This is a genomic window from Saccharibacillus sp. CPCC 101409 (genome assembly GCF_030518235.1).
GTDB lineage: Bacteria > Bacillota > Bacilli > Paenibacillales > Paenibacillaceae > Saccharibacillus.
Genome location: NZ_JAULSA010000005.1, coordinates 287,220 through 343,386, shown reverse-complemented (window position 1 = coordinate 343,386; position 56,167 = coordinate 287,220). Strand labels below are relative to the sequence as shown.

The 56,167-nt window shown below is 57.8% G+C and carries 57 protein-coding genes, 1 tRNA gene and 1 other RNA gene (2 of these 59 only partly in view); 42 read left to right on the top strand and 17 right to left on the bottom strand.

The window, feature by feature from the left end:
• On the bottom strand, positions 1–75 hold the start of the coding sequence (locus QWJ34_RS14180) for a hypothetical protein (RefSeq protein WP_302728751.1). Its footprint begins 99 nt before the window's first position; 75 of the gene's 174 nt are visible here — the first part of the coding sequence; it begins with the start codon at positions 73–75; its stop codon lies off the left edge, out of view.
• Positions 76–81: 6 nt separating this feature from the next.
• On the bottom strand, positions 82–315 hold the full coding sequence (locus tag QWJ34_RS14175) for a hypothetical protein (RefSeq protein WP_302728749.1): 234 nt from the start codon (positions 313–315) through the stop codon (positions 82–84).
• A gap of 173 nt (positions 316–488) precedes the next feature.
• On the opposite strand from QWJ34_RS14175, the gene QWJ34_RS14170 reads away from it, so the two are divergent.
• Positions 489–686, top strand: coding sequence for a cold shock domain-containing protein (locus QWJ34_RS14170; RefSeq protein ID WP_018975236.1), 198 nt, complete (start codon positions 489–491; stop codon positions 684–686).
• 121 nt (positions 687–807) lie between these two features.
• Here the strand turns inward: QWJ34_RS14170 and QWJ34_RS14165 are convergent, their stop codons facing one another.
• Complete coding sequence (locus QWJ34_RS14165; protein WP_302728743.1) at positions 808–2,121, bottom strand: multi antimicrobial extrusion protein MatE; 1,314 nt, start codon at positions 2,119–2,121, stop codon at positions 808–810.
• A 363-nt stretch (positions 2,122–2,484) separates the two neighbouring features.
• Between QWJ34_RS14165 and QWJ34_RS14160 the strand changes: the two genes are divergently transcribed.
• The 3 genes from QWJ34_RS14160 to QWJ34_RS14150 all read left to right on the top strand — a co-directional run bounded on the left by QWJ34_RS14160 (position 2,485) and on the right by QWJ34_RS14150 (position 5,606).
• Positions 2,485–3,516, top strand: coding sequence for a tetraprenyl-beta-curcumene synthase family protein (locus tag QWJ34_RS14160; protein WP_302728818.1), 1,032 nt, complete (start codon positions 2,485–2,487; stop codon positions 3,514–3,516).
• Positions 3,517–3,531: 15 nt separating this feature from the next.
• The gene (gene pfkA, locus QWJ34_RS14155) at positions 3,532–4,503 is read left to right on the top strand and encodes a 6-phosphofructokinase (protein ID WP_302728741.1); all 972 of its coding nucleotides are present in this window, start codon (positions 3,532–3,534) and stop codon (positions 4,501–4,503) included.
• 239 nt (positions 4,504–4,742) lie between these two features.
• On the top strand, positions 4,743–5,606 hold the full coding sequence (locus tag QWJ34_RS14150; protein WP_302728739.1) for a DUF72 domain-containing protein: 864 nt from the start codon (positions 4,743–4,745) through the stop codon (positions 5,604–5,606).
• Here QWJ34_RS14150 and QWJ34_RS14145 read toward each other — a convergent pair.
• From QWJ34_RS14145 to QWJ34_RS14130, 4 genes are all read right to left on the bottom strand, one after another.
• Positions 5,603–6,958, bottom strand: a complete 1,356-nt coding sequence (locus QWJ34_RS14145; RefSeq protein WP_302728737.1) for an MATE family efflux transporter — start codon at positions 6,956–6,958, stop codon at positions 5,603–5,605. The genes QWJ34_RS14150 and QWJ34_RS14145 overlap by 4 nt on opposite strands.
• 140 nt (positions 6,959–7,098) lie before the next feature.
• The gene (locus QWJ34_RS14140; RefSeq protein WP_302728735.1) at positions 7,099–8,304 is read right to left on the bottom strand and encodes a putative glycoside hydrolase; all 1,206 of its coding nucleotides are present in this window, start codon (positions 8,302–8,304) and stop codon (positions 7,099–7,101) included.
• A gap of 369 nt (positions 8,305–8,673) precedes the next feature.
• The gene (locus tag QWJ34_RS14135; RefSeq protein WP_302728816.1) at positions 8,674–8,868 is read right to left on the bottom strand and encodes a hypothetical protein; all 195 of its coding nucleotides are present in this window, start codon (positions 8,866–8,868) and stop codon (positions 8,674–8,676) included.
• Positions 8,869–9,311: 443 nt separating this feature from the next.
• Positions 9,312–10,139, bottom strand: a complete 828-nt coding sequence (locus tag QWJ34_RS14130) for a YitT family protein (RefSeq protein WP_302728733.1) — start codon at positions 10,137–10,139, stop codon at positions 9,312–9,314.
• Positions 10,140–10,525: 386 nt separating this feature from the next.
• Between QWJ34_RS14130 and cshA the strand changes: the two genes are divergently transcribed.
• The 4 genes from cshA (at position 10,526) to QWJ34_RS14110 (ending at position 13,976) form a co-directional block, all read left to right on the top strand.
• The gene (gene cshA / locus QWJ34_RS14125; protein WP_302728731.1) at positions 10,526–12,124 is read left to right on the top strand and encodes a degradosome RNA helicase CshA; all 1,599 of its coding nucleotides are present in this window, start codon (positions 10,526–10,528) and stop codon (positions 12,122–12,124) included.
• A gap of 245 nt (positions 12,125–12,369) precedes the next feature.
• Entirely contained in the window at positions 12,370–13,140 is a 771-nt protein-coding gene (locus QWJ34_RS14120; RefSeq protein ID WP_302728729.1) for a YesL family protein, read from the top strand.
• Positions 13,141–13,203: 63 nt separating this feature from the next.
• Positions 13,204–13,393, top strand: a non-coding RNA gene (gene ssrS / locus QWJ34_RS14115) — 6S RNA.
• A 190-nt stretch (positions 13,394–13,583) separates the two neighbouring features.
• The gene (locus tag QWJ34_RS14110) at positions 13,584–13,976 is read left to right on the top strand and encodes a DUF1499 domain-containing protein (RefSeq protein WP_302728728.1); all 393 of its coding nucleotides are present in this window, start codon (positions 13,584–13,586) and stop codon (positions 13,974–13,976) included.
• A gap of 129 nt (positions 13,977–14,105) precedes the next feature.
• On the opposite strand, the gene tpx is transcribed toward QWJ34_RS14110, so the two are convergent.
• On the bottom strand, positions 14,106–14,624 hold the full coding sequence (tpx, locus tag QWJ34_RS14105) for a thiol peroxidase (RefSeq protein ID WP_302728726.1): 519 nt from the start codon (positions 14,622–14,624) through the stop codon (positions 14,106–14,108).
• 127 nt (positions 14,625–14,751) lie between these two features.
• Between tpx and QWJ34_RS14100 the strand changes: the two genes are divergently transcribed.
• Positions 14,752–15,399: a rhomboid family intramembrane serine protease gene (locus tag QWJ34_RS14100; protein WP_302728724.1), complete on the top strand. Its 648-nt coding sequence runs from the start codon at positions 14,752–14,754 to the stop codon at positions 15,397–15,399.
• Positions 15,400–15,543: 144 nt separating this feature from the next.
• Here QWJ34_RS14100 and QWJ34_RS14095 read toward each other — a convergent pair whose 3' ends face one another.
• The 3 genes from QWJ34_RS14095 to QWJ34_RS14085 form a co-directional block, all read right to left on the bottom strand.
• Entirely contained in the window at positions 15,544–17,472 is a 1,929-nt protein-coding gene (locus tag QWJ34_RS14095) for a serine hydrolase domain-containing protein (RefSeq protein ID WP_302728722.1), read from the bottom strand.
• A gap of 207 nt (positions 17,473–17,679) precedes the next feature.
• Positions 17,680–18,360 carry a zinc metallopeptidase gene (locus tag QWJ34_RS14090; RefSeq protein ID WP_302728720.1) on the bottom strand — a complete coding sequence of 227 codons (681 nt, stop codon included), beginning with the start codon at positions 18,358–18,360 and terminating at the stop codon, positions 17,680–17,682.
• Positions 18,361–18,404: 44 nt separating this feature from the next.
• On the bottom strand, positions 18,405–18,824 hold the full coding sequence (locus QWJ34_RS14085; RefSeq protein WP_302728719.1) for a MerR family transcriptional regulator: 420 nt from the start codon (positions 18,822–18,824) through the stop codon (positions 18,405–18,407).
• Between the two features lie 282 nt (positions 18,825–19,106).
• On the opposite strand from QWJ34_RS14085, the gene QWJ34_RS14080 reads away from it, so the two are divergent.
• The 3 genes from QWJ34_RS14080 to QWJ34_RS14070 all read left to right on the top strand — a co-directional run bounded on the left by QWJ34_RS14080 (position 19,107) and on the right by QWJ34_RS14070 (position 22,471).
• Positions 19,107–20,549: an ammonium transporter gene (locus tag QWJ34_RS14080; protein ID WP_302728717.1), complete on the top strand. Its 1,443-nt coding sequence runs from the start codon at positions 19,107–19,109 to the stop codon at positions 20,547–20,549.
• A 153-nt stretch (positions 20,550–20,702) separates the two neighbouring features.
• Positions 20,703–21,737, top strand: a complete 1,035-nt coding sequence (locus tag QWJ34_RS14075; RefSeq protein ID WP_483314273.1) for a DUF294 nucleotidyltransferase-like domain-containing protein — start codon at positions 20,703–20,705, stop codon at positions 21,735–21,737.
• A complete protein-coding gene (locus QWJ34_RS14070; protein ID WP_302728715.1) occupies positions 21,734–22,471 on the top strand; it encodes an exonuclease domain-containing protein in 738 nt (245 codons plus the stop codon). Before QWJ34_RS14075 ends, QWJ34_RS14070 begins: the two co-directional genes overlap by 4 nt.
• Positions 22,472–22,885: 414 nt before the next feature.
• On the opposite strand, the gene cimA is transcribed toward QWJ34_RS14070, so the two are convergent.
• Complete coding sequence (cimA, locus tag QWJ34_RS14065; protein ID WP_302728713.1) at positions 22,886–24,502, bottom strand: citramalate synthase; 1,617 nt, start codon at positions 24,500–24,502, stop codon at positions 22,886–22,888.
• A 514-nt stretch (positions 24,503–25,016) separates the two neighbouring features.
• On the opposite strand from cimA, the gene QWJ34_RS14060 reads away from it, so the two are divergent.
• The 3 genes from QWJ34_RS14060 (at position 25,017) to QWJ34_RS14050 (ending at position 28,151) form a co-directional block, all read left to right on the top strand.
• A complete protein-coding gene (locus QWJ34_RS14060; protein ID WP_302728711.1) occupies positions 25,017–26,303 on the top strand; it encodes a DNA polymerase IV in 1,287 nt (428 codons plus the stop codon).
• 142 nt (positions 26,304–26,445) lie between these two features.
• Positions 26,446–26,688, top strand: a complete 243-nt coding sequence (locus QWJ34_RS14055; RefSeq protein WP_302728709.1) for a ferredoxin — start codon at positions 26,446–26,448, stop codon at positions 26,686–26,688.
• A gap of 131 nt (positions 26,689–26,819) precedes the next feature.
• Positions 26,820–28,151: a L,D-transpeptidase gene (locus QWJ34_RS14050; RefSeq protein ID WP_302728707.1), complete on the top strand. Its 1,332-nt coding sequence runs from the start codon at positions 26,820–26,822 to the stop codon at positions 28,149–28,151.
• Positions 28,152–28,239: 88 nt separating this feature from the next.
• On the opposite strand, the gene QWJ34_RS14045 is transcribed toward QWJ34_RS14050, so the two are convergent.
• Positions 28,240–28,377: a hypothetical protein gene (locus QWJ34_RS14045; RefSeq protein ID WP_302728706.1), complete on the bottom strand. Its 138-nt coding sequence runs from the start codon at positions 28,375–28,377 to the stop codon at positions 28,240–28,242.
• 733 nt (positions 28,378–29,110) lie between these two features.
• Here QWJ34_RS14045 and QWJ34_RS14040 point away from each other — a divergent pair.
• From QWJ34_RS14040 to QWJ34_RS14000, 9 genes are all read left to right on the top strand, one after another.
• Complete coding sequence (locus QWJ34_RS14040; protein WP_302728705.1) at positions 29,111–30,202, top strand: quinone-dependent dihydroorotate dehydrogenase; 1,092 nt, start codon at positions 29,111–29,113, stop codon at positions 30,200–30,202.
• A 31-nt stretch (positions 30,203–30,233) separates the two neighbouring features.
• Positions 30,234–31,043 (top strand): GTP diphosphokinase, encoded by an 810-nt coding sequence (gene yjbM, locus QWJ34_RS14035; RefSeq protein ID WP_302728703.1) that lies wholly within the window; start codon positions 30,234–30,236, stop codon positions 31,041–31,043.
• Positions 31,036–31,512, top strand: a complete 477-nt coding sequence (locus tag QWJ34_RS14030) for a DUF309 domain-containing protein (protein ID WP_302728701.1) — start codon at positions 31,036–31,038, stop codon at positions 31,510–31,512. The genes yjbM and QWJ34_RS14030 overlap by 8 nt, the downstream gene beginning before the upstream one ends.
• A gap of 179 nt (positions 31,513–31,691) precedes the next feature.
• Positions 31,692–33,362, top strand: a complete 1,671-nt coding sequence (locus QWJ34_RS14025; RefSeq protein ID WP_302728814.1) for an RsmB/NOP family class I SAM-dependent RNA methyltransferase — start codon at positions 31,692–31,694, stop codon at positions 33,360–33,362.
• The gene (locus tag QWJ34_RS14020) at positions 33,359–34,117 is read left to right on the top strand and encodes a pseudouridine synthase (protein WP_302728699.1); all 759 of its coding nucleotides are present in this window, start codon (positions 33,359–33,361) and stop codon (positions 34,115–34,117) included. The genes QWJ34_RS14025 and QWJ34_RS14020 overlap by 4 nt, the downstream gene beginning before the upstream one ends.
• A gap of 256 nt (positions 34,118–34,373) precedes the next feature.
• Complete coding sequence (locus QWJ34_RS14015; RefSeq protein WP_302728697.1) at positions 34,374–35,516, top strand: glycosyltransferase family 4 protein; 1,143 nt, start codon at positions 34,374–34,376, stop codon at positions 35,514–35,516.
• A 130-nt stretch (positions 35,517–35,646) separates the two neighbouring features.
• Positions 35,647–36,219: a xanthine phosphoribosyltransferase gene (locus QWJ34_RS14010; RefSeq protein ID WP_302728696.1), complete on the top strand. Its 573-nt coding sequence runs from the start codon at positions 35,647–35,649 to the stop codon at positions 36,217–36,219.
• Positions 36,220–36,328: 109 nt separating this feature from the next.
• Positions 36,329–36,658, top strand: a complete 330-nt coding sequence (locus QWJ34_RS14005; protein ID WP_302728694.1) for a hypothetical protein — start codon at positions 36,329–36,331, stop codon at positions 36,656–36,658.
• Between the two features lie 97 nt (positions 36,659–36,755).
• Positions 36,756–36,989 carry a hypothetical protein gene (locus QWJ34_RS14000; RefSeq protein ID WP_302728692.1) on the top strand — a complete coding sequence of 78 codons (234 nt, stop codon included), beginning with the start codon at positions 36,756–36,758 and terminating at the stop codon, positions 36,987–36,989.
• Positions 36,990–37,144: 155 nt separating this feature from the next.
• Here the strand turns inward: QWJ34_RS14000 and QWJ34_RS13995 are convergent, their stop codons facing one another.
• Positions 37,145–37,636, bottom strand: a complete 492-nt coding sequence (locus QWJ34_RS13995; protein WP_302728690.1) for a YhjD family protein — start codon at positions 37,634–37,636, stop codon at positions 37,145–37,147.
• 164 nt (positions 37,637–37,800) lie between these two features.
• Between QWJ34_RS13995 and QWJ34_RS13990 the strand changes: the two genes are divergently transcribed.
• From QWJ34_RS13990 to QWJ34_RS13965, 6 genes are all read left to right on the top strand, one after another.
• Positions 37,801–37,884, top strand: a tRNA-Leu gene (locus tag QWJ34_RS13990).
• A 194-nt stretch (positions 37,885–38,078) separates the two neighbouring features.
• Entirely contained in the window at positions 38,079–40,688 is a 2,610-nt protein-coding gene (locus tag QWJ34_RS13985) for a PAS domain S-box protein (RefSeq protein ID WP_302728688.1), read from the top strand.
• 61 nt (positions 40,689–40,749) lie between these two features.
• On the top strand, positions 40,750–42,156 hold the full coding sequence (gene pepV, locus QWJ34_RS13980) for a dipeptidase PepV (RefSeq protein ID WP_302728686.1): 1,407 nt from the start codon (positions 40,750–40,752) through the stop codon (positions 42,154–42,156).
• A gap of 57 nt (positions 42,157–42,213) precedes the next feature.
• The gene (locus QWJ34_RS13975; protein WP_302728684.1) at positions 42,214–43,227 is read left to right on the top strand and encodes an asparaginase; all 1,014 of its coding nucleotides are present in this window, start codon (positions 42,214–42,216) and stop codon (positions 43,225–43,227) included.
• A gap of 111 nt (positions 43,228–43,338) precedes the next feature.
• Positions 43,339–43,851 (top strand): peptide-methionine (S)-S-oxide reductase MsrA, encoded by a 513-nt coding sequence (gene msrA / locus QWJ34_RS13970; RefSeq protein ID WP_302728812.1) that lies wholly within the window; start codon positions 43,339–43,341, stop codon positions 43,849–43,851.
• Positions 43,852–44,060: 209 nt separating this feature from the next.
• A complete protein-coding gene (locus QWJ34_RS13965; protein ID WP_302728682.1) occupies positions 44,061–44,507 on the top strand; it encodes a hypothetical protein in 447 nt (148 codons plus the stop codon).
• A 216-nt stretch (positions 44,508–44,723) separates the two neighbouring features.
• Here QWJ34_RS13965 and QWJ34_RS13960 read toward each other — a convergent pair whose 3' ends face one another.
• Together QWJ34_RS13960 and QWJ34_RS13955 are read right to left on the bottom strand one after the other, a co-directional pair.
• On the bottom strand, positions 44,724–46,190 hold the full coding sequence (locus QWJ34_RS13960; RefSeq protein ID WP_302728681.1) for a PTS transporter subunit EIIC: 1,467 nt from the start codon (positions 46,188–46,190) through the stop codon (positions 44,724–44,726).
• Between the two features lie 36 nt (positions 46,191–46,226).
• Positions 46,227–47,084, bottom strand: coding sequence for a BglG family transcription antiterminator (locus tag QWJ34_RS13955; protein ID WP_302728680.1), 858 nt, complete (start codon positions 47,082–47,084; stop codon positions 46,227–46,229).
• 491 nt (positions 47,085–47,575) lie between these two features.
• On the opposite strand from QWJ34_RS13955, the gene QWJ34_RS13950 reads away from it, so the two are divergent.
• The 6 genes from QWJ34_RS13950 to QWJ34_RS13925 all read left to right on the top strand — a co-directional run bounded on the left by QWJ34_RS13950 (position 47,576) and on the right by QWJ34_RS13925 (position 51,359).
• Positions 47,576–48,265 carry a hypothetical protein gene (locus tag QWJ34_RS13950; RefSeq protein WP_302728678.1) on the top strand — a complete coding sequence of 230 codons (690 nt, stop codon included), beginning with the start codon at positions 47,576–47,578 and terminating at the stop codon, positions 48,263–48,265.
• Between the two features lie 187 nt (positions 48,266–48,452).
• Positions 48,453–48,845: a GNAT family N-acetyltransferase gene (locus QWJ34_RS13945; RefSeq protein ID WP_302728676.1), complete on the top strand. Its 393-nt coding sequence runs from the start codon at positions 48,453–48,455 to the stop codon at positions 48,843–48,845.
• 50 nt (positions 48,846–48,895) lie between these two features.
• A complete protein-coding gene (locus QWJ34_RS13940) occupies positions 48,896–49,147 on the top strand; it encodes a DUF2164 domain-containing protein (RefSeq protein ID WP_302728674.1) in 252 nt (83 codons plus the stop codon).
• Positions 49,148–49,181: 34 nt separating this feature from the next.
• Entirely contained in the window at positions 49,182–49,976 is a 795-nt protein-coding gene (locus QWJ34_RS13935) for a phosphotransferase family protein (RefSeq protein ID WP_302728672.1), read from the top strand.
• Between the two features lie 43 nt (positions 49,977–50,019).
• Positions 50,020–50,481, top strand: coding sequence for a GNAT family N-acetyltransferase (locus QWJ34_RS13930; protein ID WP_302728670.1), 462 nt, complete (start codon positions 50,020–50,022; stop codon positions 50,479–50,481).
• A 53-nt stretch (positions 50,482–50,534) separates the two neighbouring features.
• Entirely contained in the window at positions 50,535–51,359 is an 825-nt protein-coding gene (locus QWJ34_RS13925; protein WP_302728668.1) for a DUF5984 family protein, read from the top strand.
• A 120-nt stretch (positions 51,360–51,479) separates the two neighbouring features.
• On the opposite strand, the gene QWJ34_RS13920 is transcribed toward QWJ34_RS13925, so the two are convergent.
• Positions 51,480–51,746 carry an excalibur calcium-binding domain-containing protein gene (locus QWJ34_RS13920; protein ID WP_302728666.1) on the bottom strand — a complete coding sequence of 89 codons (267 nt, stop codon included), beginning with the start codon at positions 51,744–51,746 and terminating at the stop codon, positions 51,480–51,482.
• A gap of 191 nt (positions 51,747–51,937) precedes the next feature.
• Here QWJ34_RS13920 and QWJ34_RS13915 point away from each other — a divergent pair, with 191 nt between their 5' ends.
• The 6 genes from QWJ34_RS13915 to QWJ34_RS13890 all read left to right on the top strand — a co-directional run.
• Positions 51,938–52,630, top strand: a complete 693-nt coding sequence (locus QWJ34_RS13915) for a DUF2625 family protein (RefSeq protein WP_302728664.1) — start codon at positions 51,938–51,940, stop codon at positions 52,628–52,630.
• Positions 52,631–52,647: 17 nt separating this feature from the next.
• Positions 52,648–52,899 carry a hypothetical protein gene (locus QWJ34_RS13910; RefSeq protein WP_302728662.1) on the top strand — a complete coding sequence of 84 codons (252 nt, stop codon included), beginning with the start codon at positions 52,648–52,650 and terminating at the stop codon, positions 52,897–52,899.
• A 40-nt stretch (positions 52,900–52,939) separates the two neighbouring features.
• Positions 52,940–53,548: a short chain dehydrogenase gene (locus QWJ34_RS13905; RefSeq protein ID WP_302728660.1), complete on the top strand. Its 609-nt coding sequence runs from the start codon at positions 52,940–52,942 to the stop codon at positions 53,546–53,548.
• Between the two features lie 12 nt (positions 53,549–53,560).
• On the top strand, positions 53,561–54,040 hold the full coding sequence (locus QWJ34_RS13900) for an SRPBCC family protein (RefSeq protein ID WP_302728658.1): 480 nt from the start codon (positions 53,561–53,563) through the stop codon (positions 54,038–54,040).
• 120 nt (positions 54,041–54,160) lie between these two features.
• A complete protein-coding gene (gene thrC / locus QWJ34_RS13895) occupies positions 54,161–55,564 on the top strand; it encodes a threonine synthase (protein WP_302728656.1) in 1,404 nt (467 codons plus the stop codon).
• Between the two features lie 210 nt (positions 55,565–55,774).
• A protein-coding gene (locus QWJ34_RS13890) for a hypothetical protein (protein WP_302728655.1) crosses the window boundary here: on the top strand, positions 55,775–56,167 show its 5' portion. The gene runs 195 nt beyond the window's last position; only the first 393 of its 588 coding nucleotides appear in the window; its start codon is at positions 55,775–55,777; its stop codon lies off the right edge, out of view.

The following is a 56,167-nucleotide window of genomic DNA, read 5'->3' as shown; positions in this document are numbered from 1 at the left end:
ATCTTTGTTGAATACGACCACGGCGCCGAGAATCAGGGTCAGCACGACCAGGACGGCAACATTCGTAAAGGGCATAAGCGCCTACACTTCCTTGAAAGCATCCATGATGCTCTGCCATTCTTCGTCGGTGCCGTCGAATTTTTCTTTCGCGAAGCGGTTTTTGGCCCATTCCATCATCGCGGGACGGCTCATGAACGTATGGCATTCTTCGCCCCACTGGTCGGAAATTTCGCGCAGAACCAGCTGGCGTCCCTGTACCTCGACAGTCAGCATGTTCCAGTTGTCCTTTTTGTAAATACGGTGTTTTTTAATCATTTTGGTCATTCCTCGTTTCGCATCGTTTCTGTTCCTATTTAAAAGCATAACCCACCCGGCAAACGAAAATCAACGCCTGAGGCAGTTTGAAGTTTTCAATTGCCAAAGGTTTTTTCTTCGGGTATAATAACGATATTCACCATAGATGGTGATATTTTTAGGAGGTTGTTCACTTGAAAGGTACAGTTAAATGGTTTAACGCAGAAAAAGGTTATGGTTTCCTTTCCGTAGAAGGCGGAGAAGACGTATTCGTACACTTCTCGGCAATCCAAGGCGACGGATTCAAGACTCTTGACGAAGGTCAAGAAGTAGAATTCGAAATCACCGACGGAAACCGCGGACCGCAAGCAGCTAACGTAATCAAACTGTAAGAATTCGCATTCTTGCGCTAATTTGATGACATAGCAGACCCAGGCACAGTTCCTTTACGGGGATTGTGCCTTTTTGCATGCGCATAAAGAAAAAGCGGCGCGGGAAGCGCCGGAGCAAGGATCAGCCCGCGGGCCGATCCAGCTTCGGTTCGCGTCCCATGCGCCGCAAAACCAGAAAGATAATCGAAGCTTCGGCCAGCAGGCCGAGCGATTGGGCGAGCGCGCCGACTATGCCGTTCCAGTGCGGAAACAGCGCGACGAGCAGGAACAGGGCGGCGATCGTGCAGATCGCGTTGGCGAGCTGCGAACGCAGCATGACTTTGGTCTGGCCGCCGAGCAGGATCAGGCCGTTGCCGTAATCGAGCCAGGGCATAACGAGCGGATACAGGATAAAAGCCCGCAGCGTGCGCAGACTTTCTTCCAGCAGCACGCCTTCGACGTTCATCACATGGCCGAATACCCAGTAGCCGAGCGGAGTGTAGGCGATCGCCGCGACGAGCGAAACGGGGATGAAGCCGATCGCCAGCGCGAACTTGCGTACCAGCACCGGATCGATCCGGTAATAGTTCAGCACGATCTGGTGGATATAAAGGAAGAAACTCAGCATGAGCTGCATCAGGCTGCCGGCCACCGCGAACGCGGAGATCGCCAGGGCGACGCCTTCCGTCTTGCCCAGCATGATATTGAGCGCGGGCCCGATAAACATCGCCACGAGCGCCGAATACAGCAGCGGTTTGTAGAACCGGAATATATCGCCGCGTGTCTCGATCGGATGGCCCGCTTTCTTGAGCGGCATGTTCCGGGCGATATTCCGTCCTTCGAAAAAACTCACCGACGCTTCGATCACCATGCCGCCCACGAAGATCACCGCGCCGACGACGCCGCTGTTTACGCCGTAGATATGCAGGAAATAGAGCGACATCAGGTACATGCCCGCCAGCCGGATGATCATGCCGATCGTGAGCCATTTGGTGCGGTTGTTCGTGATGATGATGCCCTGGTAGATATTGCGGATCACGGAAAACACGCTGACGAACATCAGCACGGAGTAGACGGTCAGCACTTTGGGCAGCAGCTCGCGGTCCACGCCGAACACGAAGCCGAAGATGGCGTGTCCGATCGGCGTATACGCGATCAGGAAGCCGATCAGCATCACGCAGACGAGGAATACATAAGTCACGAACGTCAGCGAACGGAACGAGATCTTGTCGCGCACCAGCGCGGAGCAGGTCTGCCGCAGCAGCGTGGATGGGCGTTCGGTGATCGACAGCAGGCTGCTGGCGATGGCGTAGCTGGCGATTACGGTCTCCGGCGACACCGCCGAGGCCAGCGTACGGTTGATAATGACATGGGAAAAGGTAACGAGCGAAGCGGACAGGCCGAGCGGAACGAAAAAAGTCAGCAAGCGCTTCCAGGAAAGCGGTTCTTCGGACATGGGAAACTCCTTTTCAATCGTGCGCGTAATTGGAACACAGTCGGAAGGCGCCGCGGCCCGCCGGATCAACTTTCAGTATAGCATAGCGGGACGTCCATGGGCCCGGGGGCGAAAAAGATTTCGAAAATTGAACGTTTTTTGTCGCGCGCGAACGCCGTTTGGCGCTTTTACAGGCGGAAAGCGGCGCCTTTTGCAGAAAAAGGACTGAAAAATTCTGAGAATATGACGAAGGTTATTTGTACAAATCCGGCCCTCATATTATAATGGGAAATGAATTTGGGTAGACTCAAGACTGGCATTTGGAGGTACGCTTTGAACCGACTTAGAACCGCACACACCGTCCCGGAAGATCCCGTCAGCCTGATGCGGTTGGTGTACAAGACCGTGCTGCCGGACGTTCGCCTCGCGCTCGGAGGATGGCGAAGCTATGCGCAGACCATTCCCGATCCCGAACTGCGGACCCAGGCGCTGGCCAGCATCGCCGACAAAGAATTTCACTGTCAGGGAGGCTCGGTATACGCGGCCATCAATCCGGACAAGAAAGACGTCCTCATCCCGCTGATCGTCGCTTTGCAGACCATCAGCGACTACCTCGACAATCTGTGCGACCGAAGCACATCGATGGACCCCGAGGATTTCCGCTTACTACATAAGTCCATGCTGGACGCGGTCGATCCGAACGCGCAGCCGGAGAATTACTATCGTTTCCGCGAGGAGCAGGAAGACGGAGGCTATTTGAACGCGCTCGTCGCCGCCTGCCAGAACGGAGTGCGGCAGCTGCCCGGTTATGTCCATGCACAGCCTTATGTAAGGCTTCTCGTCGGTCTGTACGGCGACCTGCAGGTCTATAAGCATATCTCGCCCGAGCTGCGGGAACATTCGCTGACCTCATGGCGGGCGGAGCATGCGGAGCTTGCGCCCGACCTGTACTGGAACGAGTTCGCCGCGGCCACCGGTTCGACGCTCGGCATGTTTATGCTGTTTGCCGGCGCCAGCCGCGCCGACTTCGACACGGCCGCGGCCAAATCCGTCTACGAAGCCTATTTTCCTTACGTCTGCGGTCTGCATATCATGCTCGATTACTTGATCGACCAGGAAGAAGACCGCGTCGGAGGCGACCTGAATTTTTGCAATTATTACGAGAGCGGGGAAGCCATGCTCGGACGCGTCGAAGAGATCGTAAACGGCGCGCGCCGCGACGTGGCGGGGCTTCCGCATGCCGCTTTCCACCGGATGGTCATCGAAGGGCTGCTGGCTCTGTACCTGTCCGATCCGAAAGTCAGCCAGCAGCAGGATGTGCGAACCGTGTCTAAACGGTTGATGAAGAAAAGCCCGCTGACGCGCCTGTTTTTTTTCGTCAACAGTATATGGATCCGCAAACATAAGCAGGATTAACGAGGAGGAAGCAACATGTCAGCAGTAAAAAAAATCGCAGTATTGACCAGCGGAGGGGACTCCCAGGGGATGAACGCGGCGCTGCGCGCCGTCGTCCGGAGCGCGCTTTATCACGGAATCGAAATCTTCGGGATTCAGCGCGGCTACCAGGGTCTGCTGAATAACGATATTTTCTCGATGGACCTGCGCAGCGTGGGCGACATCATCCAGCGCGGCGGAACCGTGCTTCAATCGGCCCGCTCCAAAGAATTCTATACCGAAGAAGGCCAGCGCAAAGGCGCGGAGATCCTGCGCAGCTACGGTATCGACGGCCTTGTCGTCATCGGCGGCGACGGTTCGTACCACGGCGCCAACAAACTGAGCAAGCTCGGCATCAACACCATGGGCCTGCCGGGCACCATCGACAACGATATTTCGTTTACCGACTATACGATCGGCTTCGATACGGCCGTAGGCGTCGTGGTCGACGCGATCAATAAGCTGCGCGATACGATGTCTTCGCACGAACGCGCTTCCGTCGTGGAAGTCATGGGCCGTCACTGCGGCGATATCGCGCTGCACGCGGGCCTGGCCTCGGGCGCGGAAACGATCCTCGTGCCGGAAGTGCCGTACGATCTGGACGAAGTGGCGCAGCGCATGACGCACAACTTCGCGATGGGCAAGCGCCACAGTATCATCATCGTGGCCGAAGGCGCCGGCAAAGGCGAAGATATCGCGACGGAACTGTCGCAGCGCTCCAAGCAGATCGATGCGCGCGTGACCGTACTGGGCCATATCCAGCGCGGCGGCACGCCGACTCCGTTCGACCGCAACCTGGCCAGCCGCCTCGGCGACTTCGCCGTACGCTCGCTGATCCGCGGCGAGAGCGATAAAGCCTGCGGCATTATCAAAGGCGAGCTGACGCTGACCGATATCGACAAAGTCGTGAATACGAAGAATACGTTCGACAGCGAGATGTACGAACTGGCGCTGCGCTTGTCGCAGTAAGTCCGGCGTCGAACCCGCAGCGGGCGCAGGCGCAAGCCCGGCTCCAAGCGGAACAGATACACAAAGCCCCGTTTCGAAAACGACGAGAAAGCCTGCCGTTTTCGGAACGGGGTTTATTGGTTTACTCGATGCGGGTAAAAGAAAGCGGGCGGGCAAACAGGGAAAAGCGCAAGTCGGCGCAGTTCCGTTTGCACCACGAGCCGGATTGGCAGGATTAATCGGAAAGGAGGCGCTTGACGATGATTACCGTCGGACTGACCGGCTGGGGAGATCACGATTCGATCTACACGACGAAAGAAGCGGCGAAGCAGAAGCTGGTCACTTACGGCAAGCTGTTCGGAACCGTGGAAGTGGACAGTATGTTTTATGCGATTCAGTCCAAGCGGAATATGGAAAAATGGACCGCGGAGACGCCCGCGAATTTCCGCTTCGTTGTCAAAGCGTTCCAGGGCATGACCGGGCATTCGCGCGGCAAGATCCCTTTCGACAGCGAAGACGAGATGTACGAAGCGTTCCGCTTGTCCGTAAGCACGATGCAGAATGCGAACAAGCTCAAAGCCGCGCTGTTCCAGTTCCCGCCGTGGTTCGACTGCACGCGGGAAAATGTGCTGAAGCTGCGCGAGATCCGCGGCAGGATGGAAGGGATTCCGTGCGCGCTGGAGTTCCGCAACCAGACCTGGTTCCAGCCCGTCATGCGGGAGCGGACGCTGAAGTTCATGCGCGAAGGGAACTGGATCCACAGCGTCTGCGACGAGCCGCAGGCGGGCACGGGTTCGGTGCCGATCGTCGAGGAGGCGACCGACTCGGAACTCACGATCGTGCGCATGCACGGGCGCAACGCTTCCGGCTGGCAGTCGGCGAACCAGCCGAACTGGCGCGAAGTGCGGTATTTGTACCGCTACAATACGCAGGAGCTGGAAGAATGGGCGGAGCGGCTGCGCAGACTGGAGCGTCAATCGGCGGAAGTATGCGTTGTGTTCAACAACAACTCCGGCGGCGACGCCGCGGACAACGCGCGCGAATTGATGGGCATTCTCGGCCAGGACGTGCCCAAACTGCCCGGCGAAGACGATCCGCAGCAGCTGGATTTGTTCGAGTTTTAGGCCGGCCCGCCGCGGTGCAGCCGCTGCACTTTGAGCAGCCGCATCACGAGCAGCGCCGCGCCCGCGGCCAGGCCGGCGATCAGGCCCAGCCAGTAGCCGAACGCTCCGAAGGACGTATGCACGGCCAGGATATACCCGAGCGGCAGGCCGATGCCCCAGTAGGCGATCAGCGTGATAAAGAAAGCCGGCGTCACGTCTTTGTAGCCGCGCAGCGCGCCCTGGATCGGCGTCGCCAGCGCGTCCGACAGCTGGAAGAAGATCGCGTAGCCCAGGAACTGGACGATCAGGGCGGTGACGGCCGGATCGGTCGAATAAATCAGCGCCACCCCGTCGCCGAACAGCAGCAGTACGACCGCGGTAACGATCGCCATGCAGACGGCGGAGCCGACGCCGATCAGCGCGTACTGCCGGGCGTCTTTCGCCCGGCCCGCGCCCGCTTCGTAGCCGACGAGAATCGTCAGCGCCATGCAGACGGCGAGCGGGAACATGTACAGGGTGGACGCGAAGTTGATCGCGGCCGAATGCGCCGCGACCGCGTTCGTGCCGAACCGGTTCATCAGCAGCGTGACGGCGGCGAAGATCGACGTTTCGAAGAACGTCGCGAAGCCGATCGGAATGCCGAGCCGCAGCAGTTCGCCCTGCTTGGCCCACGAGATGCGGTGCCATTTGCGGAAAAAGCCGAATGCGGCAAACGGCTGCGATCGGTGCATCACCAGCAGCGCGATCAGGAAGATGACCCAGTACGTTACGGCGCTGGCGATCCCCGCCCCCACGCCGCCGAGCCGCGGGAAGCCGAATTTGCCGAAGATCAGCAAATAGTTCAGCAGCAGCTGGACCGGCAGCGAGCAGAGGGTAATCGCCATCGACACTCTCGTTTGGCCGAGCGCGTCGATACAGCCGCGCAGCACCGTATAGCCGAACAGCGGCACCACGCCGAACGCCAGGCAGATCAGGAATTTGTAGGCCGTATCCGCCACTTCGGCTTCCGCGCCCATCAACCCTAGCGCCGGCTTGAGCAGCAGCGCGCCGAGCAGCAGAACGACAGCGGAGAAGATCAGTGACAGCAGCAGCGCCTGGAAGACGTTGAAGCGCACGTCGCGTTCCCGTCCGCCGCCCATCAGCTGCGACACGATCGGCATAATGCCGTTCAATACGCCGTTGAGGCCGGTCTGCACGGGCATCCACAGACTGACGCCGATCGAGACGCCGGCCTGCGCGGCGGGACCTACCTGCCCCGTCATGCTCGTGTCGAAGAACGCCATCGCCGACAAGGCGAGCTGCGTGACGAAGATCGGCAGGAACACGACGAAAAAGCGTGAAATTTTCTGGTTGATCGTATAGGTAGGCTGCATCGTTCCAATTCCTTTCGCTATCGGGCTTTCCGACCGCTGCGTTCGAGCGCAGGCAAAAACCCGGCCTTAAACATCGGCCGGGCGCGCCCTCATAAAGAACCGGCCCGTCGACAGACGAGCCGGTTCTGCTTGCTGTATGTTCAGTCTTTGCCGTAGTTCCCGTTCTCGGTATACCGGTTGGAGGCGTTCCACAGCAGATATTCGTCGACGTTCATATCGGCGAGAGCTTTGATCTGCGCGTCCACTTCGGCTTTGCCGTATTTGGTATAGTGTCCGCTGCCGAGCCAGCTTGCCGTAAAGTCCTGAATCCACGGGCGTACGATCGGGCGCTGCGATTCGTCTTTGATCTCGTCCAGCTTTTTGAACGTATCGACCATGGAGCCTTTGATCGTTTTGTACGGTTCTTTGTCCGGATCTTTCGCATCGAACCAGCCGGTCGAGTAGTGGCTCGGATAAACCATCGGCGCGATGACGTCGACGTTCTCGGAGATCTTGGTGAAATCCTGTCCGATGCCGTCGGCCGCAGGTACCGAAGCCGCGTAGCCGAAAATGTCGACCGAAACGCGGACGCCGAGCGGAGCGAGTTCTTTGCGCGCGTACTGCACGAATTCCGATACCGCTTCGGTGCGGGATCTATCGCCCATTTTCTCGTATTTCAGCGTATCCGCGCGTTTCTCGAAACCTTCCGCGAAGCGCACATAGTCGAACTGGATTTCTTTGAAGCCTTTGGCGGCCGCTTCCTTGGCAATCGCGATGTTGTAATCCCAGACTTCTTTGCTGTACGGATTGACGAACGCGTCGCCGCCGCCGTTTTTCCAGACGCTTCCGTCCGAATTGGTGAACGACAGTTCCGGATGGTTCTGCGCCAGCACGGTATCTTTGAACACGACGATCCGCGCGATCGGATAAACGTTGTGCTTTTTGAGCTTGGCCATCAGTTCGTCGATATCGGGAATGAATTTCTGGGCGGTGCCCATTTTCAGCAGTTCCTGATTGTCGGTCTTGTACGTTATGTACCCCGAGTCGTCCTTGATGTCGATAACCATCGCGTTCAGGCCGGTAGTGTCGAGCAGATCGAGCAGCTGCGTCATTCTGGAACCGCCCGCGCTGTAAGCGGTCACGTAGACGCCTTTGACTTTCGGCGCGTCCGGCTGCGGGTCGATCTTGATCGGAGGATTGTCGGCGTCGATCACGACGCTGTTTTTCTGCGCGGTCAGCGCGCTCGTGTTCCAGGCGGACTGTACCGCCACCGAGATCGGATTTGCGTCGACCTGAGCCGGCTGCTGAGCGGCCCCCGGGCTGAAGCTGCCTACCGTAAGAGCCAGCAGGCTCCATAAGATGTCCATTTCGTTCTCTCCCTTGTGTTGACGTGATTCGCGGTCTCTTCCGCAGTAAAACGGCGTCGGACGATAGCGATCCGTAGAAAAGCCGTATGCGGCCGTTACCAGTATACCGGTTTTTTCAACGCGCGAAACAACAAATTTGTCATGATTTACCGTGCACGATAAAGCGCCGAACGCCGGAACCCCGCCGGCAGGACGGCACACCTTGGACAATTAACCGATCGCCCCGCGCCTGAAACGGTCGAAATTCGATTTCCCGGGGCGGCGCCCGGTCATATGTAGGGCCGCTGCCCCCGCAACCGGAGAACGAGCGGCCTGTAAAGAAAAGCGTTTTTTACTTCGAAAACGGTTCTGCCTCCCGGCATCGGCGGTTTACTGCACGACTTCCGGATTCTGATGCTCCAGGATGCTGTGATGGATAATATCGAGCGCGTCTTCCGCTTCGAGAATACCCAGGCCGTCGCGAAGGACGATCACGGAATCGCGCTCCTGCTGCTTCAAGAACGCAAGCATGTCGGGGTACCATTTCATCACGATTTGCTCAAGTTTTACGGCTTCCATTTCCATAGTCGTCACCCTTTCTTTTCCGGAATCGTGTGTCAATGTCTGACTCGAATCACTGAAAAGCTAAACATGCGCTGCCTATGAACCCGAAGCGTCAAGCCTGCAAAACCGGGACTCCGAAGAATACCCGGAAACGGTACGCGTCCATTATAGCATAGAGATATAAGGAATTCGATTCTTCTCGCCCGCCTCAAACTTTCCGCCCCCCAAAAAAACAAAAAAGCGCCCGCAAGGAGCGCCAGACTGTTGAAAAGTTCCTGTTCTTAAAAAGGCGAAGCCGTGCGGAGGGGGAAGTTCAGTGAAGGAGCGACAGCGTTCGCCTTTGAAATTGGGAAGCCTCCTCTTCGATTAATTCCAGCTTCCCAATTTCAACACGCGACCGGAACGAACTTTCCCCGGAGCCTTCCGCTTTTTCAGCGAACGGAACCTTTTCAAACCCTGTCCGATCAAACCGAGCGCTTCCGAAACGAGCCCATTACACCGACCGTCTCCACGATATTCACAAACGCCCGCGGGTCCGCTTCCTTGATAATGCGCTTGAGTTCGGCCAGCTCGTACATCGTCGTCACCGTCATCAGCATGTCTTTTCTCGCGTGGGAAAAAGCGCCTTCGGCGGGGATGCGGGTCACGCCCCGCTCGATCTGGAGCAGCCGCGCAAGCATCGCTTCCGTATCGTCGGTAATAATGAAAAGAGTCACTTTCAAATGGCTGATATGGATCAGGTCGACCACCTTGCCGGTGATATAAATAGAGACCATCGACAGCAGGGCCAGATTCCAGTCGCCTTCCAAGTAGCCCATTGCCAGAATGACCAGCCCGTTGAGCGCGACAAGCACATTGCCGACCGGGAAATCGCGATAGCGCGTTACGATCGAGCCGAGAATATCGAAGCCGCCGCTCGACCCGCCCACGCGAAACGAGATGCCCGCCCCGATCCCGACCAGCACGCCGCCGAATACCGACGAGAGAATCGGGTCGCTGGCGACCGTCCGCTCGGGAATCAGGGCGATGAGCGCCGTAACCGCCGCGACGGACACGATGCTCAGCAGGATAAAGCGCCGTCCGAGCAGGAACCAGCCCGCCACCAGCATCGGAATATTGTAAACGAAGTAAAGCACGCCGACGGAAAAGGGGGTGAAATAACCCGTCAGCATCGCCAGACCCGATACGCCCCCGCTGAGCAGATGGTGCGGAATCAGGAACAGGTTGAATCCGGAAGCGATCAGCAGAGCGCCGATTGCGACCGTAACGAAATGACCGATGCGAATAAACAAAAATACCACTCCTGAAAAAGAAAATGAAAATCGTGAAAAATTGTGACTAATCTTTGAAAGCTTCACTAGCTTTTTTATAGTTTCTTATGGTATAATGATTTAGATGTTCTTGAGTAGATCTTTCTCGTTTCCGTAACCGTCAGCGGCTGAACGGAAGAATCGCGAGTAAAAGGCAGAACGGTATATTATGGCTCGGCTTTGCGGCTTCGGCCCGGCAAAAGCTCCTCCCTTGCCCAAGTGATGGTGTTCGGAAAACTTGGCTTAATGAGCGCTATGAGGAACCCTTCGGTTATCGATCGGTTGCGGCTACTTAAGAATACAGAATATGAAAGCGGCTTGTCCACAGAAAGTGGCGTCCCGCTCACAATAAAAGGAGCATGAATCTATTGGCAAATTTTGTAGACTTCGATTTGGAACCAAAAGTATTGCAAGCAATTACGGATATGGGCTTTGAGGAAGCAACGCCGATCCAAGCACAGGCGATTCCGATCGCGCTGACAGGAAGCGACATGATCGGACAGGCACAGACCGGTACGGGCAAAACGGCCGCTTTCGGCATTCCGATGATCAGCAAGATCGCGCGCGAAGAAGAAAAAATCTCCGCGCTCGTTATGGCTCCTACCCGCGAGCTGGCGATCCAGGTTGCCGACGAAATCGAGAAACTGGCACGTTTCAAAGGCATCCGCTCCCTGGCAATCTACGGCGGACAGGATATCGTGCGTCAGATCCGCGCGCTCAAAAGAAAGCCGCAGATCATTATCGGTACGCCGGGACGTCTGCTCGACCATATCAACCGCAAAACGATCAAGCTCGACGACGTGCAGACGGTCGTGCTGGACGAAGCGGACGAAATGCTCGACATGGGCTTCATGGAAGACATCCAGTCGATCCTGAAGCTCGTTCCGGAAGAACGCCAAACGCTGCTGTTCTCGGCAACGATGCCGGCCAACATCAAACGTCTGGCCGAACAGTTCCTGAGAAACCCGCAGCACGTATCGGTGATTCCGAAGCAAATCAGCGCTCCGCTGATCGAGCAGGCTTACATCGAAGTGCCGGAACGCCAGAAGTTCGAAGCGCTCACCCGTCTGATCGATATGGAATCGCCTGAGCTTGCGATCCTGTTCGGACGCACGAAGCGCCGGGTCGACGAACTGGCCGAAGCGCTCCAGAAGCGCGGCTACTCGGCGGACGGCCTGCACGGCGACCTGTCGCAGAACCAGCGCGACGCCGTTATGCGCAAATTCCGCGACGGCAGCATCGAAGTGCTGGTGGCGACGGACGTTGCGGCCCGCGGTCTCGACGTATCGGGCGTCACGCACGTTATCAACTTCGACCTTCCGCAGGACCCGGAAAGCTACGTGCACCGGATCGGCCGTACCGGCCGCGCCGGCAAAGAAGGCAAAGCGTGGTCGTTCGTAACGCCGCGCGAGCTGGATCACCTGAACTTCATCGAGCGCGTTACGCGTCACAAGATCGCCCGTAAGCCTCTGCCTACGATGAGCGAAGCGATCGAAGGCAAACAGCGTATTCTGGCGGAACGCATCCTGGAAGTCGTGCAGGACGGCGAACTGAACGAGTACAAAGCGATCGCGATCCAACTGCTGGAGCAGTACGATTCCGTAAACCTGCTGTCGGCGGCGATGAAGCTGATGACCGGCGAGAAAAAAGACTCCAAAGTCGACCTGACTCCGGAAGAGCCGGTACGCGTAAAGCGCCGCAGCAGCGGCGGTTACAAAGGCGGAAGCCGCAGCGGAAGCGGCGGTTACAAAGGCGGCAGTGGCAGCGGAAGCGGCTATAAAGGCGGTTACAAAGGCACTGGCGGCGGAAGCCGGAGCGGCGGTTACCAGGGCGGCGGAAGCCGGAGCAGCAGCTACGGCGGCGGCTACAAAGGCTCCAAAGAAGGCGGATACCAGGGCCGCGGCGGCAGCAAGCCTTCCTATCAGGGAGACCGTCCGAGCTCGAAGCGCGACAATTACGAAGGATAATTACGGATTGGCGGTTTATTGACGATTCGTTCCGAAAGGGCGGGGCCTCGCGGCTCCGTTCTTTTTTTGTAAGGACGGGCCCGCAGCCGCTCTTTATTTCGCCGACTTTCGCGGCGGTGAAATCGAAACGGTTCGCGGGGTGGTTTTTGCGCAGGGGAACCGGTATAATTAACAATCATACGGCAACCGCCGCGTCCCCGTGGGACGGGCACGGCGGGGGCGATTTTTTCGAGGAGGAATACCTGTTGGAATTTAGGGGGCTTACGGGAGGCATATACCGTCTGACCGAGTGGATCATGCGGCTGTCGGGGACGAATATACTCTGGGTCATTTGTTCGCTGCCGTTTTTGTTCATTGTCTACATGCGGCTGGCGATTCAACCGGAATTCGTGAACGAAGCGCTGACGCTCAACTGGGCGCTCGGGATTCTGGCACCGGTTACATTGTTTCCGGCTACGTCGGCAATGTTCACGGTGGTGCGCAAGTGGGTAATGGGCGAGCCGGACGTCAAGATCATGCGCACGTTTTTCAGGGGATACAAAGACAACTACAAGCAAAGTCTGGTCGGCGGCATTTTTTATACGATTCTGTTCGTCGTGATGTATGTAGACATTACCGTGTACATGGTGCAGTTCCGCAATCTTCAGTTGTTCGGCATCCTGATGCTGATTCTGATGATCCTGCTGTTCGTGTCGCTGTTCAACTTCTTCTCGATGGTGACGCACTATCATATGAAAATCGGCGGCATTTTGAAAAATGCGATTCTGCTGACGCTGCTGCGTCCGTTCCGCGTATTCTCGACGCTGCTCGGCGCGGTCGCGGTGCTGTACATCGGCTGGCGGATGCCGGTACTGTACTTTTTCTTCGCCGGAAGTATCATGGCCTGGTTCGCTTTCTTCAACTTCTACGCCACTTTCCTGAAGATGCAGGAGCAGGCGAAGAAGCGCGAAGAAGAGCAAACTTCCGACACCGAAAGCGAATTGATCGACCTCGGCAAAGAGAAAAAAGAGAAGTGACCGTTTCGTAACAAAAGGGCGCCGCGGAGTTTACATTCGCTTCGGTAAGCGCTATAATAATTCTACATCCTGCGATGTTCGTCTCGGTTCTTCGTTGTTTTGAACCAATGGATATGTCTCGGGAGACCTACATTAGACGCCGCAATGAAACGCCCTGTCTATACGACAAGGGGACTTCAGAGCCCGTTTTGCGGTCACCCACCTGCGATAGCAGGTTCGAGGCAATGTGATCGGACGGCAGAGCGGGACCTCTTTTCTTCAATGCGAATTGAAGAGAAGGGTTACATAAGCGAAGCGCCCTTTGTCCCGCGAGGGATCGAGCGTCCTTGCACCGGGAGTGCTCCCGGAGCGGGGACGTTTTTGCTGTGTTTTCCTTTTGTTCTGAATCGAACAATGCTAAACTAGGGGTTAGAGAGACGTGCAACGTAAAAGGAGGAAAGATCTTGTCGTTTAAACGTACACTGGTCGGTATCATCCGCAGTCAGGAAGGCACGAGCGACCGCGCGGCCGATCCGAATATGAAAACGAGATACTACAGCCTTTCGAGAGACAAAGCCTGGGAAGAAGTCAGCTCGACGCTGAAAAAGATTCCCGGCTACAAAGTACTGCACGAAGTTTCGGGGGTCGGAGAAATTACGCTGGAGAAACGTTCGAAGTTCGGGCGCACGATGGATATTACCGTTTCCGTCCTGGCGGTGGGCCCGGTCAAAAGCGCGGTCGATATCTACTCGGCTTCGCGCGGATCGCTCGGCGACCTGGGCGCGAACTATCGCAATATCTTGAGCCTGTTTGCGATTCTCGACAAAAAGATGTCCGCTCACAAGACAACGGGCTGAACACGGCCGGACAAAAAGAGAAGGCCGAATCCCATTTAAGCAAATCCGATTCCGTTTATGATGTAAGCGCACCCGCTCTGCGGATTTTCGCAGGCGGGTGCGCTTTTTGCTGCATGGGACGTTCGGGACTTACAGCAGTTCTTTGACGGCGGCGACCGCTTTCTCGTAATCCGGATGCTCGCTCATCTCGCTCAGGTACTCCACGTATACGATCTTGTCGCTTGGGTCCAGAACGAAGATGGCGCGCATATCGAGCTGGAGTTCTTTGATCAGCACGCCGTAGGCTTCGCCGAACGAACGCGATTTGTAGTCGGACAGCGTGACCACGCGGTCGACGCCGGCCGCCCCGCACCAGCGGGCCTGGGCGAACGGAAGATCGACGCTGATCGTTAGCACGACCACGTCGTCGCCGAGGCCGGAAGCTTCGTTGTTGAAGCGTCTCGTCTGCGCGTCGCACACGCCGGTATCGAGCGAAGGAACCACGCTGATCAGCTTGATCTTGCCCGCATAGTCTTTCAGCGAAGCTTCTTCGAGCAGATTGCGGTTCAGCGTAAAGTCCGGAGCCTGATCGCCGACCCGGAGTCCCGGACCGACGAGGGTAATCGGGCTGCCTTTGAATGTGGCGATGCCTGTTCGTTCTTGTGTCATCGTTAAGCGCCTCCTCGGATAAAGCATGGAATCATCGGGACGTTTGGATTTTCCCGTACGATTTTATTATAATATTTCTGAAAGAATGTTTGCAAAAAAAGCAGAAGTTTCGCAAAAGGAGAATGGTATGATCTTTGTCAGGTACGAGAAATGGAATCAATACCTCAAGCTTTATCCGGTCACGCTGCTGATCGCGCTTGCGAATATCGTCGTGTTTATTTTTATGGCTTCAAAAGGGGCTTACGGACGGAACGGATCGGGTCAGGAGCTGCTGCAGTACGGCGCTTTGTCGAATCTCACCCAGTATCCGGAGCTCGGCCATGTAGACGGGCCCTGGCGCTACTTCAGTTCGATCTTCCTGCACGGAAGCTTCGAACATCTGCTGTTTAACTGCTTCGCGATTCTTGTCTTTCTTCCTCCGCTGGAACGGCTGCTGGGACATGTGCGCTACGGACTGCTTTATCTGGCAAGCGGCATAGTGGCGAACCTGATCAGCATGGGCGCTTATAATCGTTTGGGCGAATACTTTATTACGGTCGGCGCTTCCGGGGCGATCTACGGCGGATACGGCGCGTTTCTGTATCTGGCGCTGTTCCAGCGTCAGAAGATGGACCAAGCGTCGCGCAAAACGGTCTATCTGCTGCTGGCGACCGGGCTTGTACTCAGCTTTATCACGCCGAATATCAATATCTGGGCGCACCTGGGCGGCCTGATCGGCGGATTTTTCCTGTACGGGGTGATGGTGAGGCTGCCGGTGGGGCGGCGGATCGGCTGACGCGGCGAGAATTGGATTTTGTGGCGGGGGAATCAGTCGAGAAAAGATTTGCGAATAGAGAACCCATAAGAAAACAGCTTTTTCCCTACCGGGAAAAGGCTGTTTGGCTTGCCGTGCTTTTATTGACGTTTGCGGGTCGGAGCTTTAGCGATAGAACTGCCATAGAATCAGCAGGGCGATCAAAAGAATCCAGAGAACGGCTGCGAGCGCAATTCCGATCTTTAGGCGCAAAGGCGGAGTTGGATGTCTTTTGAGTTCGAGCAGCAGGAGAATCAGGAAGATCAGCCCGGCAGCGGCGAAGATATCGTTAAGAATCAATTGGGGCAGGACTTCCCGGTAAGGACGTTCGTTCTGACTCAGCATTCGATACGCAAGCACCAGGATATTGACGACCAGAAGAGTTCCGCTGAACAGAAAAGCGAGTATTCGTATTCGCAGAGTTTTGGAGTATCGGTTCCGGACTTTGCGCCGGAAGAACCATACGAGAATCAGAATAGGGGGAACCAGCAGGAAAAACAGCAGAGCGCATACCGCAATCGCGGCCTGGACCGTCAGGATCGGGAGCGGCCGGTTTGCCGGCAGCGGAAGATAATCGGTCGTGTAGACGGAAACTCGCGTTACGCGGCCGTCCCGATAATCGAAATGAATCAAAGGCCAGGCATCCAGTGCCGCGTCGCCATTCACTTTCTGATATAAATACGGTCTGATCTGCCGGTATTGGCCTTCGTAGCCAACCAGATTGACGTTCACGGTGTCGACCGTTTCGGAAGCGACGCGCATCAGCGACAGATAAGGATAAACGCTCATAAAACCCTGCTCCGGACGTCTGGCTGTAATAAAACTGCCGGAAACCAGAGACGAATCGGGCAGGATTTCGGCGGTGGACGGGATATTCGGGTCTCCGAGCAAAGCGTGCGCCAGACCGTGAACCAGATTCGCTTCGCCGGCCTGATTGGTAAGGACGATAACGGCGAAACGCTGGTCGGTCGCCAATTCGAGACCGCTTGAGAACGCCTGGGTATTGCCGCCATGGCCCAGTGTGCGGGAAGCACCGGGGTATTCCCAGAATCCGTGAGCGATTCCGGGCATATAAGAATCGACTGAATGAGAAGAGCTCAGCATAAGCCGCAGCGTGTCCGGCTTGCGAAACAGCGGCGACGAGCCGCCGGGTTCCGGAAGAAAGGCAGCGGCAAAGCGCGCCAGATCTTCCGCGGTTCCGTTGCTGCCTCCGTTGGGATACATAGACATATAATTCCATGGACCTTTGGCAAACGCGCCTTTTTCCGCCGATAGATAACCCGTCGCTTTAAGCCGCTCCAGATCGGGGCGGTCTTTGAGTACGGATAAAACTTCGGTCTGCTTCATGCCCAAAGGAACGAGAATATGACGATTGACATATTCGTTGTAAGGCTCGCCGGAAACCCGCTCCACGATATAAGCGGCCAGGGAGTTACCGTAATTCGAATAAGCGACGTTCTCGCCGGGACGATAAATTTGCGCCGGTTCGGCCAGGAGCAGTCCCGCTTCGAGCGATTTCACTTGTTCGGGCGATGTATAAGCCATGTCGAACATGTACTCTTCGAATCCCGCCGTATGATTCATCAGATGCAGGAGGGTAATTGGATCGTCGTACTTCAGCCGGGTCAAAAAGCCCGAAGGCAGATACTTGCGAATATCGGCTTTCAAGTCGAGTTTGCCGCTTTCCTCCAGCTGCATGACCGAAGTCCAGACGAGCAGTTTGCTGATCGAACCCCATTCGAATACCGTTTCCGGCTCGGCAGGAATCCGTCGGTCGGCATCGGCGTAACCGTAAGCTTTGGACAGAACGATCCGCCCGTCTTTCACTACGGCGATCGAAGCGGCCGCGACCGTATGGCCGATATAAGGCTCGACGAAACGATCGATATATGCTTCCAGGCCGTCAAGCGGAATTCCGGAAGGCGTCGTTTGCGGCACGGACGACTGCGCCGATATGTTCGTCGAATGAAGCATCAGCAGAAAAGGCAGAATAAGCAGAATCAAAACGGCGCGCCGGAAAGACGTGGAAAAAAGCGAATAAAACAGCAGCGGCATAATCGGACTCCTTCGGCAACTGGAATAATAAACCCGGATTGTTGGTTTGTTAGTTATGTAATTAACCATATGATTTTAAAAGAAGATTGTCAAATTTTTTTTGTCGAATCGTACCGGACAAAACGCGTTGATACAAAAAAAGCAGCCCGCCAGGGCTGCTTGATAATCGTTTGAATAAAATGCCGCGGTAAATATGCGCGGCCCGCTTTAGTCGCGGTTGTTGAAGATGCCGATCAGGCGGACCAGTTCGAGCAGCGAGACGAGAGCGGCGGCTACGTAGGTGAGCGCGGCTGCGTTCAGGACGTTGCCTACGCCGCGTTCTTCTTCGTTATTGATATAGCCTTCCGACACCATGATTTCGCGGGCGCGGCTGCTGGCATTGAATTCGACCGGCAGGGTGATGAGCTGGAACAATACGGTGACGGCGAAGAACAGGATGCCGAGGCCGATCATGCCCGTTGCGTCAAACAGAAAACCGGCCAGAATGACGAAAGGAGCAACGCCGGAAGCGAAATTGACGACCGGGAAGATCTTGTGACGCAGCGTCAGCATCGGGTACAGCTCTTTGTGCTGAATCGCGTGGCCGATCTCGTGGCAGGCAACGGAAACGGAAGAGATGCTGCTGCCGTAATAGACGTCCTCGGACAGTGCGACGGTACGGTTGACCGGATTATAGTGGTCGGACAGCATCCCCTGAACAGGCACGATCTGTACGTCTTGAAGACCGTTGCTGTCCAGCATGCGGCGTGCGGCTTCGTAGCCGGTAATTCCGCTTGTTACGGGAACTTCTCTCCATTTGTTATACGTGCCTTTAACCCGGAATTGAGCCCAGATCGTGAGAATGAATGCCGGGATAATCAAAATGTACATAAAAACATTAAAACTCATAAACGTTTCCCTCCATTATAATCGAAAACCTTACATGGCCGGAATTACTGTCCAAGCAGAATCTTGATCGCTTCCATGCACGCGATTCCCTGCGGCATCAGTTGCGAGAACGTTTTGCGCGCCTGTGCGGGCCCGAGATCCTTGAGCAGAGGCTGGAGTTCTTTCAATTCTTTTTCCACCTGGGCCAGATGGCTTTCGAGCACGGTCAGCTTCTCGGAGACGCGTTCGTCTTCCGTCGCTTCGCCCCATTTGTCGAGTTTTTCCCGGATTTCTTCCAATGTAAGTTTTTCGTTTTTCAATTCGTGAATACGCTGCAAACGAAGCAGGGTTTCCGAACTGTAGAGCCTGTAGTTGGTCATTGAACGGTCCTGCGGCCGGATCAGGCCCAGTTTGGTGTAATAATCAATGGTCCGCTCGCTCGTGCCCGCCGCTTTGGCCAACTCGCCGATCCGAAACAATTTCATATCCCCATTGCCCTCACCCTTTCCTGAAAACTAACAAAAGTAAGCTGCTGTAAAAAGATAGGTTTGACAAATTTAATTATAGCCAATTCAAAGCGTACAGTCAAACGTTACGGTTTACAAAAACGCGTTAATGCGGCATAGCTTTATCGTTCGAAAAAAAATCATGAAATAAATTCTGTTTTTTTATGAAAATGTACTTGTCAGCTTTCTTGCCGCGGTTTATAATGACACCAAGAGTTTCACATTGTGTTAGAAAAAATAACATGAAGAGGGCGTGGGGAAATGACAAAGAAATGGTGGGCAGGGCTTGGAGCGGCGCTGGCGGTAACGGCGTTTCCGCTGAGCGCATACGCGGCGGAAGCGGAAGCACCGACGGCGGATATGCTGCAAAACGGCGTGAATATGGCATTCGTGTTTCTGGCGGCGGTACTGGTTATCTTTATGCAGGCCGGTTTCGCTTTGCTGGAAGCGGGCTCGGTGCGCATGAAGAACGCCGGCCACGTGGCGGGCAAGACCATCCTGTCGTTCGGCGTGGCGAGTCTTGCGTTCTGGGCATTCGGCTTTGGTTTCGGTTTCGGCAACGGCAACGGATTCTTCGGTCTGAGCGGTTTCTTCTTCGGCGGAGAAGGCATGAGTTCTTCGTTCGATTCCGTTAACGGCTTCGGACTTCCGGTTTCCCTGATGTTCCTGTTCCACCTCGCGTTCGCGGCGGTGTCGCTGGCGATTGCCGGCGGCGGACTGGCCGAGCGCGCCAAACTGAGCGTCTACATAGTGTTCGGCGCGATCTTCACCATCATTATCTATCCGGTCATCGCGCACTGGGTCTGGGGCGGCGGCTGGCTCGGATCGCTGGGCATGCAGGACTTCGCCGGTTCGACGGTCGTCCACCTGACGGGCGCCACGGCGGCTCTGGTCGCGACGATCATGCTCAAGCCCCGTCTGGGCAAGTACGGCAAAGACGGCAAACCCAACAGCATTCTCGGACACAACCAGGTGCTGTCGGTACTGGGCGTTATCATCCTGTGGGTCGGCTGGTTCGGCTTCAACCCGGGCAGCGCGCTGACGGTCATGGACGGATTTTTCGGCTACGTCGCCCTGACGACCAATATCGCGGCTGCGGCCGGCGGCGTCGCGGCGCTGCTGATCTCCTGGGTCGTATTCGGCAAAGCCGATATCCCGAGCATGCTCAACGGCGTGCTGGCGGCTCTGGTCGCAATCACCGGCTCGTGCGCGTTTGTCGCTCCCTGGGCGGCGGTCGTGATCGGTCTGGTCGCAGGCGTGCTGACCTTCTTCACGGCGCAGTGGTTTGAAAAAGCGGGCGTCGACGATCCGGTTTACGCCTTCTCGGTACACGGGATCGCGGGCATCTGGGGCGCGCTTTGCACAGGATTCTTCGCAGTGCCGGAACTGTCTTCCGCAAAAGGTCTGGGCCAGGCGGGCCTGTTCTACGGCGGCGGTCTGCACCAGCTCGGCGTTCAGGCGCTGGGCGTTATCGGAACGCTGGCGTTCGTCGCCGCTGTGACATTCGTCGTATTCTTCGTCTTGAAATCCACAATGGGCATCCGCGTGACGGAAGAAGAAGAAATGATGGGGCTGGATATCAGCGAACACGGCAACTACGGTTATCCGGAACAAATGAAAATGGCGGGGGACACCACGTTCCACGGGCCGACGAATCCCGATCCGAACGGCAAACGCACGACGGCCAATCCCAATTTGACTTAAATCGAGTTGCTTTTTGAAAAAATTCCCTTTAGCAGCGCGTCCAATAAGGACTGTATCGGGTAATGAAACGCAAACAAGGAATGGGAAAGGGGGACGCCGGTGAAACCGCACGAATCGTACACGGACCACTTATTCACGGACAACGAACACGGATTGCGGATCGCGTCCCCCGAAGAACTTCGCGCAGAGCGGGTGATCCTGCAGCGCAAACTGCTTGAAAGCCGCGGCGATGCGGACGAGATTGCCTGGAACCGGGCGGTCAACGAAATGCACGATGCGCTGATGAAGCGGGCTGTCGCCTTATGCGAGCGGGAGATGGGGGAGGCGGGCTACGGTCCGCCTCCCGTCTCTTATGCGTTCGTCGTTTTCGGCAGCGCGGGCAGACGGGAGCAGACGCTCTGGAGCGACCAGGACAACGGGCTGATCCTGTCCGACGATCACCATGAAGCGAAAGACGTTTATTTTGCCGAATTCGGCCGACGCCTGACGGATATTCTGGAAACGGCCGGCTACGAGAAATGCGAAGGGAAAGTGATGTGTTCCGAAGCCAGATGGCGCAAGTCGTCGTCCGAGTGGGCGAAGCAGCTGGAAGAATGGCGCGGCGACCTCAGCTGGGAACCGGTCCGCTATCTGATGATTTCGTCGGATCTGCGTTTTATCGCCGGAGAAGCGGAACTGGCGGAAGATTGGAAAAAAGAGTTCTACGACGGGCTGCGCGGCAACACGGAACTGCACGCCGCCATTCTGCGCAATACGGTCCGCCACAAAAAAACGCTGAATGTGCTGGGCCAGGTCATGACCGAGCGCTTCGGCGATCATGCCGGCGATTTCGACGTCAAATACGGCATCTATATTCCGCTGGTCAACGCGGTCAGATGCCTGGCGCTCCAGCACGATATCGAAGAGTCGTCGACGCTGCGGAGACTGGAGCGGCTGATTCAGTTCGAAGCCGCTTCGCTGCCTCTGGTGGAACCGACGCATGAAGCGTTCAAAGTGGCGCTGCGGCTGCGCGGCATGACATCCGTGCGCGAAGAGAGCGGACTGCTGGGCAGCAGCGGTTATCTGCCGAACGAAGAATTGAAGAAGAAAGAGCGGTTTTACGAACTGCGCGAAGGATTGGTTCTGGTACGCAAACTGCACCGCGTCCTTCAGCGTCAGCTTCGATTTGCGGAAAGGAGACGCGCATGAAAGAGCCGGCCGGGTCGAGAAGCGGGTTTTGGAATATGCTGCGCAGCGGGGGCGTGCCCTCGGCGGTAGCCTCGGTATTCGGCGGGCAGAGCGCCCAGCAGATGGCGTTTATCCGCTCGCTCAGCCGGGACCAGCGCCGGCCGGAAGCGCTGATCACTCCGCTGACGGAGCTGGAGACGGTCGTGTTCGATCTGGAAACGACGGGTTTCAATTCCCAGCACGGAGACGAAATCCTGTCGTTCGGAGCCGTGAAGATGAAAGGGCAGCGCGTACTGGAGCAGGAAACGTTCTACTCGCTCGTCAATCCGCGCGCGGATATTCCGGCGCATATTACGGAACTTACGGGCATCACGCCCGATATGGTGCGCGAAGCGCCGCCGCTGATCGAAGCGCTGCACGACTTTATGGCGTTTATCGGCGACGGCGTGCTGGTCGCGCATGCCAGCGCGCACGACAAAGCTTTTCTTAATACGGCGCTCTGGAAAACGTCGAAAGCGCATTTGACCCATCGGGTGATCGACACGATGATGATCGCGCGGCTGCTGAATCCGGCCAGATCCGGCTACGGGCTGGACGAACTGCTGGAGGAAGAAGGGATCGAGATCCGCGAGCGGCACCACGCGCTGGGCGACTCGCTCATGACCGCGAAGCTGTGGGGAGGATATATGAACCGCGTGCGCGAAGAGCAGATTTCGACGCTCGGCGATCTGTACGCGAGACTCAGCCATACGTAAACGGGCAAAACAAACCGATCGATCCCCGTCCGCGCGGGACTTTTTATAAGAAGCGGACGCGACAAAAAAAGCCCGCAAGCCGGTCTGCCGCTTGGAAGAGCGGCGGATACGGCTGCGGACGGATGCCGCTTCGGGGACGGCGCGGACGAGATAGAAAAGCAGGCAGCGGGTCAGGCGCTACGCCGCGAATCGGCCGCAGGGCCGGTGCGCATGCCGCCCGCTGCGAAGTACCCTGAACCACCCGCAGGTTGATGAACGGAAATTGCGCGTCCGGCGCGGGACCGGAGTTCGTGCGGAACCCGGTACCCGCCTTATGGGGCGCGCCGTATTTCCCTCATGCCCTGCCACCCATGTTTACCCCTCTCATAATTGGGCTTTCCGCTGCGGCGGGAAGCCGCTTTTTTTGTTTACCCGTTAATGGTTGAGCAGACCGGGACGCGGTTCGGAAACCGCAGCCGGGACGGCCGGTTCCTGGCCGAGCAGCGCGTAGCGCATACTGTCGACCAGCGCTTCCCAGCTCGCTTCGATCACGTTGCCGGACACGCCGACGGTGCTCCAGGTATTTTCGGTATTGCGCGATTCGATCAGCACGCGGACTTTGGACGCCGTCGCTTCGTTGTCGTCGAGCACGCGGACTTTGTAATCGCTCAGATGCATATCCGTCAACTGCGGATAGTACTGCAGCAGCGCTTTGCGCAGCGCGTTGTCGAGCGCGTTGACCGGACCGTTGCCTTCGCCGGCCGTGTACAGGCTTTCGCCGCCGACGCGAAGCTTGACGAACGCTTCGGATACGACCGGGCGGCCCGCCGATTTCTCGACCAGCATCTTGAACGATTCGAACACGAACAGCTCGCGCACCTCGCCGCCGGCTTCGCGCAGCAGCAGTTCGAGCGAAGCGTCCGCGCCTTCGAACTGGTAGCCCTGGTGTTCCAGCTCTTTGATCCGTCCGATCGTTTCGGAGGCCTGCGGGCTTTTGGGATCGAGCGTGACGCCCAGTTCGGCGGCTTTGGAGATCAGGTTGCTTTGTCCCGCAAGCTCGGACACGAGCACCCGCTGTTTGTTGCCGACGAGTTCCGGCGCGATATGCTCATAGGTGCGCGAATCGCGCAGGATGGCCGAGACGTGAATGCCGCCTTTGTGCGCGAATGCCGCGGCGCCCACATAAGGCTGGCCCGCCGGCATATGCACGTTGGCGATCTCTCCGACATAGCGCGCGACCGACGACAGCTGCGCCAGCCTGTCGCCGGGAATACACTCCAGGCCGAGTTTGAGCTGGAGATTCGGGATTACCGAGCACAGATTGGCGTTGCCGCAGCGCTCGCCGTAACCGTTGATCGTGCCCTGGACCTGGAGCGCGCCCGCGCCGACGGCGCTGAGCGCGTTCGCCACCGCCAGCTCGCAGTCGTTGTGGGTATGGATGCCGAATCGGGAGTCCGGCATCTTGTCGATCAGCGAGGAAAGGATTGCGCCGATCTCGCCGGGCATGGTGCCGCCGTTGGTGTCGCACAGCACGAGCCAGTCCGCGCCGGCGTCCGCCGCCGCACGCAGCACCGACAGTGCGTAATCCGCGTTGTTTTTGTAGCCGTCGAAGAAATGCTCGGCGTCGAACAGCACTTCGAGCCCGCGCTTTTTCAAATAGGAGATCGAATCGGCGATCATCGCCAGATTTTCCTCCAGCGTTGTTTGCAGCGCCGTGTGAACGTGGAAGTCCCAGGCTTTGCCCACCAGCGATGCCGCCTGCGCGCCCGACTCGGCGATGCGGCGCAGATTCTCGTCGCCCTCGGCCGAAGCCCCTTTGCGCCGGGTGCTGCCGAATGCTACGATCTTCGCCCGCAGGCCCAGCGTCTGCACGCGGCGGAAGAATTCGATGTCTTTGCCGTTGCTGCCCGGGTTGCCCCCTTCGATATAATGAACGCCGAGCTCGTCGAGCTTGACGGCGATCTTCAGCTTGTCGTCCGCCGACAGGCTGATCCCTTCCCCCTGCGTACCGTCTCTTAGCGTCGTATCGAAAATGCTGATGGACCGTGTCATGGAACTGCCCCTTTCGGTCGGTATTAATTGTCGATTATAACATGAACGCGTTAAACCGGTATAGTGTGCAGTGGATTAAATTTGCGGTAAAATGAAGGGGGAAAACGGCGCTTCACTTTTGGGAATGTGTAGAAAAAGTCCAAGTTGTAAAGAAAAGAGCGCGGCGGCGCCGAGTAAATTCCGTTAGCGTAGGCTTCCGAGATGTCTTTCTTCGAAAGAATTTAGGTCGCTTGTTGAAACCAGGAAGATTGATTAGATTTAAGCGGTATCTTCCCGGTTTCAATAGTTTACGCTTCCGAGGTGACTTTCTGCGAAAGTCTGTAGAACGCCAGGTCTCCTTCGCAAAACTTTTCCTCTGCCTCTGCTCTCTTTTCTTGAGAATGGACTTTCTCTACACATTGGCTGCGCTGCGCTCCGTTTTTTGGAGGCGGGAAGAGAAAAAGAAGAATAGACAAGAGCCAAGAGCGGCAAAGAGGCAAGCGAGAGTCAAAAGAAACGGGAAGGAGGGGAGCGGGTGACGGACGTGGATCGGTATTACCCGGCCAAAGGGCGGGTCATTTTGCATGTGGATATGAACGCGTTTTATTGTTCGGTGCACGAAGCCGAGAATCCGGAGCTGTACCGGGGCAGGATGACGGCGGTGGCCGGGGACAGCGAGAAAAGGCGGGGGATCGTCGTCACCAGCTCCTATCCGGCGAGAAAGGCGGGGGTGCGGACGGGAATGACGGTGCACCAGGCGCTGAAACTTTGTCCGTCGCTGACGCTGATTAAACCCGATTTTCGATTGTACAAAGCTTATTCGCGCGCGTTCAGGGAGATTCTGTACAGCTATACCCCGATGATCCAGGCGACTTCGATCGACGAGTGTTATATGGATATTACCGGCTCGAAGCAGTTCGGCACGCCGATGCAGATCGCGGAAGAGATCCAGCGGCGCATCGAGGACGAATTGTCGCTGCCGTGCTCGATCGGGGTGGCGCCTAACAAGCTGCTGGCGAAGATCGCTTCGGATATGAAAAAGCCCAACGGCATTTCGGTGCTGCGCATCCGCGATCTGCCGCAAACGCTGTGGAACCGCCCGTGCGGCGAACTGTTCGGCGTCGGGGCGAAAACGGCGGAGAAGCTGAACCGGCTCGGCATCCGCACGATCGGCGAGCTGGCGCAAACGGACGAAAAAAGGCTGGAGGCGTCGTTCGGCGTGTTCGGCGCCTGGATGAAGCGGGCGGCGAACGGGCAGGACAACGCGGAGGTGCATCCCGAGCGCGAGCCGAGCAAGTCGGTCGGGCATACGACGACGCTGCCCCATGACGTTACGGATAACGACGAAGCGTTGAGAGTGCTGCTCAATCTGAGCGACCAGGTCGCGCGGCGAATGCGCAGGCAGGAACTGCTGGCGGGCGCGGTGCAGATCACGATCCGCACGCCGGAGATGAAGACGATCACAAGATCGCGCACGCTGGAGATCCCGACGGAGGCGGCGGACGATATTTTCCGCGAAGCCAAGGCGCTCTATTTGAAGCACTGGGGCGCGGACCGTCCGGTGCGGCTGCTCGGCGTGGCGGCGCAGAGTCTTTCCGACAAAAAGTCGGCTGCGATCCAGCTCGACCTGTTCGATTACGAGCGGCAGCCGAAGCGGGAAAAGCTGACCGAGGTGATGGACAAGCTGCGCGATAAATTCGGGGACGACGCGCTGATGACGGCGGGTATGCTGGGCGAAGACGGCATCCGGCGCATCAAGGCGGGGCGGACGCCGGGCATTTCTTTCCACGGCGAAAGAAACAAAGACGAGGAAGACGAGTGAAAGGAAGCCGAGAATCGGGCCCAGAAGCGCATTGAAATAAAAAAGGGTTTATATTATAGTTATAGGGATAAAGGTTCCGTAGAGAGTCTTATTTCAGGGAAATCGGCGCAGCCGATAGACAGTATATAGGAGGGAATTACACATGGCGAAGTATACCTGGGTTGACAAGGATACTTGTATTGCCTGCGGCGCGTGCGGCGCGACCGCTCCGGATATTTACGATTACGACGACGAGGGCCTTGCGGAAGTGATCTTCGGCGGCGATTCGAACCACGGCACGACGGAAATTCCGGAAGACATGCACGAAGATATGCTGGACGCCTGCGACGGATGTCCGACGGACTCGATCGTGATCGCGGACGAACCGTTTAACAAAGAAGGCTGATTCGACTCGCAAGCGCCGAATACAGGGCAGATCCGAGATCAAGCGTCTCTCTCCTGAATGCTCAGGCGGGGAGGCGCTTTTTTGGCGGGTTTTGCCGGAGGAGGCGCCTGGCGCGTAAGGAGCGGAGGGTCATGAAGCGTTTTCCCCATTTGAAAAAATACGTGCGCGAGCATCCCGATAATAAAATGGCCTGGTATCTGCTGGGCAAGGAATACGAGGCCGACGGACAGCCGGGCAAAGCGAATTACTGCTTCAACCAGGCGCGCGAGATCTACGAAGCGTACGAACACGCCCAGGTGCCGGAAGATATTCTGGAAGAGTACGAAGCCAAGCTGCACGAAGCGGCGAAGCGGCGCGACAAAAAGGCCGCGAACCGCCGCAGATGGCTGCTGCTGGGCGTGCTGCTTCTGCTGGCGGGCTTCCGCAACGCCGAGGCGCCGGGGATCTCGCTGCCGTCGCTGTCTGCGAAATCGGCGCCGACCGCGGCGGCGAACGTATTTACGGCTGTCGAGAGCGGAAGCCCCGCCGCGCTGGGCACGGCCGCCGCGCAGTATATGCGAAGCGGCGGAGATTCGTCCGCGCATGTGCTGGGCTTGGGCCGCAAAGGGAAATGGCTGATCTGGAACCGGAAACTTCCGGTGACGGCGGATCTTGCGCCCGGCGAAGCCGCCGGAGAAAGCGTGCTGCGCAGTTACGATCCCAAGACGTGCGACTGCAAGCCGCCGGATTCCGGGAAACTCCGCCGCGCCGCGGCGGCCTGGGCCGGCGAGCAGGAAAGCCTGGCCGCGCTGGGCAGCGCGATGACCGCTTATCGCGCCAGCAGCGGCAAGCTGCCGGATAGTCTGGAACAGCTGAAGCGGCCGTTTCCGGACAATACGATCTCCGGAGCCACGCCGGAGATGCGGCGCGCGTTCGACAATCTCGGCATTATGCTGAAGCGGGAGGCCATGGGACAGTCGCCGCTTCCGCCGAGCGGCGAACCGGTGTCGGCGGCTTCGCTCGGCGGCGTGCCGTACTTTACGGAGCCGCTGGAGATTATCGTGGACCGCGGCCGCCATCGCCTGGCGGTCGTCAGCGGCGAAGTGCTGCTGCGCAATTACGAAGTGGGCCTGGGCGGAGACAAGACGCCGGCGGGAACGTACACCGTCACCGACAAAGTGGTGAACCCGAACGGGCGGTCCGACGGCGAGTTCGGCAGCCGGGGGATGCAGCTCTCGGATACCGACTACGCGATCCACGGCACGGACGACCCGGACAGCATCGGCGGCGACGAATCGCACGGCTGCGTGCGGATGAACCAGGCTGATATCGAGGAATTGTTCGATCTCGTGCCGTCCGGCACCCAAGTCACGCTGACCGACAACAAACTGCCCGAGGAAACGGTCGTCCCCGGACAGCGTTTTCAGTCGCAGAACCGTCAGGACCAGACCAACGACCGTAAAGTTTATAAATGGCTGAACTGAGTGAAAGTCCTGCTGTCGGAGCGTGAAACAAAGCGAAAGCTGCCCGGAACCCGGCTTATCGCGGAGCGGCTTTCGTACACGGGCGGGCTCAGCCCTGCGCCCAGACGAGCAGCGCGCTGACCACAAGCACGAACAGCGCAATGCTGCCCCCGATCCAGAGAGCGGCTTTGCGGTTAACTTCTTCTTTCTTCTGTTGAATGGCGGGCGGTTTGCGTTTGGCGGCCATTTGAATCTTCTCCTTTGCTGGTCGTAGTCGGATAAAGAGCGGAAAGAGTCCGCGTCGCGGCATCCCGCCGCCAGCCCGCAGGCCGGCTTCGAATTCCTTCCTTCTCTTTATTGTAAGATTCTTTTCGGCAAAACACCACCGGATTTCTTGACGGAATTTCTTCGGGCCGGGCCGGCGATTCATGCCCGCGCCCGATTCGCGCCGTGCAGCCCGCACCGCGAACCCGCGGCACAACAGTGCTTTTTGAAGCGCTCGGATTGTCGAGAAACGATTGGATGTAAACCTAATTAGGTAGGTTCGATTGGAAGGAGAGGTCGGGGAAAGGGCTGTAGAAATAAAGCAAGCGGCAATAAGAATCCAAATAGCTGCGTATAGGCCCTTATTCAGGCTTGATCTTACGTTTTCGAGCAAATAACTGCACGGATACATCTATTTTGAGCTTTTCCGCTTCGATTCGGTCTTTGGCTGCCGAATAGCTGTACCTGCGTAGCTATTTGAAGAAATCGAAGGGTTTCGCCCCAAATAAGTGTACCTGTGCCGCTATTTTCCGGTTGGAACAATACCCGGCTTTCTCGATAGCCTGAATGCTTTTTGAAGCGCTTTTCTTTTAACGGGGTTCCGGGTAAAATTAAGAGAGTTACGGCGCGCCGATCGGGCGCCGCGGCGGAGCTTCCGAAAGGAGGTCCGTCTTCGGCGCGGCCGGCGCTCCGAGTAGAGAATGGGAGTGAACCGCTTGCTGTATCGAAGTGTTGCCAAACCGCTGTTTTTCCGGATGGACCCTGAGAAGGCCCATCATCTGGTCATCGACGGCATGCGCCGGGCGGCGGCGTCGCCCGGCGGACTGCCGCTGCTGCGCGGCATGTACGGCGTCAAGCCCGACGAATCGCTGGCCGTCGAAGTGGCGGGACTGTCTTTCCCTTCGCCGGTCGGACTTGCGGCCGGACTCGACAAGAACGCCGAAGCCGTTCCCGGATTTTCTTCGATCGGTTTCGGCTTTATGGAAGTCGGAACGGTCACTCCGCTCGCCCAGCCCGGCAACGAGCAGCCCCGGCTGTTCCGGCTGCCGCCGGACGGCGCGCTGGTCAACCGGATGGGCTTCAACAATGAAGGCGCGGAAGCCATGGCCGGTCGGCTGGCGGCGCTCAAGAGCCGTCCCGTGCCGATCGGCGTGAATATCGGCAAGAACAAAGTTACGCCGAACGAAGAGGCGCATCTCGATTACGAACGCTGTATCCGCACGCTGTATCCGCATGCCGATTTCTTCGTGGTCAATATCAGTTCGCCGAATACGCCGGATCTGCGCAGGCTGCAGCACGGCGACGAACTGAAGCTGCTGCTGTCGGCGGTGGCGGCCGAGCTGTCCCGCCAGGCGGGCGATGCAAAGCCTAAGCCGGTATTCGTCAAGATCGCGCCGGATCTCGGCGACGAAGAACTGGAGCAGACCGTGGATACGATCGCGGCCGGAGGCGTGTCGGGTCTAATCGCGACCAACACGACGCTGTCGCGCGAAGGGCTGGCGCACGACAACCGCAGGGAAACCGGCGGCCTCAGCGGCATGCCGCTGAGAGCCCGGTCGACCGAGATCGTGCGGCGCGTCTACGCGCAGACGAACGGCCGGCTGCCGATCGTCGGCAGCGGCGGCATTTTCACCGCCGAAGACGCGTATGCGAAGATTCGCGCCGGCGCGAGCCTGGTCGAAATCTATACGGCGCTGATCTATGAAGGACCGGAAGTCAACCGGGCGCTGCATGAGGGACTCAAGCGGCTGCTGCGCACGGACGGGTTCACCCATATCTCCCAGGCGGTCGGCGCCGACCACCGTTAAAAGGGTGAAGGAAGACGAGGAGGCACATAGCATGGACGGTAGAAACTGGGAAACATTTTTGCTTCCATATGAACAGACGGTCGAAGAACTGAAAGTCAAGTTCAAAACGATGCGCTCCGAGCTCAAAAAGCGCGAAGAGTATGCGCCGATCGAGTTCGTCACGGGACGGGTCAAGCGGATTACGAGCATTCTTGAAAAAGCCGAACGCCTGGATGTCCCGATGGACAAGCTCGAAGAAGGCATCGAGGACATCGCCGGCATCCGCATCATGTGCCAGTTCGTCGAAGATATCCGCCGGGTGGCCGAATATATCCGCGCGCGCAAAGACCTGACCGTTTTATACGAAAAAGACTACATCACCAATTACAAAGAAAGCGGCTACCGCAGCTTCCATATGATTATCCGCTATCCGGTGCAGACCGCCATGGAACAAAAAATCGTGCTGGCCGAGATCCAGATTCGCACGCTGGCGATGAATTTCTGGGCGACGATCGAGCACTCGCTGAATTATAAATACCGCGGCGGCCTGCCGGGCGATATGCGTCTCCGGCTGCAAAAATCGGCGCAGGCCGCGTCCGTGCTGGACAGCGAAATGTCGAGTATCCGCGAAGAGATCCTGGACGCGCAGAAGCTGTTCGAAGACGACGCCAATATCGTATCGACGCTGCTGAAGATGATCCACCGGCTGTATTCGTACCATCTGGTCGGGGAAGCGATCGCTTATCAGGCGGCGTTCGGCGAATTGTTCGCGCAGCGCGATTACGAAGGCATGAAAGCCATGCTGGAGGAAATCAAGCAGATCATCGCATCGCGGCACGAGGAAGACCCGGAAGATGAATAACGAATCGAAGCTGGCCGCTTTCCTGGTCTATTTCAACCGGGACCGCGACTACTTCGAATGCCATGAAGTGCTCGAAGAATTGTGGCTGGAGCGCGGTCGCGATCCGCTGTACTCGGGACTGCTCCAGATCGCCGTGGCGCTGTATCATTTCCGCAACGGCGGAGTGACGCATGTCTACAACAAGATCGAAGGCGCGCGCAAAATGATGCGCAGCGCGGTGGACAAGCTGTCGGCTTATCCCGATACGGCGCTGGGCCTGCGGCTGGACCTGCTGAGAGAGCAGGCGCGCCGGTATGCGGAGCGGCTGGAGAATTACGAGCGCGCGCCGTTCGAATTCTACGATCTGGATATCGAGATCGCGGACCCGGACCTGCGGGAGCAGGTGCGGCTGGCCTGGGAACGCATTCCGCCGAATACGCCGCAGCGGACCGGCTATTCGCGCGGGCCGAAGTCGAAGCCGCAGGATTGAGCGAAGCGGCATAACGAAGAAACGCATACTTAAAAACGATGAATCGCGGCTGAAGAGCCGATCCGATTCACGGCCAGGAGAAAGCAGGCCCGCTTCGCGGGGCAGCGGCGAGCGTGCCGCGAGGCGAAGCGGGCCGTTTTGCGCTCCGGCACAGCACACAAGAAAGCGGGGATTACCAGATGGGCATTCAGCTTCCGCCGCTGTTCGAGTCGCGCATGCAGCGCTGGCTCGGAAGCGAATACGAAGATTTTGTCGCCAGCTACGACCGCCCGCGCCATGCGGGAATCCGGATCAATACGCTCAAGATCGGGCTTGAAGAATTCCAGCGGGTCAGTCCGTTCGGGCTGAAGCCTATTCCGTGGTGCGAAACGGGATTCTATGTCGGCGAAGACGACCGGCCGGGCAAGCACCCGTATTACCACGCAGGGCTGTACTATATCCAGGAGCCGAGCGCGATGGAGCCGGCCGAAGCGCTGCGGCCGGAACCCGGCGACCGGGTGCTCGACCTGTGCGCCGCCCCGGGCGGCAAATCGACGCAGATCGCGGCCAAGCTGCGCGGACGGGGCGTACTGGTGACCAACGACATCAGCGGGGAGCGCACGAAAGCGCTGGCCAAAAATATCGAGATGAACGGCGTCCGCAACGCCGTCGTGCTGAACGAAACGCCGGAGCGGATCGCCGCGAAGTTCCCGGCTTATTTCGACAAGATCCTGATCGACGCGCCGTGCTCGGGCGAAGGCATGTTCCGCAAGGACCCCGACGCCGTCCGGCAGTGGGAGAAGCATTCGGTCGAAGTCTGCACGGTGATGCAGCGCGATATTCTCGACACGGTCGCCTCGATGCTGGCGCCCGGCGGCCGCATCGTATATTCGACCTGCACGTTCTCGCCGGAAGAGAACGAAGCGATGATCGCGCTGTTCCTGGCGCGCCATCCCGACTTTGTCGTCGGCGAGGTGCCGCACTCGCCGCTGTTTGCGCCGGGTCGGCCGGAATGGACGGCCGACCTGCTGGAAAGCGGCGGCGGGCTGTCGCCGCTGCTCCGCGAACCGGCTCAAGGCGGGGAGCCGGCGCTCTCGCGGCCCGAAGCGCTCGCGCAGACGGCGCGGGCGGCACGCATCTGGCCGCATCTCGCCGAAGGCGAGGGGCACTTCGTGTGCGTGCTGGAGCACACGGGGACAAAGGCGGCGCGGCCGGGCAGCGCCGCCGGAACCGATCCCGGCCCGATCATCGGGGCCGGGCAGGAGCCGCCCGCCCCGGCTGCGGGCGGGCGCGAGAGCGGCGGCCCGCTGCGCAAAGGCCGCCGGGACGACCGCGGCGCCGCATCGCTGCGCCGCGAAGACAAGTCCGCGCGCCCGGCTCGCGGACGAAACAAGGACGCCTACATCCGCGAGGAGGCGTCCGAAAGCACGGTGCGCCGCGCGTGCCTCGACTTCCTGGCGGCGCATGTGACCGCGCCGCTGCGCGGCACGCTGCTGATCTCCGGCGGCTACGCGTACGCCTGTCCGGTGGAGCCGGAGCGTCTGCGCGGGCTCAAAGTTCGCCGCTCCGGCTTCCAGCTCGGCATGGTCAAAGCCGGCGACCGGTTCGTGCCTTCGAACGCGCTGGCCGCGGCGCTGTCGCCCGGCGAATCGGCGCGGGCGCTGAATCTGTCGTCCGCGCTGCCGGAAGCCGTCTCGTATCTCAAAGGCGAGACGCTGACGCTCGGCGAAGAGCGGATCGCGCGAACTCAAGGAATCGACGCCAAAGGTTATGTCCTGGTGACGATCGACGGTTATTCCGTCGGCTGGGGCAAATGGGCCGCCGGCGTGCTCAAGAACGAATATCCGGCAGGATGGAGATGGAACGGATGACAAACGAACGCGCAGCAGGCGGCAAAAAGCTGCGGCTGGATAAAATTTTATCGCATATGGGCGTCGCCACGCGCAGCGAAAGCAAAAAGATGGTCAAGCAGGGCCGAATTAAGGTCGACGGCAAACCGGTGAAAGACAGCGGTCTCCAGGTGATCCCGGAGGCCGTGACAATCGAAGTCGACGGCGCGGAAGTGCGCTACCGGGAATTTGTGTACCTGCTGCTGAACAAGCCGCAGGACGTCGTTTCGGCGACCGAGGACCGGCGCGACCGCACCGTAATCGATCTGCTGGACGCCGAATATCTGGCTTTCGAGCCGTTTCCGGTCGGACGGCTGGACAAAGACACGGAAGGTCTGCTGCTGCTGACCAACGACGGCAAGCTGGCGCACGAGCTGCTGTCGCCGCGCAAGCACGTGCCCAAGACGTACGAAGCGGTCGTTTCCGGCGCGGTGGACGACAGCGACGCCGAAGCGTTCAAGCGCGGCGTCGAACTGGACGACGGCTACCGAACGATGCCTGCGAAGCTTGAGATCGTCCGCCGGTACGACCGGGAAGGATTGCCGCATTCCGATATCCGGCTGACCATTACGGAAGGCAAGTTCCATCAGGTCAAGCGCATGTTCGAAGCGGTAGGCAAAAAAGTCATGTTTCTCAAGCGGATTTCCATGGGACCGCTGCGGCTCGACCCCGAGCTTGACACCGGAAGTTTCCGCGAACTGACGGAAGCGGAGCTTCGTTCGCTGCGCGGCGAATAGGCTTTCGTTTAATAAAAAGGAAAGTCCGCTTTTTACGATCCGTCCGGCGCATCCCGGACGGATTTTTGCTCTGGGCAAGCAGGCCGGGAGCGGTTCGCAAGTGCCCGCTTCCGCATGTTCGGCGTACGTTTCGCCGCCGCTTTGAAAAATGACGATTTTGTTTCCGCGTTTCGCCCCCGCTTGCCCTTTACCTTTGCCGCTCTTGTAGGCTATCATCAAAGAAAGAGGGTTTGACGCGTGGAAGGGGGAAGACGCTGTGAGATTGCTTCAAGCTTTATTTTTTCCGCCGGAGCAGCCGGGGGGCGTATCTTCGATGATTCCGCACCTCCAGGAAAAGTTCGCTTCGGCCCGCTGGGAGATGGAAGTCTTCTCGCTGCCCAAGCGTATTCGGGGCAAAGGCCGGGAAACGGTCGAGTTCGAAACGTTCGATTGGACGCAGTACGCAGAAAGTCCGGTTGTGCAGAAATACATGCAGACGTACCGCGATTATTTATGGTGGACCCGTCTGCGTCTGCAAAAACCTTACGATCTGATCCATGCCCATCACCCGATCGCGGCGCTGGCGATGAAGACGGCGTTTCCGGATACGCCGGTGATCCAAACCGTCCACTCCAGTTACGAACGGGAATTGATCCTGAACGGCAAGATCGAAGAAGGCGGGCTTGAACACCGCTTCCTGCTTTCGATCTACCGCGAACTCGAAGCGAAGACCGATCTGCTGATGACGGTGTCCGATGCGTTTCGCCGGTATATGGGCGCTTATATCGAACATCCCGAGCGGGTGCGGATTATACCGAACGGCTACGACGAGCGGCGCTTCAAGCCGGTCGCGCACGAGAACGAAGTGCCGCAGCTGATGGCGGTCTGCCGCCTCGTGCCGGCCAAGGGACTCGATATCCTGCTGCGCGCCTGCGCCCTGCTCAAACAGCGCAATTGTCCGTACGTGCTGCATCTGATCGGAGACGGACCTTCAAGAGAAGAGCTGGAGCGGCTTGCCCAGGAGCTGGGCGTGTACGACGATACGATTTTTTACGGCTATACGCTGCATCCGGAAGAGTTTATGCCGTTCTTCGATATCTTCGTGCTTCCGTCGCGCGCGGAAGCGTTCGGTTCGGTATTCGCCGAAGCCGCGCTCTGCTGCCTGGCGCTCGTCGGCACCAATGTCGGCGGCGTGCCCGAACAGATCGAACACGGCGTCAACGGCCTGCTGGTACCGCCGGACGATCCCGACGCGCTGGCGGATGCGCTGGAGCAGGTGATCGGCGATCCGTCGTACCGCTACGAGCTGGCCCGGACCGCCTGCGAGAAAGCCAAATCGCAGTATTCGCTCAACCGGGTGGCTTCCGAACTCAAGCGGCTGTATCTGGGTTACGCCACTTCCGGCCGGCAGACAAGCTGAGCCATGCTCGCACAGGCGGGCCCTCAGGCGCCGACATGACGTGTCATCTTGAAAAAAGACCGTCAAAATGCTATTTTTACGAAAACGTACGGTAAGCAGGAAAGACGAAGCCGTATCGGGAGGACTGAACATGGAAGAATTGAAAGAACGGATCAGACGCGAAGGCGTCGTCGCTTCGCAGCAGGTGCTCAAGCTGGACGCGATCCTGAATCACCAGATCGATCCGCAGCTGACGATGCAGATGGGGCGGGAGTTTGCGGCCCGGTTCGCGGAAGACGGCGTTACGCGGGTGATTACCGTCGAGTCTTCCGGTATACCGGTGGCGTTCGCCGCCGCTTACGAACTCGGGGTGCCGATGGTGTTCGCGCGGCGCAAGAAAACGCTGCTGGCCGACCCCGATTCCTACTTCGAGCGCATTCCTTCTTTTACAAAAGGAATCGTGACCGATTTAATGCTGCCCAAAAGGTTTATTAAAAAAGAAGACCGGGTTTTGCTGATCGACGACATTATCGCCAACGGCGACGCCGCGCGCGGTCTTGTCAAAATTATCGGCTCCGCGGAAGCAACGCTGGTGGGAGCGGGAATCGTAGTCGAGAAATGCTTCCAGTCCGGCGCGCGCATGCTGCGCGAGCAGGGGATACGGCTGGAATCTCTGGTCCGGATCGAATCGCTGGGCGAGGACGGAATCGTTTTTGCGGATTAGGCTGTCGGATACTGTTCATTCTTTGCCGCAAAAAGCTTCATTTCACGCTTTACCCCTCCGATAATGTTACGTATAATACTTTATAAGTAGGGAGAGGAGGAAGACAAACATGAGCGATCAAACGGTAAACGCAGAATTTTTTATCAAAAAAGTCAACGAAGCCAAAGTGCATTTCGAACGCGCCCTGGATTGTAAGCATACGGAATTTGACGACCTTTATCCCTATATGATTGAACATCCGCAGTTTTTCTGGTACAAACGTTACGTGGCCTGGTCGGAACTGCTGACTCTCGCGGATCTGTGCGAAGAACTGGCTTTTCCGTGGAGAGAAGAGTTCACTGCGCAGCAGGTCGAATACGTCGAACAGCGCGTGATGTCGGCCAAAGTGCTCGACTTCTGGTTTGAAAATACGGATTCGAAAGAACATGCCCAGCGTTAAGCCGGGGCGGAGGCTTTCGGCGAATTGATCCCATGCAAGATTTGCAGCCCGTTCGCGCTTCGCGCAGCGGGCTTTTATTTATAGGAGGAGAACAACCATGATCAGCGATGAGCAGCTTAACGCCTACCGGCTGTCCGGCGAGAAAGTCCGGGTCGTTCGGGACGGCTTGAAAGAAAACGATGTCCGCGGCATCGTCGTGGCCTGGGACGATACGCAAGTGCTGATTCGCCGGCCCAACCGCAATGTAGTCAAGCTGGACCGGAATTATATCATTCAGCCTTCCAAAGAAGAGCGGATCGATCCGCTGGCGGAGCCGGCCTCGGACGAATAAACGGCAAAGCAAAAGCCCGCTTCATCCGGCAGATTCCGGATAAGCGGGCTTTTGGCATAATACGGGTATGTGAACGTTTCGCCGTTTCTCGATAGTCTGGAGATAAGATCGGGTGTTGGATGTCGGCGGAAACGGGGGCCGGAAAAAGAAACTTCTCAGGCGTAAGCGCCCGGAGAGTACGAGCGGACGGACGGAGTCTTGCCGACGGGAACGGAAGACGCTCGTTGTCCGTAGTTTCGGGCGGGAGGAGCACTCTGCCGACCGCCATCGGTGACGACCGGGGCGACTTCCAGACCCATGTAAGCGCGCATGCGCAGATCGGCTTCGCGGTCGAACGGCTCGCGGTCGAGATGCAGCGTCCCGTGCAGGCCGCGGCACAGATAGTCGGCATCAACGCCGGCTTCGCCGCGGTTGACTTCGCAAATGCGGATATTGCGTTTCTTGAACTCCCGCCGGATGCCGGAGAGGAGCACGGCCGCGCACTGGGAAGCGCCGCGGATCATTTCGGTATATAAAGGGGAAGTTTGCATCGGCTCGTCGGACTTCAGCATCTTCGCGTCGTTCTCGAATACTTTTAAAATATGCGTCAGCATCAAATAACTTTTGATCAGAGAAAGTTCGTCTCGGGTCGTCTGTACAGCGGTCATGCTCTTCACCACCTTGTAGGAACTTGTGTTCTTATGCTCCCATTATAACCGAACACATGTACGGGTGCAAGTTTTAAATGAAATTTTCCGGAAAAAGATTGACGCTTGCTTGATGCTCGTGCTATGATCTATCTTGTCGCCGCGATAAGCGGTGCAAACGTTGAGCGGTCGTGGCGGAATTGGCAGACGCGCACGGTTCAGGTCCGTGTGGGCTAACCCCCGTGGAGGTTCGAGTCCTCTCGACCGCATTACAAACAAAGAAGGTTCCCCATTGATTGCTTCGGCATAATGCGGGAGCTTTTTTTATGCCCGAAAGGCGGAGTGTTTCAACCGCCGCCGCGGGATCGAACAAAAGAAAATGCGAACAAAAATTCGACGTCTTCCGCATGTCGGATTTGTCGTATAATAAGCTTAAAATTAAAACAAAGTCGCGAGGTGCGTCATGAACGAGCGGATAATAAAATTGAATCGGACGATCGATATGTCTTCGGGCGGACATATTTTATACCTCTACGACGATCCGGAAGTTTACGAAGAAAACGCGGCCGCCTACCTGATTTCGGGCGCGCGGGCAGGGGAAATCCCTATTTTGATCGAAAGCTCCGAACGGGCAGGGCGGATTCGCGGCAAAATCGCCCGGGAGTTGAACGCGGAGCAGCGGGCCGGAGTCGTTTATATCGACGCGCGGCATTTTTACGATAACGATTCAAGTATTCGCGGCGACCGCGCCGCGGAGCACGGGGCGAAGCTGCTGGAACCTTTCGCGGCCGCGAAATCCGCAGTCCGTATCTGGGCGCACGCGCTGCGCGAAGACGCGGCCGCCGGGCGGGAACCGGTTTTTTTTGAACAGCCGATCGATCGTGGCGCGGAACAATTCCGTCTGCTGTCGGTTTGCGCCTACGAAGCGGGTTCGATCCCGGCTTCGCGGCAGGTTCGATTGATGCGGACGCACGACTACACGATGACCGATCTGGAATTTGCCGTTTCGGCTGTTGCCGAAAGCGGACGCGAAGCCGGCGCCGCTTCGCCGGCCGGGCGGCGGGAGAAAGAAGAGCGGGGGCGGGCCGAGGGCATGGAGCGCCAAACGACGGCCGTGCAGCTCGAAACGCTGATTACGAACAACCTCGATCCCGTTTGCCTCTTTAATGAAGAGAAGCGGCTTGTCCAGGCCAACGCCGCGGTCGAAGAGATCTTCGGCTGGCCGCAGCGGGAGCTGCTCGGCTGTTCGCAGCACGAGCTGTTCGAACGCCTCGGCTTCGAATACGGCGTTGAAACGGAAGCATTCGGGGTACGGACCGCGGAAGGAAGCCGGCGCTTCTACGCTTCGGCCAAAGCGAGAAACGGCGCGCCGCTCGATCTGCTGCTGTCCGCTTTTCCGCTCGGCGACGCGCAAAGTCCGGCCGGCTACGCCGTAATCTGCCGCGACGTGACCGAGTTCCGCAGTTCCGAACGGCGCTTGCAGGAATCGGTCGAACGGTATACTTCGCTCAAGCGCCATAACCACGACGCCGTGTTCTCGATCGATTCCGAAGGCCGCGTCATCAATACGAATCCCACCGCCCAGAAGCTGACCGGGCTGACAATCGCGGAGATGATCGGCCGGCGTTTTCAAGACTGGCTCGCGGCGGGGACGCTGGACGGCATCGTGCGAAGTCCGGAAACGGACGGGACGGATTTCAGCAACACGGTGCGCGTCCGCCGCGCGGACGGATCGGAGTCGGAAGTGCTGACTTCCACGGCTCCGATTATCGTCGGCGGCCGGCAGGTGGGCTGTTATATTCTGGCGAAAGACATTACGGAGCACAAACGTCTGCTGATCGAGAAAGAAGCGGCGGAACGGATGAACCGGACCAAAAGCGAATTCCTGGCCGTGATGAGCCATGAGATCCGCACGCCGATGAACGGGGTGATCGCGCTGACGCAGCTGCTGCTGGAAACGACGGAATTGACCGAAGAGCAGCGGCAGTACGTGGAAGTGATCCGGCGCAGCGGGGATTCGCTGCTGCGGATCATCAACGATATCCTGGATTTCTCCAAGATCGAAGCCGGCAAAGCCGAACTTCAGCCGGAGCCGATGAACCTGCGCGAAGACGTGTCCCATTCGTTCGATATTCTGCTGGCGGAAACGAAAGCGAAAGGGCTGGAGCTGGGGTTGTCCGTTTCGCCGCGCGTGCCGGAAATCGTGGTCGCCGATCCGCACAAGCTGAAGCAGATCCTGATCAATCTGGTCGCCAACGCCGTAAAATATACGGATGAAGGCGGCGTTTTCGTCGCGGTGGACGCGGAAGACGCGCCGGCTTCGCCCGATCGGATCCGGCTGCTGTTCCGCATTCGCGACACCGGCCGGGGGATTCCGCAGGAGCGCGCGGAGCAGCTGTTCGATCCTTTTTACCAGCTCGACAACTTTATCGCCAACCGTCCCGAAGGAACGGGTCTCGGCCTGGCGATTACCAAGCGGCTGATCGAACTGATGAACGGCCGCATCGAAGTGCGCTCCGAACCGGGAACCGGTTCGCTGTTTCGGTTCTCGATCGAGGCGGAACGTTCGTCCATCGATTTGATGCCCAAGCGCGAGGAAACGTCGGCTTTTGCCGACAGCCCGGGGAAACGCACGCTGCGCATTCTCGTCGCCGAGGACAACAAAGTCAATCAGATGGTGATGGAGCGGCTGCTGGACAAGCTCGGCTACAAAGCCGACCTGGCGGCGGACGGCCAAGAAGCGGTTAAAGCCGCTTACGGCTCCGGTTACGATATTATTCTGATGGATGTCAAGATGCCCCGCATGGACGGAATCGCGGCGACGCAAACGCTGCGGCGGCAGCCGCCCGGCCATGGCCGGCCGTATATTATCGCGGTGACGGCGAACGCCATGCAGGAGGATCGCCAGCGCTGCCTGGAAGCCGGAATGGACGAATACATGAACAAACCGGTCGACGTGAAGCGGCTGTCGGAACTGCTGCTGGAAGCGGAGAAAGCGATTCGTCATTCGGCCGAAAATAGTGGTAAGATAAAGGGCGAGCCGGGCAGACCGGCAGAAGGACAAGCGCAGTAAACCGGACGGCGGGACATCCGCACAGCCGAAGCTTTGCATCCAAAGGAGGAACGAGACACCGATGATCGATTGGCAAAAAGAAGCGGAAGCACGGCGGGAAAGCCTGCTGGAAGACCTGCAGGGCCTGCTGCGGATCGAAAGCGTCAAAGAACCGGCGACCATGACGAAAAAGAACCCGATGGGACGCGGGATCGGCGAAGCGCTGGACTATATGCTCGAACTCGCGGAGAACGCGGGACTCGATGTCGGGAACGTGGACGGTTACGCCGGATACGCGCAGTACGGCGATCACGACCCGGCGTCGACGATCGGCGTGCTGGGGCATCTCGACGTCGTTCCGGCTGCCGGAACGTGGACCAGCCCTCCGTTCGAGCCGGCGATCCGGGGCGGCCGGCTGTACGCGCGCGGGGCGATCGACGATAAAGGGCCGACGCTCGCCGCCCTGTACGGGCTTCGGATCGTGATGAATCTAGGTCTGCCGCTGAGCAAGAACGTGCGGCTGATCTTCGGCACGGACGAAGAAAGCGGCATGAGCTGCATGCGTTATTACGCCGAGAAGGAAGGCATGCCGACGACCGGATTTTCGCCGGACGCGGATTTCCCGATCATCTATGCCGAAAAAGGACAGTTCAATCCGACGCTCGTGCCCAAGCAGGCGCCGGAAACGACCAAGTCGCTGGCGAAGCTCGAATCGTTCGAAGCGGGAGTCCGGGTCAATATGGTGCCGGAACGCGCCCATGCCGTGCTGAGCGGCGACGTTCGCGCGCTTGTGGAAGCGTTCGGGGATTTCTGCCGCGAGCGCGGAGTCGAAGGCGAAGCGGAAATCAACGCCGGCCAGGCGATGTTTACGCTGCTGGGCGTATCAGCGCACGGCTCCGAACCGAGAAGCGGAGTCAACGCCGGCACGCTGCTGGCGTCGTTCCTGCAGGACGCGCCGGTGCAGCCCGAAGCCAAAGCGTTTATCGGGCTGCTGAATCTGCTGCACGAAGACTTCGAAGGCGAGCGAATCGGCATCGCCTGCCGCGACGAGGTGACCGGGGCGCTGTCGGTCAATCCCGGCGTTCTGCGTTTCGGATTGGGCGAAAGCGACACGGAGATCCAGTTCACGGCCCGCTGCCCCGTGACCGCCGACTACGGCCGGATCAAAGGACAGCTGGAAGAAGCGGTGGACGGGTTCGGCTTCCGCATCGCCGATGTGCGGGAGATCGGATCGCACCATGTGGACCGGAACGAGCCGGTGATCGCGGCGCTGCAAACCGCCTACGCGGAAGTGACCGGCGACGAGCCGACGCTGCTGACGACGGGCGGCGCCACCTATGCGCGGTTTATGCCCAAGGGCGTGGCGTTCGGCGCCTGCTTCCCCGGCAAAGAAATGACCGCGCACCAGGCCGACGAATATATCGAGATCGACGATCTGCTGAAAGCGACCGCCATTTACGCGCGCGCGATTTACGAACTGGCCAAATAAGTACCGGGACCCGATCCCTACTCATCATAATTATATACGGAAAGAAGAGATCAACCGATGCCGCAGGATGTACAAGTTTCCCGGGGAGAGTATATCGAAAGCAACCATGAAATTCACGTCGCGGTCGTGGACACCGCCGGCCGCCTTCTGTACAGCGTGGGCGATCCGGACCGGCTGACCTTCCCGCGCTCTTCGATGAAGCCGTTCCAGGCGGTTGCGCTGCTGGAATCCGGAGCGGCGGACGCTTACGGATACGGCGACGCCGAAATCTCGCTGAGCTGCGCTTCGCACAGCGGCGAGCCGATTCATCGGAGTACCGTGCTGGACGTGCTGTCGCGCGCCGGCCTGTCGGAAAACGACCTGCAGTGCGGCACGCATATTCCCCGCGACAGCGCCAGCTACCGCGAGCTGATCCGCGAAGGCCGCGAGCTTACGCCGGTATTCAGCAACTGCTCCGGCAAACATTCCGGCATGCTGCTGACGGCCGTGCATCTGCACGAGGATACGCGGACATACCGCGAGATCGATCATCCGCACCAGCAGCGCATCCTGTCCGTCGTGTCCGATATCTGCGGCCTGCCGGCCGAGCGGATCGGAATCGGCGTCGACGGCTGCGGCGTGCCGGTGCACCGGCTGCCGCTGTATAACGCGGCGCTGGGCTTTGCCCGCCTGGCCAAGCCGGAAGGCCATGTATCCGAAGTTCATGCCGAATCGCTGAACCGTATCCGCACCGGTATGACGAATCGGCCGGAAATGGTCGCGGGCGCCCACCGGTTCGATACCGACGTCATGCGCGTATTCGGCGGCAATCTGGTCACGAAGATCGGGGCGGAAGGCGTGCAGTGCATCGGCGTGGCGGACCGGGGAATCGGAATCGTGGTCAAAGTGGAAGACGGCAGCGAACGGGCGACGTCCGTCGCCGCGATGGAAGTGCTCAAGCAGCTCGGCATCGGAACGGACGAACAGTTCGAAGAACTGGCGGATTACGTTTACGCGCCGGTGCTGAACGCGCGCAAGGAACGGATCGGCGAGATCACGCCGAATTTCGAGCTGCGGCCGGCCGGCGAATAAACGCCGCGCCGCCGAAGCGGACACAGAACCGAAATCATCGAACAGCAGAGGAGCGGACAGGGCATGACGCAGAGCGAACAAGGCTTCGCGGAGAACGCGGGCGAGAACAAGATCGACAAAGCGACGTTTGCCGGAGGATGCTTCTGGTGCATGGTAACGCCGTTTGAAGAGCTGCCGGGCATCCGCGGCATTCTCTCGGGCTATATGGGCGGCAGCGTGGAGAATCCGACTTACGAACAGGTCAAGACGGGAACGACGGGGCACTACGAAGTGGTGCAGATCACGTTCGAGCCGGATGTGTTCCCGTACGAACGGCTGCTGGAGCTGTACTGGCCGCAGACCGATCCGACGGACGGCGAAGGCCAGTTCCAGGACCGGGGATCGCAGTACAAGCCGGCTGTTTTCTACCACAACGAAGAGCAGCAGCAGGCGGCGCTGGCGACCCGCCAGGAACTGGCGGACAGCGGCCGCTTCGACAAGCCGATCGTTACGGAGATCCTGCCGGCGCAGGACTTCTACGAAGCGGAAGATTATCACCAGGATTACCACAAGAAAAATCCGAAGCATTACAAAGAAGACCGCGAGCAGTCGGGCCGGGACGAATTTATCCGGGGCAACTGGTAAGCGGCAGCCGCCGATGTTGCAGAGCTTTCGGCCGGCGGCCAATGTTATTAAGCTTAGCTTAATAACAGAATTAGCAAGCCAGATGTGAAACGAACCGGCATGGGATTTTCCCATGCCGGTTCGTTTTTTGAATCAAGAGCCTTTTTTGATTAAGAGTATCTTGAAAAGGTATATAAAATAGTATTCCATAATAAAGAAGAATAGGGCCATTGGATATTTCTGAAGAGGAAGCCGAAACCTATTTGCGAAAAACGACTTCTCCTGAAGTCGCCCGCTTTATTAAAGACGGCCTCAAAGTTTTAAAAAAATACGGTGGCTTTGAAATGATGAAAATTATGTATGACGTTAGAATGCTTGAATGTATTCGTAATCCAACTATTACCCCGGAAGAATTGAAAGCGCTTCAGTATAGCGTTTATCTTTTCGAATATTGTTCAGGTGGGAATTTGGAGGAAATGGTGCGTTTCTCTCAGGTTCTAGTAGATTTCGAAATGGGAGAAGATAGATCCATAAGATGTTCTAACGAAGAAGTGTTGATCAGATTGAGAAGAGTGCAAGAATTTCTTAGAAGTAAAGATTACGGACACGTTCCTGTTGATCGTGAAGAATTCGAAAATTATAAGAGAGAACATTGGAAGGAAAGTGATCTATTTTAAATAAGTAGACTATCCGCCCGCTCTAAAATGTTCAAATCTCTTTCTTGCTTGGAAGAACGATGCAAAAAGGAGCCGGTTATCTTCTCGATAACCGGCTCCTTTTCGATTTTCGTCATTAAACGTTAAATTAATGACATTGGGCCGCCGACCTATCCTCTTTTCTGCGCGGCTATCCTGCACGGGGCAGAGATCTCGCCGTTTTGCGGAAGCTTTGCGTTACAGCAGCTTCTCGATATCGCTCTTGATCTGCTCGGACTGGGTGCCGAACACCACCTGTACCGCGCCCTGGCCGAGACGCATGACACCCGAAGCGCCGAGCTTTCTCAGCGCCGCGTCGTTGACCGCTTTGTCGTCGGCCACAACCAGCCGCAGGCGGGTCACGCAGGCGTCGATGTCCATGATATTGGACGGGCCGCCGATATTCTCCAGAATCTGCGAAGCGCGGGAAGACGTGATCGGGCCGGCGGCGGTGTTGGCCGCTTCGCCGAACACTTCCGTCACGCCTTCTTCGAAGTCGTCTTCGCGTCCCGGCGTTTTGAGGTTAAACTTGACGATGATGAAGCGGAACAGCAGATAGTAGACCACGAAGAATACCAGGCCGACCGGAATCAGCATCCAGGCGTTGTGCGACAGCTTCATATTGACCAGATAGTCGATCAGGCCGGCCGAGAAGCCGAAGCCCAGATGGACGTCGAGAATGTACATGATCAGTCCCGACAGTCCGGTCAGAATGGCGTGCACCCCGTACAGCACCGGCGCCACGAACATAAACGAGAATTCGAGCGGCTCGGTGATACCGGTCAGGAACGAAGCGACAGCCGAACCGATAAAGATGGAAGCGACCGTTTTGCGGTTCTCGGGCTTGGCCGTGTGGATAAAAGCCAGCGCCGCGCCCGGCAGGGCGAACATCATGATCGGGAAGAAGCCGCTCATAAACATTCCGGCGGTCGGGTCGCCGGCGAAGAAGCGCGTCAGGTCGCCGTGGACCACTTCGCCCGCCGCATTGGTGAAATCGCCGATCTGGAACCAGGCGATCGAGTTGAGCACGTGATGCAGGCCGATCGGGATCAGCAGGCGGTTGGCGGTGCCGAACAGGAACGCGCCCAGTCCGCCGAGGCTGACGACCCAGTTGCCGAAGTCGCTGATGACATCCTGGATCGGGCTCCAGATCATGCCGATAAAGACGGCGAGAACGATGGTGGAAACAGCCGTGATGATCGGCACGAACCGTTTGCCCGAGAAGAAGCCGAGCCATTCCGGCATCTTGATATTATGATAGCGTTTGTAGAGGAACGCGGACCAGCCGCCGGCGAAGATCCCGCCGAGCACGCCCATGTTCAACACGACGTCGTCGCCGATAAACGGCATCTGACCCGGCACCGCGCCGAGAATGCCGACGAGAATCTGGTAAGCGATCAGCGCCGACAGCGCTGCTACCGCGTCCCCGGCAAAGCCTATGGCTACGCCGATCGCGAAAATGAGCGGCAGATTGCCGAAGATCGTCCCGGCGCCGACATTCAGGAACGGAGCGACGTACTGGTTCAGGAACCCGCCGACGACATGGCCCAGAGGAATGTCTTTCTCATAATCGAGCAGACCTAAACTTTGCAGGATAGCCGCCGCCGGCAGCGTAGCGACCGGCAGCATCAGCGATCGTCCCAGCCTTTGCAGAAAAGCTAGCATTTGTCATCATCCTTTGTATGTAAAATGGTTGAAGCCTTATTTGGAGGCGTACATCATGCGGTGCAGATGCAGCGCCAGAAAACCGGTTTCTTCGCGCGGGACGTCCACGTCCAGCGATCTGCGGATTCGGGAAGCGAGCCGCTGGGCGAGGCGGAAAGCGTCGCCGCATTCTTTCTCGATCCAGGGCAGCAGCGGATTGGACGTTTTTTCTTCCCGTAGCAGCCGCTCCAGCAGACAGCGCAGGTGAATCGTCAGACGCACCATATTCATGCCGCCCGGAGGAAGGTCCAGCAAATTTTCGCGCCGGATCGTTTCCAGCAGGTCCCCGACGATATTCGAAGTCCGGACGACCTGGCCGACCGGCACGCTGCTGAGCGCGGAATAGACGTGATAAGTCAAGAAACCGATTTCATCTTCCGGGACTTCAAGGCCGAATTCCCGACCGATCCGTTCGGCTGCCCGCGCGGCGAGTTCGAATTCCTTCGGAAAGCTGAGCCGGGTGGCTTCCAGCAGCGGATTGACGATGTCCATGCCGTTGCGCAGCCGGTAGACCGTAAACTGGATATGGCTCGGCAGCGCCAGATAGATCTTGTCGTCGGGCTTGATGCCGAAACGCTCTTCGATGCTGCCGACGATTTCGTTCGAGATCCGGATCACTTCGGGATCGATATTTTCCAGCAGCATCCGGTAGCGGCCCCATTCTTCGCGATCTTCGAGCCGGAACCGTTTCTCGATCCGCGGATCTTCCGCTTCCACGATTCCGCCGTTCTTGATCGTAAAGCCGATGCCTTTGCCGATAATGACGAATTCCTCGCCGCTCCGTTCTCCGCGGGCCATGACGACATTGCTGCCGATCACCCGCTCCACTTCGAAATTTTCATTTTCCCTGGGCATGCGGTTCTCTCCTTTCCGGGTACGGGAATGCAAAAAAGCCAAGAATCCCCCCTGTACGGACGGTATTCTTGGCTCATGCCCTTGCGGTAACACGCCGGTTTGTATGATCGAATCGACATAGAATATGTAAAATTCGTTGTATGCCCTTATCATAAAAGGAATCGGCCGGGTCGTCAATCACTATTTATGAAAAAATATGCCAGAAAACGCGAAAATGATAGCGTAACCAAATAAAACGGACCGATCTGTACCGTACGGGCGGAGGGATGAGAAGCGCTGTGCACGGGAATGGGACTAACTTCGCATGCGGGCAGCCGCGGATTTTCACCAGAAATAGGAAAGAGCGAACTTCTTTATTGCCCGGACTCCGGTTAAAATAAAGCTACATACACAGGGCGCCGCATGCTCAAGGAAGCGGCGCAGCCGCTTTTCCCGCAGAAAAAGCCTTCGAACGCACATTCAGCTCATTTTACATACAAAGGGGAATTTATATGCTGATTCCGGACAACGAACAAACCATCGAGCGGCTGAAAGCTTTTATTTGCAAATGGGCGGGGCCCGCCAAACCCGAATACGGGCTGAAGCCCCGCGAGATTCCCGCCGATCTGCCCGCCGCGCTGCAAGAATTGTACCGCTTTGCCGGCAACTGGCCGAACCCGGCTTACGAAAACAGCCCGTACCCGCCGGCCATGAGACCGAGGCTGTTCGAAGCGCAGGATATCTGGATGGGCGCGGGAGAACTTCGGCGCGAAGCGGACCGGATTACTTTTTTGCTTGAGAACCAGGGAAGCTGGAGCTGCCAGGTCGACGCGAACCGCGAAGATTCTCCGGTCTACAGCGACGCGGCCCGGCTGTGGGACGACCGCCTGGAGGAACCGGAGATCGTTTGTCCGTCCCTGAGCCATTTTATGACCACATTTTGTTTGCAGGAGCTTGTGTTCGGCAGCCTGCATTTTGGCAAACTGGAAGGCAGTCTCGATCCGGCGGTGTTCCGCGATACACTGCACCCGATCTGGCTGGACGGTTACTATGTATTCAAAGAGCCTTCGCATTCCTTCTATCTGTGCGGAAACGATCTGCTCATTATGGATTATTATTCCGACGTCTGGTACGGCTGTCTGGACGACCGCGCGCTGTCCCTGATCGCCGACCCGAGCATGGTCAAGCCGATCGAACCCTAACCTGCCCGCCTGAGAGCTGCAGCGGACTTATGCCCGGAACGCATGGAAGTGCGGCCGGGCTGTTTTGTATATTTAACGAAGAAATCGGATAGAGCGAAAAAGACGAATAGACTCGACTTTCGCAGGGATTTCGGGCATAGTCTAAAGAAACCGTATGGACTTCAAGACCGACAAGGAGGCTTCGGACATGGTTGTCATCAAGCTGCACACGGAAAAACCGATTCCCCCGCTTCAAGTCATCCGGCTGTATCAGGACGTCGATTGGTGGCCTGCGCGCAGCAAAGACGGCGTGCGCAAGCTGCTGGGGCACGGAGTCGTGCTGGGCGCCTGGGAAGACAAACAGCTGGTGGGCTTCTGCCGGGCCGTCTCGGACGGCGTTTACCGTGCTTACGTGGAAGATGTGGTGGTGCTCGGCACGCATCGGGGACGAGGAATCGGAAGGCAGCTGATGGACAGGATGATGCGGGAGCTGAACCAGATCGAAGTCGTCAGCCTGTTTTGTTCGGGCAAATTGTCGGCTTATTACGAAGGCAGCGGATTCAAGCCGACCGGCCAGGTCGTGATGCACCGGAGCAAGTAACGAGGCGAAGGTCCCAAGCCGGGCCGGCCGAATACGAGGAGGATGCATCTATGATTCCGATCAAACTGCCCAGGGAGCAAAAGCTGGAACTGATCGAAGATCTGCAAGCGTTTTTTTACGAAGAGCGTTCGGAAGAAATCGGGGAAATCGCCGCGGAGCAGCTGCTCGACCATATGCTTCAACGACTGGGACCGTATGTGTACAATCAAGCGGTGCGCGACGCGAAAGCGGCCGTAAACGAAAAGATCGCCCAGATCGAAGACGAGTTGTACGCGCTGGAGCGTCCTCTGGAACGAAGATAAGCCGGATTCGCGGCGGAAAGCGGGAGAAGAACAGATGGAACTAATCGGAACCGGGGGAACGGCGGAGGTCTTTATACAGGACTCCGGACATGTGCTTAAATTATTTCGGGAATGGTTCTCGGAACCGGGTATAAGATCGGAATACCGGAAAACGCAGTGGGCGAACCGGCAGGGCATTCCTTCCGCCCGTACGATCGGACTGATCGAAGCCGAAGGGCGCCGGGGCATGCTGCTGGAGCGGATCGAAGGGGAAACGCTGCTGGCGAAGCTTCACCGCGAGCCGGAGTCGGTCGATGACGCGGCGGCGGAGTTCGCCGGGATGCAGGTGCGGCTGCACAGCCGCGAAGCGCGTTCGCTGGACGATTCGCAGCGGCAGCGGCTCGTGCAGCGGATTCCGCAGGCGCCGGGTCTGGACGAAGACGAGAAATCCGCCGTGCTGGCACAGCTCGAACGCCTGCCGGACGGAGACCGGCTGTGCCACGGCGACTATCATCCGGGAAATATCATCGTTCCGGCGGGCGGAGGGGAGTGGAGGATTATCGACTGGATCGACTCCAACTGCGGCCACCCGCTGTACGACGCCGCGCGCACCCTGCTGCTGATCGGGTTCGGAACGGAAGCCGGCGGACCGCGCGAAGCGATGCAGGACGCGGCTGTCCGGTTCCGGGAAAGTTATCTGCGGACGTATACGGAATTGTCGGGCTTCTCTATAGAAGAAGTCGAACGCTGGCTGCTGCCGGTGGCCGCGGCGCGTCTGCCCGAGCCGATTCCGGAAACGGAGAAAACGCTGCTGCGCAAGCTGGTCAAAGAACGTTTGGCTCTGCTGTAAACGGAAGTTTATCACAAGAACAAGAAAGCCGGAGGAGCGGAATATGAGCGAAAAAGGTTGGAAAGTCAGGCCCGCGTCGCTGCCCGACCTGGACGCGCTGACGGAACTGTTCGACGCTTACCGGATGTTCTATCGGCAGGCGTCCGATCCGGAAGGCGCGCGACAGTTTCTGTCGCAGCGGCTGGAGAATCTGCAATCGGTGATTCTGCTGGCCGAACATGCACGAACGGGCGAGGCGGCGGGATTCACGCAGCTTTACCCGACTTTCTCGTCCGTTTCCATGCGTCGGGTCTGGACCCTGAACGATCTCTATGTGCGGCCCGAGCATCGCGGTGCCGGCATCGCCGGGCAGCTGTTGGATGCGGCCAGGGAGCACGCGGAGCTTACGGGCGCCAAAGGACTGCAGCTGTCGACCGCCCCGGATAACCGGACTGCGCAGAAGCTGTACGAAGGCCGGGGATATATCAAGGACGACGAATACTGGCATTATTTTTTGACAATTTAAATAAAGCTGAACGTTGATCGTCCGGACGTCCGCTTAAAATCGGGAGGTGCGGCATGTTCGGTTTTCGGCTCAAAAAGGTGGAAGACATCGAGCCCTGGGGAGAAGAGCCGGATCTTCGTTTCAGCTACTTCGCCCTATCCTACAGTTATTACTGGCTGCGGTTCGGCGAGACCGAATTTCCGCGCTACAACCCGGATTATGTACGGAAGCACTGGAACGGTTACGTCACAGAAGATCCGCATCATTTGGATTATCAGTTTATGCGCGTCTACGACGATACGTTTGCGACTCTGCCGTTTCTGTGCCAATCCGTATCGCCCGAACTGTTTGAGATCATCCGGGACGGGAAGTCGTTGAAGCGGCTGAGGGAGAAGCTGGGCCGCTACAGGGAAGCTCGGGTCGAAGACGAAGTCACCGAAGAAGAGGAAGACCTGTGCGAAACGCTGATTTCTTCTTTGTTCAGCCGGCATATCGATTTTCTGTATCTGATCGGAGCGCCCGAAGTGTTCCTGTTCCGGTACGAAGATCGGATCTATGCGCACGGATTCGCTTTCTATCGGGATGAAGACGGCTGCCCCATGTGGGAAAACGAGATCGTATCGGCGGACTGGGAAATAGGCGAGTTTGTACGGGAGCTGCACCGGTCGAGCCTAACTTTTGTGGACGCGATGGAATTCCAGCTTCGGCGCTTGTTCGCCAATCCGCCGGCCGGGGTCCATTTCGACGCGGAGCAAATGAACATGGAGCAGCAGCAAATGCGGGAAAGCGTAAGTTCGCTGCTGAAGCTTCCGGGAGTGCTGGAAGGAAGCGTCGACGAAGATTGGGACAAGATCGCCGCCGCGCTGCGGCTGCTGGTGAAAGAAGAGCGTTTTGCCTGAGGGATTGGACGAGAGCGAATAGGATCGTATTATCATAAAAATAAGGCTGCCGGAGTTTTCTCCGCGCAGCCCTTTTTGTACCGGTAAACATGAATCCTTTTTTGAATCGTCGATGCAAGCTTACTTCTCGCAGGCGATAAAGTCTTTGTCGCGATCGCTTTTCTTGTTCGCTTCGTACAGTTCCGCCGAGACGAACGGCTTGTATTTGGTTTTGCCGCCTTTGTTTTTGACCGAAGCCGATTTGGCGACGCCGCCTTTGTAGTCTTTGTTCAGTTCGGTGCAGTTTTTATACGTTTTGGCCTGAGCGTGAACGGTTCTCTGCGCGATCGGCACCGCGGCGCCGAGCAGCAGCGCGAAGCTCAGTGTATAAGCCAGTCTTTTTTTCATTGTGGATTTCCCCCTCCGGATTCTCAAGCTGCGGATTGTTCCTGCCGGCCGTTTGCCGGAATCTTCCTTTTTATCGGACAAACCGGGGTGGGGTTTTATAGCAAACGGGAAATCGGCGGGTTGAGCGGGCTTCGTCCCATGCTTTACAATAGAACGAAGAAGTATCGAGGAACAAACGAAGGAGGTCTGTGATGAAAACGCTGGAAGAACTGCGCGCCCGCGGCGACGCCTGGCCTCCGTTGCTGGAAGCGATCGCCTCGGCGTCCAACGATGTGACCGTGTTGAAACGCGACCGGGCGCGCGCCGAAGAAACGCTCGTCGGCCTGCAAATGAGCAGAAGGACCACGCTCGGCGCGGTGGCGCTGGAATGCGGCGGAATACTGATCGACCGGGGCTGGCTGCGCATTCTGGGCTCAGGCCATCCGCAAATTGCGGGCGATATCCGTTCCTGGAACGGGCTCGGACCGAATCCGGAGCCGCTCAAGTTCAAGCCGGAAGGTTGTGTGATCGTCGCTTACGATATCGCCGGCGGATTTTTCGCGGTCAACAACGGGGCGTTCAACGATCATTCGCCGGGCGTGTATTATTTTGCTCCGGATACGCTGGAATGGGAAGATACGGAGAAAAGCTATACCGATTTTCTGGACTGGGCGCTCGGCGGCGATCTGGAGCAGTATTACTCGACGTTCCGCTGGAACGGCTGGGAACAAACCGCTGAAGCGCTGGAAGGCGACCGGGCGCTGCTGATCTACCCTTTTCTATGGTCCGAAGAAGGCCGCGACGTGGAGAAAGCCGATAAAAATCCGGTGCCTGCGACCGAACTTTGGGATATGCAGCAGGATATGCGCAGCCAGCTTCGATTGGAATCCGGCGGCGGACAATAACAAGGAGGACGACGATTATGACCGACAACAACAGTAAACCGGGCGGAAAAAACAAGAAGCCTTTTTCTTTTCGTTTCTGGAACGAGTACGATCCGGACACCGACCGCAGTCTGAAGATCGTATTGGCGTATATCGGGTATTCTTTTTATAAACTGCGGCTGCGCCTGTCTCCGGGAAATAAGGAAGCGGCGGCCAAAGCCGGGCGCCTGCGGAATGTAATCGACCAAGCGAAGAAGATTCGATTTCGGGACGGGATCGTCCGCTCGTAACGGCTTTATTCATTAACAAAGGAAAGCGGGGAATCATAAAATGGCAAAAGCACTGGTAATCGGCGGAACGGGAACATTGGGCAGCGCGGTTACGGCCAGGCTCAAACAGCACGGTCTGGACGTTGTGACGGCGGGCCGCGCAAGCGGAGACGTGCAGGTGGATATGACGGATACGGCCAGCATTTCCGCGCTTTTTGAACAGGTGAAGGATCTGGATCACGTCGTGATCGCGGCGGGCTCGACGCATTACGACGCGGTGCCCGACCTGACGCCGGAGAACAATCTCAAAAGCGTCAACAACAAACTGCTCGGCCAGGTAAACACGGTGCTGCTCGGCCAGCATAAACTCAACGACAACGGCAGCTTTACGCTGGTCAGCGGTATTCTGAAAGAACACCCGATCGCGCGCGGAGCGTCCAGTTCCATGGTCAACGGGGCGATCGACGCGTTTGTGGGCGCCGCCGCGTTCGAACTGCCCCGGGGCATCCGCCTGAACTCGGTGAGCGCCGGCCTGCTGAGCGAATCGGCCGAGAAGTACGCGGATTATTTCAAAGGCTTCAACCCCGTGCCGGCCGAGCGGGTCGCAAACTATTTTGTACGCAGCGTGCTCGGTATCGAAACGGGCAAAGTGTACAAGATCTACGAGTAAGGAGCATCGGCATTGAGCGAAATCCATGAAGAGATCCTGATCCACGCCCCGATCGGCGTTTGCTTCGACGCGGCGCGCGATATCGGGCTGCATCCTCGGACGGTCTGGCCGCATACCCGCGAACGGGCGCTGCCCGGCGGCATAACAGAAGGGAAGATGGAGCTGGGAGACAGGGTCCTGTTCGAAGCGGTGCATTTCGGCGTGCGGCAGCGGCTTCTTTCCGTCGTCGAACAGATGGAGTATCCGTACTTTTTTGTCGATACGATGCGCCGCGGCGCTTTTCGCCATATGACCCATCGGTACGAATTCGAGGAAAAGCCGGGCGGTACGCTGGTGCGGGACATTCTGGTCTTCGCTTCTCCGCTGGGGCCGCTCGGGCGATTGTTCGATCGGCTCGTGCTCAAGCGGTATATGCGGGCTTTTATCCTTTACCGGCAGCGCGAATTGAAAAAGGCGGTCGAAGCTCTGTACGCGGCAGGCGGACATCGCTGAACTTCGGCGCGCCCGCGCGACGCAGGAGCAGAGAATCGCGCGGCGAAAAGTCAAAAAAAGGCTGTCACAGAATGTCCGTTTCGGGGTATGATTGTAAAAAAAATCGCTTGGGGGCTTACGATGAACTACATCAGTACAAGAGGTCAGGTTGAACCGAAAGGCTTTATCGATACCGTCCTGATGGGACTGGGCGAAGACGGCGGACTGATGGTCCCGCAGCAGATTCCGGCCGTAACGACGGAAACGCTTGAGCGGTGGAAAGACCTGCCGTTCCGCGAACTGTTTATCGAGATCTTCTCGCTGTACGCAAATGGGGAAATCCCGGACAAAGATCTGCGGGAGCTGGTCGACGCCAGCTATGCGAATTTCCGCGAACCCGAAGTGACGCCGGTGCGCAAGCTGGACGACGCCCTGTACATTCTGGAGCTGTTCCACGGGCCGACATTCGCGTTCAAAGACGTGGCGCTTCAATTTATGGGCGAATTTTATTCCTACGTCTCCCGGACGCGCGGCGAAATCATTCATATCCTCGGCGCGACTTCCGGCGATACGGGCGCGGCGGCGATCCAGGGCGTGCGCGGCAAAGAAGGCATCAAGATCTGCATTTTGCACCCGCACGGCAAAGTCAGCAAAGTGCAGGAGCTGCAAATGACGACGGTGGACGACGAGAATGTGCTGAACCTGTCGGTCAAAGGCAACTTCGACGACTGTCAGCGGATCATCAAAGAACTATTTACGGATCTGGACTTCAAAGCCAAGTACCATCTGCGCGCGATCAACTCGATCAACTTCGTGCGCATCCTGGCGCAGACCGTTTATTATTTCTATGCCTACTTCCGGGTCAGCGAGCAGCTCGGCGGCGAAGCGGGAAGCAGGAAGATCAACGTCAGCGTGCCGTCCGGCAACTTCGGCAATATCTTCTCGGGCTTCCTGGCGAAAAAAATGGGCCTGCCGATCCACAAGCTGATTATTGCGACCAACGAAAACAATATTCTGGAGCGCTTCGTGCAAACGGGCGAATATCGCCCGGGCGAATTCCGCAAAACGCACAGTCCGTCGATGGATATCCAGGTAGCCAGCAACTTCGAACGTTATCTGTATTATCTGCTGGACGAAGATTCCGCCAAGGTATCGGAGATCATGGGGCATCTGGCGAGCGAAGGCCGCATCTTTATCGAAGGCGAACTGCTGGAGCGCGTGCAGGCGGAATTCCGGGCGCTCGGCGCGAGCAACGAGCAGTGTCTGGAGCTAATCGGCAAATACAAGTCGGAGCGGGATTATCTGCTTGATCCGCATACGGCCTGCGGCGTCGCGGCTTACGAAGCGTTCAACGCAGACGGCGAAGTCACCGCGACGTTCGCGACCGCCCATCCGGCCAAGTTCGACGAAGCGGTCCGGCTGCTCGATATCGCGCAGGAGTTCCCGGTCGAAATTGCCGAGCTGGCGCTCAAAGAGCAGGTACAGACGGTGATCGAAAGCGACAAAGCGGAAGTCACGCGGCAGCTCGAAACCTTTTTCGCTTAACACATACAGCGGCAGACGGCGTTTCCTTCGGGAGCGCCGTTTTGGCGTACACGGGAGTCGAAGCACGTGGATGTTTGACAATTTTGAAAACGTATACATAAAAATCGCCTATACCGCCTGAAATGTACGCGATACGATTGACGTCTCAAAATCGCGCATGGTATGAGTAAGGAGGCAGTACATACAAAACGATTTACAGGGGGAATATTTGTGAAAAAAATCTCAATCTTGGCGATGACGGCGTTAACGGGAATGTCTTTGCTTGCGGCGGGCTGCGGGCAAAAAGAAGCGGCCGCGCCGGCGGAAACGTCGACGGGCAATACGGCTTCGGCGGCGGCTGCCGACGCGGGACCGGTGAAGATGGGCCGGGTGGAAGAAGCGGCGCACGGCACCAAGTCGTTTACGGTCGCGGTAGCGGCGGTTCAGGGCGACAAGATCGTCGGCGCTTCGCTGGACGATTATCAGTTTATGGGCAGCGACGTCGCGACGGGCGTACCGAACTCGGACGACGAATTCGGCGAAGGCTACAAAGACCCCAAAGTCGTGCTCGCTTCCAAACTGGCGAATGCGGATTATTACAGCGATCTGATGAAAGACCATGCC

Excerpts from the sequence above, each read along its gene's own strand:
- QWJ34_RS14175 (WP_302728749.1), bottom strand. The coding sequence starts at position 315 with ATGATTAAAAAACACCGTATTTACAAAAAGGACAACTGGAACATGCTG.
- QWJ34_RS14165 (WP_302728743.1), bottom strand. The coding sequence starts at position 2,121 with ATGTCCGAAGAACCGCTTTCCTGGAAGCGCTTGCTGACTTTTTTCGTT.
- QWJ34_RS14160 (WP_302728818.1), top strand. The coding sequence starts at position 2,485 with ATGCGGTTGGTGTACAAGACCGTGCTGCCGGACGTTCGCCTCGCGCTC.
- pfkA (WP_302728741.1), top strand. The coding sequence starts at position 3,532 with ATGTCAGCAGTAAAAAAAATCGCAGTATTGACCAGCGGAGGGGACTCC.
- QWJ34_RS14150 (WP_302728739.1), top strand. The coding sequence starts at position 4,743 with ATGATTACCGTCGGACTGACCGGCTGGGGAGATCACGATTCGATCTAC.
- QWJ34_RS14145 (WP_302728737.1), bottom strand. The coding sequence starts at position 6,958 with ATGCAGCCTACCTATACGATCAACCAGAAAATTTCACGCTTTTTCGTC.
- QWJ34_RS14140 (WP_302728735.1), bottom strand. The coding sequence starts at position 8,304 with ATGGACATCTTATGGAGCCTGCTGGCTCTTACGGTAGGCAGCTTCAGC.
- QWJ34_RS14135 (WP_302728816.1), bottom strand. The coding sequence starts at position 8,868 with ATGGAAATGGAAGCCGTAAAACTTGAGCAAATCGTGATGAAATGGTAC.
- tpx (WP_302728726.1), bottom strand. The coding sequence starts at position 14,624 with ATGACACAAGAACGAACAGGCATCGCCACATTCAAAGGCAGCCCGATT.
- QWJ34_RS14100 (WP_302728724.1), top strand. The coding sequence starts at position 14,752 with ATGATCTTTGTCAGGTACGAGAAATGGAATCAATACCTCAAGCTTTAT.
- QWJ34_RS14095 (WP_302728722.1), bottom strand. The coding sequence starts at position 17,472 with ATGCCGCTGCTGTTTTATTCGCTTTTTTCCACGTCTTTCCGGCGCGCC.
- QWJ34_RS14090 (WP_302728720.1), bottom strand. The coding sequence starts at position 18,360 with ATGAGTTTTAATGTTTTTATGTACATTTTGATTATCCCGGCATTCATT.
- QWJ34_RS14085 (WP_302728719.1), bottom strand. The coding sequence starts at position 18,824 with ATGAAATTGTTTCGGATCGGCGAGTTGGCCAAAGCGGCGGGCACGAGC.
- QWJ34_RS14080 (WP_302728717.1), top strand. The coding sequence starts at position 19,107 with ATGACAAAGAAATGGTGGGCAGGGCTTGGAGCGGCGCTGGCGGTAACG.
- QWJ34_RS14070 (WP_302728715.1), top strand. The coding sequence starts at position 21,734 with ATGAAAGAGCCGGCCGGGTCGAGAAGCGGGTTTTGGAATATGCTGCGC.
- cimA (WP_302728713.1), bottom strand. The coding sequence starts at position 24,502 with ATGACACGGTCCATCAGCATTTTCGATACGACGCTAAGAGACGGTACG.
- QWJ34_RS14055 (WP_302728709.1), top strand. The coding sequence starts at position 26,446 with ATGGCGAAGTATACCTGGGTTGACAAGGATACTTGTATTGCCTGCGGC.
- QWJ34_RS14050 (WP_302728707.1), top strand. The coding sequence starts at position 26,820 with ATGAAGCGTTTTCCCCATTTGAAAAAATACGTGCGCGAGCATCCCGAT.
- QWJ34_RS14045 (WP_302728706.1), bottom strand. The coding sequence starts at position 28,377 with ATGGCCGCCAAACGCAAACCGCCCGCCATTCAACAGAAGAAAGAAGAA.
- yjbM (WP_302728703.1), top strand. The coding sequence starts at position 30,234 with ATGGACGGTAGAAACTGGGAAACATTTTTGCTTCCATATGAACAGACG.
- QWJ34_RS14030 (WP_302728701.1), top strand. The coding sequence starts at position 31,036 with ATGAATAACGAATCGAAGCTGGCCGCTTTCCTGGTCTATTTCAACCGG.
- QWJ34_RS14025 (WP_302728814.1), top strand. The coding sequence starts at position 31,692 with ATGGGCATTCAGCTTCCGCCGCTGTTCGAGTCGCGCATGCAGCGCTGG.
- QWJ34_RS14020 (WP_302728699.1), top strand. The coding sequence starts at position 33,359 with ATGACAAACGAACGCGCAGCAGGCGGCAAAAAGCTGCGGCTGGATAAA.
- QWJ34_RS14010 (WP_302728696.1), top strand. The coding sequence starts at position 35,647 with ATGGAAGAATTGAAAGAACGGATCAGACGCGAAGGCGTCGTCGCTTCG.
- QWJ34_RS14005 (WP_302728694.1), top strand. The coding sequence starts at position 36,329 with ATGAGCGATCAAACGGTAAACGCAGAATTTTTTATCAAAAAAGTCAAC.
- QWJ34_RS14000 (WP_302728692.1), top strand. The coding sequence starts at position 36,756 with ATGATCAGCGATGAGCAGCTTAACGCCTACCGGCTGTCCGGCGAGAAA.
- QWJ34_RS13995 (WP_302728690.1), bottom strand. The coding sequence starts at position 37,636 with ATGACCGCTGTACAGACGACCCGAGACGAACTTTCTCTGATCAAAAGT.
- QWJ34_RS13985 (WP_302728688.1), top strand. The coding sequence starts at position 38,079 with ATGAACGAGCGGATAATAAAATTGAATCGGACGATCGATATGTCTTCG.
- pepV (WP_302728686.1), top strand. The coding sequence starts at position 40,750 with ATGATCGATTGGCAAAAAGAAGCGGAAGCACGGCGGGAAAGCCTGCTG.
- QWJ34_RS13975 (WP_302728684.1), top strand. The coding sequence starts at position 42,214 with ATGCCGCAGGATGTACAAGTTTCCCGGGGAGAGTATATCGAAAGCAAC.
- QWJ34_RS13960 (WP_302728681.1), bottom strand. The coding sequence starts at position 46,190 with ATGCTAGCTTTTCTGCAAAGGCTGGGACGATCGCTGATGCTGCCGGTC.
- QWJ34_RS13955 (WP_302728680.1), bottom strand. The coding sequence starts at position 47,084 with ATGCCCAGGGAAAATGAAAATTTCGAAGTGGAGCGGGTGATCGGCAGC.
- QWJ34_RS13950 (WP_302728678.1), top strand. The coding sequence starts at position 47,576 with ATGCTGATTCCGGACAACGAACAAACCATCGAGCGGCTGAAAGCTTTT.
- QWJ34_RS13945 (WP_302728676.1), top strand. The coding sequence starts at position 48,453 with ATGGTTGTCATCAAGCTGCACACGGAAAAACCGATTCCCCCGCTTCAA.
- QWJ34_RS13940 (WP_302728674.1), top strand. The coding sequence starts at position 48,896 with ATGATTCCGATCAAACTGCCCAGGGAGCAAAAGCTGGAACTGATCGAA.
- QWJ34_RS13935 (WP_302728672.1), top strand. The coding sequence starts at position 49,182 with ATGGAACTAATCGGAACCGGGGGAACGGCGGAGGTCTTTATACAGGAC.
- QWJ34_RS13930 (WP_302728670.1), top strand. The coding sequence starts at position 50,020 with ATGAGCGAAAAAGGTTGGAAAGTCAGGCCCGCGTCGCTGCCCGACCTG.
- QWJ34_RS13925 (WP_302728668.1), top strand. The coding sequence starts at position 50,535 with ATGTTCGGTTTTCGGCTCAAAAAGGTGGAAGACATCGAGCCCTGGGGA.
- QWJ34_RS13920 (WP_302728666.1), bottom strand. The coding sequence starts at position 51,746 with ATGAAAAAAAGACTGGCTTATACACTGAGCTTCGCGCTGCTGCTCGGC.
- QWJ34_RS13915 (WP_302728664.1), top strand. The coding sequence starts at position 51,938 with ATGAAAACGCTGGAAGAACTGCGCGCCCGCGGCGACGCCTGGCCTCCG.
- QWJ34_RS13910 (WP_302728662.1), top strand. The coding sequence starts at position 52,648 with ATGACCGACAACAACAGTAAACCGGGCGGAAAAAACAAGAAGCCTTTT.
- QWJ34_RS13905 (WP_302728660.1), top strand. The coding sequence starts at position 52,940 with ATGGCAAAAGCACTGGTAATCGGCGGAACGGGAACATTGGGCAGCGCG.
- thrC (WP_302728656.1), top strand. The coding sequence starts at position 54,161 with ATGAACTACATCAGTACAAGAGGTCAGGTTGAACCGAAAGGCTTTATC.